General features: G+C 43.3%; 41 protein-coding genes and 7 pseudogenes (1 of these 48 only partly in view). 29 read left to right on the top strand and 19 right to left on the bottom strand.

What is annotated here, in order from left to right:
* Positions 1-24: 24 nt before the first annotated feature.
* From AC3CH3_RS16220 to AC3CH3_RS16190, 7 genes are all read left to right on the top strand, one after another.
* A complete protein-coding gene (locus tag AC3CH3_RS16220) occupies positions 25-1,788 on the top strand; it encodes an ABC transporter ATP-binding protein (protein ID WP_488538672.1) in 1,764 nt (587 codons plus the stop codon).
* Positions 1,782-3,566: an ABC transporter ATP-binding protein gene (locus AC3CH3_RS16215; protein ID WP_488538671.1), complete on the top strand. Its 1,785-nt coding sequence runs from the start codon at positions 1,782-1,784 to the stop codon at positions 3,564-3,566. The genes AC3CH3_RS16220 and AC3CH3_RS16215 overlap by 7 nt, the downstream gene beginning before the upstream one ends.
* Positions 3,567-3,800: 234 nt before the next feature.
* On the top strand, positions 3,801-4,067 hold the full coding sequence (locus AC3CH3_RS16210; RefSeq protein WP_171328242.1) for a hypothetical protein: 267 nt from the start codon (positions 3,801-3,803) through the stop codon (positions 4,065-4,067).
* 134 nt (positions 4,068-4,201) lie between these two features.
* Entirely contained in the window at positions 4,202-4,633 is a 432-nt protein-coding gene (locus tag AC3CH3_RS16205) for a hypothetical protein (protein ID WP_488538670.1), read from the top strand.
* A gap of 257 nt (positions 4,634-4,890) precedes the next feature.
* A complete protein-coding gene (locus tag AC3CH3_RS16200) occupies positions 4,891-5,811 on the top strand; it encodes an IS5 family transposase (protein ID WP_488537951.1) in 921 nt (306 codons plus the stop codon).
* A 144-nt stretch (positions 5,812-5,955) separates the two neighbouring features.
* Entirely contained in the window at positions 5,956-6,795 is an 840-nt protein-coding gene (locus AC3CH3_RS16195; RefSeq protein ID WP_488538669.1) for a tetratricopeptide repeat protein, read from the top strand.
* Between the two features lie 144 nt (positions 6,796-6,939).
* Positions 6,940-8,208 carry a peptidoglycan DD-metalloendopeptidase family protein gene (locus AC3CH3_RS16190; RefSeq protein WP_488538668.1) on the top strand — a complete coding sequence of 423 codons (1,269 nt, stop codon included), beginning with the start codon at positions 6,940-6,942 and terminating at the stop codon, positions 8,206-8,208.
* A gap of 149 nt (positions 8,209-8,357) precedes the next feature.
* Here the strand turns inward: AC3CH3_RS16190 and AC3CH3_RS16185 are convergent, their stop codons facing one another.
* Positions 8,358-8,678, bottom strand: coding sequence for a heavy metal-binding domain-containing protein (locus AC3CH3_RS16185; protein WP_004730185.1), 321 nt, complete (start codon positions 8,676-8,678; stop codon positions 8,358-8,360).
* Positions 8,679-8,749: 71 nt separating this feature from the next.
* Positions 8,750-9,676 (bottom strand): LysR substrate-binding domain-containing protein, encoded by a 927-nt coding sequence (locus AC3CH3_RS16180; RefSeq protein WP_488538667.1) that lies wholly within the window; start codon positions 9,674-9,676, stop codon positions 8,750-8,752.
* Positions 9,677-9,767: 91 nt separating this feature from the next.
* Between AC3CH3_RS16180 and AC3CH3_RS16175 the strand changes: the two genes are divergently transcribed.
* The gene (locus AC3CH3_RS16175) at positions 9,768-10,805 is read left to right on the top strand and encodes a DMT family transporter (RefSeq protein WP_474356689.1); all 1,038 of its coding nucleotides are present in this window, start codon (positions 9,768-9,770) and stop codon (positions 10,803-10,805) included.
* Between the two features lie 42 nt (positions 10,806-10,847).
* On the opposite strand, the gene AC3CH3_RS16170 is transcribed toward AC3CH3_RS16175, so the two are convergent.
* Complete coding sequence (locus tag AC3CH3_RS16170; RefSeq protein WP_488538666.1) at positions 10,848-13,871, bottom strand: HD domain-containing phosphohydrolase; 3,024 nt, start codon at positions 13,869-13,871, stop codon at positions 10,848-10,850.
* A gap of 346 nt (positions 13,872-14,217) precedes the next feature.
* Between AC3CH3_RS16170 and AC3CH3_RS16165 the strand changes: the two genes are divergently transcribed.
* From AC3CH3_RS16165 to AC3CH3_RS16150, 4 genes are all read left to right on the top strand, one after another.
* The gene (locus tag AC3CH3_RS16165; protein WP_488538665.1) at positions 14,218-14,964 is read left to right on the top strand and encodes a PHP domain-containing protein; all 747 of its coding nucleotides are present in this window, start codon (positions 14,218-14,220) and stop codon (positions 14,962-14,964) included.
* A gap of 144 nt (positions 14,965-15,108) precedes the next feature.
* Positions 15,109-15,504 carry a cytochrome b562 gene (locus tag AC3CH3_RS16160; RefSeq protein ID WP_017059534.1) on the top strand — a complete coding sequence of 132 codons (396 nt, stop codon included), beginning with the start codon at positions 15,109-15,111 and terminating at the stop codon, positions 15,502-15,504.
* Between the two features lie 300 nt (positions 15,505-15,804).
* Positions 15,805-16,155 (top strand): hypothetical protein, encoded by a 351-nt coding sequence (locus tag AC3CH3_RS16155; protein WP_019825747.1) that lies wholly within the window; start codon positions 15,805-15,807, stop codon positions 16,153-16,155.
* 110 nt (positions 16,156-16,265) lie between these two features.
* On the top strand, positions 16,266-17,801 hold the full coding sequence (locus AC3CH3_RS16150; RefSeq protein ID WP_488538664.1) for a PepSY-associated TM helix domain-containing protein: 1,536 nt from the start codon (positions 16,266-16,268) through the stop codon (positions 17,799-17,801).
* A gap of 83 nt (positions 17,802-17,884) precedes the next feature.
* On the opposite strand, the gene AC3CH3_RS16145 is transcribed toward AC3CH3_RS16150, so the two are convergent.
* Positions 17,885-18,817, bottom strand: a complete 933-nt coding sequence (locus tag AC3CH3_RS16145) for a LysR family transcriptional regulator (protein WP_488538663.1) — start codon at positions 18,815-18,817, stop codon at positions 17,885-17,887.
* Between the two features lie 488 nt (positions 18,818-19,305).
* Between AC3CH3_RS16145 and AC3CH3_RS16140 the strand changes: the two genes are divergently transcribed.
* The 3 genes and pseudogenes from AC3CH3_RS16140 to AC3CH3_RS16130 all read left to right on the top strand — a co-directional run.
* A complete protein-coding gene (locus AC3CH3_RS16140; RefSeq protein WP_019825749.1) occupies positions 19,306-20,499 on the top strand; it encodes a glycine C-acetyltransferase in 1,194 nt (397 codons plus the stop codon).
* 110 nt (positions 20,500-20,609) lie between these two features.
* On the top strand, positions 20,610-21,641 hold the full coding sequence (gene tdh / locus AC3CH3_RS16135) for an L-threonine 3-dehydrogenase (RefSeq protein WP_488538662.1): 1,032 nt from the start codon (positions 20,610-20,612) through the stop codon (positions 21,639-21,641).
* Positions 21,642-21,984: 343 nt separating this feature from the next.
* A pseudogene (locus AC3CH3_RS16130) lies at positions 21,985-22,734 on the top strand (IS110 family RNA-guided transposase); the annotation flags it as partial.
* Positions 22,735-22,767: 33 nt separating this feature from the next.
* Here AC3CH3_RS16130 and AC3CH3_RS16125 read toward each other — a convergent pair.
* The 4 genes and pseudogenes from AC3CH3_RS16125 to uxaC form a co-directional block, all read right to left on the bottom strand.
* Positions 22,768-22,962: pseudogene (locus AC3CH3_RS16125) on the bottom strand (transposase domain-containing protein); the annotation flags it as partial.
* 2 nt (positions 22,963-22,964) lie between these two features.
* Positions 22,965-23,717: pseudogene (gene tnpC, locus AC3CH3_RS16120) on the bottom strand (IS66 family transposase); the annotation flags it as partial.
* A 114-nt stretch (positions 23,718-23,831) separates the two neighbouring features.
* Entirely contained in the window at positions 23,832-25,871 is a 2,040-nt protein-coding gene (locus AC3CH3_RS16115) for a heparinase II/III domain-containing protein (protein ID WP_065677441.1), read from the bottom strand.
* On the bottom strand, positions 25,868-27,310 hold the full coding sequence (uxaC, locus tag AC3CH3_RS16110; protein ID WP_488538661.1) for a glucuronate isomerase: 1,443 nt from the start codon (positions 27,308-27,310) through the stop codon (positions 25,868-25,870). The genes AC3CH3_RS16115 and uxaC overlap by 4 nt, the downstream gene beginning before the upstream one ends.
* 699 nt (positions 27,311-28,009) lie before the next feature.
* Here uxaC and AC3CH3_RS16105 point away from each other — a divergent pair.
* Together AC3CH3_RS16105 and AC3CH3_RS16100 are read left to right on the top strand one after the other, a co-directional pair.
* On the top strand, positions 28,010-29,776 hold the full coding sequence (locus AC3CH3_RS16105) for a sodium:solute symporter family protein (RefSeq protein WP_065677440.1): 1,767 nt from the start codon (positions 28,010-28,012) through the stop codon (positions 29,774-29,776).
* Between the two features lie 100 nt (positions 29,777-29,876).
* Positions 29,877-31,877 (top strand): hypothetical protein, encoded by a 2,001-nt coding sequence (locus tag AC3CH3_RS16100; protein WP_488538660.1) that lies wholly within the window; start codon positions 29,877-29,879, stop codon positions 31,875-31,877.
* 38 nt (positions 31,878-31,915) lie between these two features.
* Here AC3CH3_RS16100 and AC3CH3_RS16095 read toward each other — a convergent pair whose 3' ends face one another.
* From AC3CH3_RS16095 to kdgR, 4 genes are all read right to left on the bottom strand, one after another.
* The gene (locus AC3CH3_RS16095; RefSeq protein ID WP_167352292.1) at positions 31,916-32,020 is read right to left on the bottom strand and encodes an integrase core domain-containing protein; all 105 of its coding nucleotides are present in this window, start codon (positions 32,018-32,020) and stop codon (positions 31,916-31,918) included.
* Between the two features lie 499 nt (positions 32,021-32,519).
* On the bottom strand, positions 32,520-33,245 hold the full coding sequence (locus AC3CH3_RS16090) for an exonuclease domain-containing protein (RefSeq protein ID WP_065677438.1): 726 nt from the start codon (positions 33,243-33,245) through the stop codon (positions 32,520-32,522).
* Between the two features lies 1 nt (position 33,246).
* Positions 33,247-35,115 carry a DUF294 nucleotidyltransferase-like domain-containing protein gene (locus AC3CH3_RS16085; protein ID WP_065677437.1) on the bottom strand — a complete coding sequence of 623 codons (1,869 nt, stop codon included), beginning with the start codon at positions 35,113-35,115 and terminating at the stop codon, positions 33,247-33,249.
* A gap of 88 nt (positions 35,116-35,203) precedes the next feature.
* Positions 35,204-35,986, bottom strand: a complete 783-nt coding sequence (gene kdgR / locus AC3CH3_RS16080) for a DNA-binding transcriptional regulator KdgR (protein ID WP_065677436.1) — start codon at positions 35,984-35,986, stop codon at positions 35,204-35,206.
* Positions 35,987-36,245: 259 nt separating this feature from the next.
* On the opposite strand from kdgR, the gene kduD reads away from it, so the two are divergent.
* The 4 genes and pseudogenes from kduD (at position 36,246) to AC3CH3_RS16060 (ending at position 38,546) form a co-directional block, all read left to right on the top strand.
* Positions 36,246-37,007, top strand: coding sequence for a 2-dehydro-3-deoxy-D-gluconate 5-dehydrogenase KduD (gene kduD, locus AC3CH3_RS16075; protein WP_065677435.1), 762 nt, complete (start codon positions 36,246-36,248; stop codon positions 37,005-37,007).
* 18 nt (positions 37,008-37,025) lie between these two features.
* Positions 37,026-37,537: pseudogene (locus AC3CH3_RS16070) on the top strand (YgjV family protein).
* A gap of 13 nt (positions 37,538-37,550) precedes the next feature.
* Positions 37,551-37,871 (top strand): cupin domain-containing protein, encoded by a 321-nt coding sequence (locus AC3CH3_RS16065; RefSeq protein WP_261839798.1) that lies wholly within the window; start codon positions 37,551-37,553, stop codon positions 37,869-37,871.
* Positions 37,872-37,910: 39 nt separating this feature from the next.
* Positions 37,911-38,546 (top strand): RpiB/LacA/LacB family sugar-phosphate isomerase, encoded by a 636-nt coding sequence (locus AC3CH3_RS16060; protein ID WP_250617735.1) that lies wholly within the window; start codon positions 37,911-37,913, stop codon positions 38,544-38,546.
* A 613-nt stretch (positions 38,547-39,159) separates the two neighbouring features.
* On the opposite strand, the gene AC3CH3_RS16055 is transcribed toward AC3CH3_RS16060, so the two are convergent.
* Both AC3CH3_RS16055 and kdgK read right to left on the bottom strand, forming a co-directional pair.
* Complete coding sequence (locus AC3CH3_RS16055) at positions 39,160-39,783, bottom strand: bifunctional 4-hydroxy-2-oxoglutarate aldolase/2-dehydro-3-deoxy-phosphogluconate aldolase (protein ID WP_065677431.1); 624 nt, start codon at positions 39,781-39,783, stop codon at positions 39,160-39,162.
* 13 nt (positions 39,784-39,796) lie between these two features.
* Positions 39,797-40,726 carry a 2-dehydro-3-deoxygluconokinase gene (gene kdgK, locus AC3CH3_RS16050; protein WP_065677430.1) on the bottom strand — a complete coding sequence of 310 codons (930 nt, stop codon included), beginning with the start codon at positions 40,724-40,726 and terminating at the stop codon, positions 39,797-39,799.
* A 526-nt stretch (positions 40,727-41,252) separates the two neighbouring features.
* Here kdgK and AC3CH3_RS16045 point away from each other — a divergent pair.
* Both AC3CH3_RS16045 and AC3CH3_RS16040 read left to right on the top strand, forming a co-directional pair.
* A complete protein-coding gene (locus tag AC3CH3_RS16045; RefSeq protein ID WP_240508203.1) occupies positions 41,253-41,780 on the top strand; it encodes a sodium:solute symporter family transporter in 528 nt (175 codons plus the stop codon).
* Positions 41,781-42,370: 590 nt separating this feature from the next.
* Positions 42,371-43,537: a glycoside hydrolase family 88 protein gene (locus AC3CH3_RS16040; protein ID WP_065677427.1), complete on the top strand. Its 1,167-nt coding sequence runs from the start codon at positions 42,371-42,373 to the stop codon at positions 43,535-43,537.
* 443 nt (positions 43,538-43,980) lie between these two features.
* Here AC3CH3_RS16040 and AC3CH3_RS16035 read toward each other — a convergent pair.
* From AC3CH3_RS16035 to AC3CH3_RS16025, 3 genes and pseudogenes are all read right to left on the bottom strand, one after another.
* Positions 43,981-44,620, bottom strand: a pseudogene (locus AC3CH3_RS16035) (IS5 family transposase); the annotation flags it as partial.
* A 176-nt stretch (positions 44,621-44,796) separates the two neighbouring features.
* Entirely contained in the window at positions 44,797-46,470 is a 1,674-nt protein-coding gene (locus AC3CH3_RS16030; protein WP_488539096.1) for a methyl-accepting chemotaxis protein, read from the bottom strand.
* A gap of 187 nt (positions 46,471-46,657) precedes the next feature.
* Positions 46,658-47,536: a hypothetical protein gene (locus tag AC3CH3_RS16025; protein WP_488538659.1), complete on the bottom strand. Its 879-nt coding sequence runs from the start codon at positions 47,534-47,536 to the stop codon at positions 46,658-46,660.
* 692 nt (positions 47,537-48,228) lie between these two features.
* On the opposite strand from AC3CH3_RS16025, the gene AC3CH3_RS16020 reads away from it, so the two are divergent.
* Positions 48,229-50,127, top strand: coding sequence for a hypothetical protein (locus tag AC3CH3_RS16020; protein WP_488538658.1), 1,899 nt, complete (start codon positions 48,229-48,231; stop codon positions 50,125-50,127).
* A 257-nt stretch (positions 50,128-50,384) separates the two neighbouring features.
* On the opposite strand, the gene AC3CH3_RS16015 is transcribed toward AC3CH3_RS16020, so the two are convergent.
* The gene (locus AC3CH3_RS16015; RefSeq protein WP_370736628.1) at positions 50,385-50,516 is read right to left on the bottom strand and encodes an IS66 family transposase; all 132 of its coding nucleotides are present in this window, start codon (positions 50,514-50,516) and stop codon (positions 50,385-50,387) included.
* 860 nt (positions 50,517-51,376) lie between these two features.
* Between AC3CH3_RS16015 and AC3CH3_RS16010 the strand changes: the two genes are divergently transcribed.
* The 3 genes and pseudogenes from AC3CH3_RS16010 to AC3CH3_RS16000 form a co-directional block, all read left to right on the top strand.
* Positions 51,377-52,492 (top strand): hypothetical protein, encoded by a 1,116-nt coding sequence (locus AC3CH3_RS16010; RefSeq protein WP_488538657.1) that lies wholly within the window; start codon positions 51,377-51,379, stop codon positions 52,490-52,492.
* A 223-nt stretch (positions 52,493-52,715) separates the two neighbouring features.
* Positions 52,716-53,110: pseudogene (locus tag AC3CH3_RS16005) on the top strand (IS3 family transposase); the annotation flags it as partial.
* 2 nt (positions 53,111-53,112) lie between these two features.
* Positions 53,113-53,232 (top strand): annotated as a pseudogene (locus tag AC3CH3_RS16000) (IS3 family transposase); the annotation flags it as partial.
* Positions 53,233-53,370: 138 nt separating this feature from the next.
* Here AC3CH3_RS16000 and AC3CH3_RS15995 read toward each other — a convergent pair.
* Entirely contained in the window at positions 53,371-54,330 is a 960-nt protein-coding gene (locus AC3CH3_RS15995) for an AraC family transcriptional regulator (RefSeq protein ID WP_065677420.1), read from the bottom strand.
* A 440-nt stretch (positions 54,331-54,770) separates the two neighbouring features.
* Between AC3CH3_RS15995 and rhaB the strand changes: the two genes are divergently transcribed.
* The gene (gene rhaB / locus AC3CH3_RS15990; RefSeq protein ID WP_488538656.1) at positions 54,771-56,147 is read left to right on the top strand and encodes a rhamnulokinase; all 1,377 of its coding nucleotides are present in this window, start codon (positions 54,771-54,773) and stop codon (positions 56,145-56,147) included.
* Positions 56,148-56,458: 311 nt separating this feature from the next.
* A protein-coding gene (locus AC3CH3_RS15985) for a BNR-4 repeat-containing protein (RefSeq protein ID WP_488538655.1) crosses the window boundary here: on the top strand, positions 56,459-57,671 show its 5' portion. The gene runs 296 nt beyond the window's last position; 1,213 of the gene's 1,509 nt are visible here — the first part of the coding sequence; the start codon lies at positions 56,459-56,461; its stop codon lies off the right edge, out of view.

Raw genomic sequence — 57,671 nt, 5'->3', positions numbered from 1 at the left:
TGCCTGCCCTAAACAAAGAATACTATGACTAAAAGACAGTTTATTGCCCATTACTTGCGCATGAATCGCACCTCGTACTTATTGGCGATTGTGTTCATCTTTCTCGTCAACTGGTTACAAGTAGAGATCCCTCGCTATATCCAATTGGCGATAGATTTGATTGATGATGCCTCTTCAACTGGCCATCAACAGCTTCAAACCTATGTTTGGATTGTGGTCGGGATGTCGGTTGCCATGGTGGTGGTGAGAATTTTATCTCGTATTTATGCGCTTAACCCGGGGCGAATTACAGAGGCCGCACTTAAAAGTACACTTCTACAAAAACTGAATCGTTTACCAAGTAGCTTTCATGAACGCTTCGCTTCGGGTCGACTGATCTCGATTATCAATAATGATCTTGGTGGCATACGCTTGTTGTTTGGTGTGGGTTTCCTCCAGTTCTTTAATGCGCTGCTGGCGTTGTCGCTGACACCTCTTTACATGTGGCGCATATCGCCAGAATTAACGCTTTATTCGATTATTCCTATCTCAATCGCTTTTGTGATTTTCCGTGTGGGTTTTAAACGCATGAAAGCACTGCATTTAGAGCACATGAAACGTCTGCAAAACCTGTCTGCTCAGCTAATGAGTTACCTATCTGGGATTGACTTGATTAAGAGCCAGCAGATGTCACCTTGGGTGAAAGCTGAAACTGAAAAGCTTAATCAGTTATTACTTGAATGCCGCCTTAAAATTACACGTATCCAAGTCTTCTTTATGCCGGTACTCGACTACGCCAATGACCTGATGAAAATCATCATTCTTGGGCTTGGTGGCTACATGTTAATGAGACAAGAGCTAACCCTTGGTGAGATTACCGCCTTTCTGACTTACTCCGTTTTGTTGGCAATGCCATTGATGCAATTAGGCAGAATCGCGACCATTTATCAACGTGGCATGGTGGGCATTCAAAGTGCACAAACCATTCTTAATGCCAAAGTTCCAGAGCTTGATGAAGGTAAGCTTACTGAGTTAGACGTTGAATCGCTGAAGAGAAAAACGTTCTCTATTCGCAACCTCAGCTTCAGCTATTCAGGTGAAGAACATCTGATTCTCGATGACATCAGCTTTGACATTTCTGCAGGTAAGAAAGTAGGTGTGCTAGGCGGAATCGGAGCGGGTAAAACAACCTTAGTAAACTGCTTGAACCACCACTTGGATGTACCACAAGGTTCTATTTTCCTTGGCGAAAGAGATATCACTAGCTTCTCACGCAGTGACTTACGTCGTTACGTGAAAACTGTGACTCAAGACCCTTATTTGTTCTCCGCAACTGTTGAAGACAATATTCGTTTTGGTAGTTCAGATACTGAATTAGCGAAGAGTCAGGTTAATGAGGTTTTAGAGCTAAGTCAGTTAGCCAGTGATGTCACTCGCTTTGAGCATGGCGATCAAACCTTAGTCGGTGAAAAAGGGATCATGTTGTCTGGTGGCCAGAAGCAGCGATTAAGTATTGCTCGTGCTTTATTGCAGCCAACCGACCTGATTATTATGGATAACGTTTTATCGGCTGTCGACTATGAAACAGAACGTAGGATCTTAGAAGGCTTGTTTAAGCGTTTGGAAAATCAATCCGTTCTTGTGGTTTCACACCGCGTGAATGCCCTTGAATATATGGATGAAATCATCGTCTTGAATGAAGGCAAAGTGATCGCGAAGGGCGACCACGCCACGTTATTGAAAACGTGCGATTACTATTACGATACATGGCAACTACAGCAGAATGAAACGGAGGCAGCAGCATGTTAAAAGGTGTTGATCTCAAGTACCTCAAGCACTTTTTTAAGTTTGCTAAGAAATACAAAGGTTCTGCGATTCTGGGTATCGCAATGCTTCCTCTTTCTGTCATCACGAGCTTGTTGTTCCCTTGGCTGATCATTCAAGTGATAGATGTTCACCTGAGTCACGGGGATATGGATGGCCTGCTCGAATACGTCTTCTATCTCGTTGCCGTGCTGGTGGCGAGTTATGTGGTGGATACCACCTATTCGTACAACCTGCGTAAAACTGGTCAATACACGATAACTGACATGCGATCAGTATTGTTTGCTCGCGTGCTCAAACTGCCGCGCAGCTATTTTGATAACACACCGATTGGAGTAACGCTCTCACGATTAACCAGTGACTTGGAAACCATCGGCGAGACGTTTGTTCAGTCGGTTGTCGGGCTAGTTAAAGACAGCATCAATACCATTGCTCTGTTGGTGATGATGTTCTTCATTGATTGGCAGTTAACGATGATTGTATTGATCATTATGCCGCCAGTGATGTATTTGACGGTGTATGTGAGAAACCGACTTCGTGCTCTCTATAAGGTGACTCGTTCTTCGCTCGCTCGCGGTATTGGCTTTTTGCAAGAAGTCTTATTTGGCATGAAAACCGTTCAGATGTACCGAGCGGAAGAGCAAGTCGAGCAGCGTTACCAAGGCTATACCGATGAGTTTTTGAAAGCCCAGAAAAAGATCAATAAATACGACGCTATTCTGTTCTCATTCATTTCTGGTATCACATCCATCACCATCGCGGTAATGATTTGGTACGGTTCTGAGCAAGTGATAGAACGGGCGCTCACCTTGGGTGTGCTGATTGCGTTCATCAACACCTTAGAAAAAGTGTTCGTGCCGATCCGAGATTTTACTTCGCAAATTGCATCAATTCAGAGCTCATTTGCCGCGTTCGACCATATCGAAGAGCTGTTTGTTGAACCGACCGAAGAAGAGGGGCGTAACTTACTGCCATCAGAGCAGGTTGCTAAACCGTTAGAGCAGTTTGAAAGCCTTGAGTTTAAGAACGTAAGCTTCCGCTACAAAGGTGATGCTCCGTACGTTCTAAAGAACGTCTCATTTGTATTGGAGAAAGGGCATCAAATCGCACTGGTGGGCTCTACAGGCTCAGGTAAGTCAACGATTCTGCGTCTGATCTCTAAAACCTACCAAGACTATGAAGGCAGCATTTTGTTGAATGGAATAGAGCTGTCGCAGATCTCAAGCGAAGACTCTGCTCATTTGTTCTCAATGATGATGCAAGACGTGCACTTATTTGAAGAGACCATCCAATTCAATATCGCGCTGGGCAAAACGCATCTATCTAGAACTGAGGTTGAACAGGCGGCGCGCTATGTTTATGCCGATAAGTTTATTGAACAATTGCCACAAGGTTATGACTTCCACTTGGAAAAGAACGGCTCTAACTTGTCTGTAGGGCAAACGCAGCTTATCTCGTTCGCTCGAGCGGTTGCACAGGGTGGTCAATTGATGATGCTTGATGAGGCGACCAGTTCGGTAGATTCAATCACTGAAGACCTGATTCAAAAAGCAATGCAGCGCCTTTTCAAGGAAAAAACCGTGATTGCGATTGCACACCGTTTGAGTACTGTTCGTCACTCAGACACCATTTTGGTGTTGGAAAAGGGTGAAATTGTTGAGCAAGGTAATCATCAACAACTGGTGGCGCACAATGGTATTTATGCTGGCTTGTTACAAGAATCGATTGTAGAAACGGGCGATTCTCAAGCTACGGTGGCCTGATTGCCTCAAATCAGGCTGTTGCTTTCGATAAGATGAATTGGTCTTGTCTATGCTTCACCAATTTCTATTGTTATTCTAATATTCCCAATAGGTTAGGGAAATTAAACATATTTTTCGATTATTAATATGTTATGATCTCCCTACTACTAAAGGGGTGTCTTCGGGCATCGGGATGTATGCGAGCAAAACGTAAGTGCTTGTGTCAGTCACTTTCTGGCGAATATGGAATCGAAAATGTTGTTGGAAGAAGTTGTAGAAATTATCGAATTAACCGACTCAGACCATTTATCTCAAGCAATGGAACTGTTTAACGAGCATGGTTTTGTTGATGCTGAGTATTTACCTTTTATGAATGTTGTTTTTGAAACAGCACCGGATCACCTTGCGAAGAAGTTGTCGCAGGTTGGTTTTAAAGGTTTAGTGCAAGTCGAAAAGAATGAAGATGCATCGGGCTTCACCATTATTGATGCTGACCGCGTTCTGCTAAAAGACTCTGCTTAGCTGTAAGACTTTGCTTAGATACAAGACTCTGCTTAACTGTAAGATTTTTCTTAATTACAAGAATAAGATTCAGCGTAATGAAAAGGCTCTATCCAGTTCAGTAACACCCGTTATGATTATTTGAGGTTAACACAGTGACAACAGCAACCGCTTCATCAACAGAGCAACACATTTCCAATGAACATGCGCTTTTAGGGGCATCGTTATTAGCGTCTCAAAAAGTTGAGTTGGCTCTGTTCAGTGTTATCTCTAAATTAGCTAAAGCACTGCCAAAGGAACAACAGTCAATAGGCTTGGATTTGGATACCTTTTTAAGGGAAAAGCCAAGTGAGCAAGCCTCTATGCTGAGCCTATACGAACAGACGTTTGGTGAGCAACTTCCTTTGAAGGCCAATGAACTCAACGATTTTATTTACCACCGAAACTTGGTAACTCGTGGCTTTTGGCGAGTGACTGGGGCTGATGTTAAAGGCGGTGAGAAGCTTGCGAATCCAGAGCTATATTTAAAAGAGTTCTTGGCCAAATGTGAATACTGGCAAGTGATGCTTGATACCCAAACCAAGTAATCAAATTGAAATAAGAAAGCCATAGCGAAACATGCTATGGCTTTTTTGTTTGTGTAAACCATGCTGAATTTTTTAAAGCAGATGATTACCTCGAATACTGAGAACATCACTTATATTACTTAAATATCCCTCCAAAATTTAAATCATCATCTTCAATACATAGTTCCTAGAGACAAAGGGCTTTGTTGCGTAATTCAATGGAACTAAATCAAGAGCCTACGATCTGATCAGCTACGTTCACTCCTTCTCGTAGCTCTATGCCTAAACCTCGTTACAAAACAACCAACTGGAAGAAATACAACCAATCACTTATTAACCGTGGCTCTCTGACCTTTTGGATTGATGAAGAGGCAATAAACGGGTGGGCGCAAAGCAAACAGAGTAAGCGCGGGAGGCCACGTCGGTTCAGCGATTTAGCTATCACGACAGCGCTCATGGTGAAACGAGTTTTTTCTATGCCACTGAGAGCTCTGCAAGGGTTTATCGACTCAATATTTAGGCTTGCCCATGTTCCATTAAGTTGTCCGCATTACACCTGCATCAGTCGTAGAGCAAAGCAAGTTGAGGTCTCATTTAAGACTAAAGCGAGAGGAGCAATACAGCACCTGGCCATTGATGCAACTGGCCTAAAGGTTTATGGCGAAGGTGAATGGAAAGTCAAAAAACACGGGACAGATGGCAAGCGTAGAGTTTGGCGAAAGCTGCATATTGCCGTTGATACAAGCACTCATGAAATTATCGCAGCCGAGCTAAGTTTATCGACGGTTACAGATGGAGAAGTCCTCCCGAACTTACTGAAACAAACACGCCGAAGTATCCTTGAGGTGTCTGGTGATGGAGCTTACGACACGAGATTGTGTCATGCTGCTATTAAGATTAAGGGAGCCATTGCGCTTATTCCCCCAAGAGAAGGGGCAGCCTTCTGGGAGCGTGGTCATCCTCGAAACCTCGCCGTGGTTTGCCAGAAGTTATACGGCTCAAATAAGTATTGGAAAGAGCGGTATGGGTACCACAGACGTTCACTATCAGAAACAGCGATGTATCGAGTTAAACAGTTACTAGGAGGACGATTGAGCTTAAGACATTACAATGCGCAGGTGGGTGAGACTTACGCGATGATAAAAGCGTTGAACAAGCTTACTGGGTTAGGTATGCCTGAAACTTGTCGTATTGACTAAGAAACACACGAAATGGGGTAGCTCTATCTATAAATTTAATTACGCAACAAAGCCATAAGGAGAAGGCAGAATTGCCAACTTTCTAGCTTGTCTTGCGATTAAGAGATACAGTTAACAAAGATTAAATATATAAGGAATGTATAAATGCTTCGAACCCTATTGATTGCAGTGTTATCACTGGTCACGACCATGAGCTTTGCAAGCGAGGAGGTTAAATACTCAGAGAAAGAGTATGTAGACCGACCATTGATGGAACGCTACATCTTAGATGAGTTGAAGCAGTTGCGAATGGAACAGCAAGATCTGGAAAGGCGCTTGACCATTCAGATGACCGATCGTGAGCTTACAGTCGCCGATAAGTCATTGAATTATGCCAACGTCACGGTCACGTATTTCTTCTACATTATTGCGGGTGTTGCTTCTCTTATTGCATTGGTTGGTTGGCAATCACTGAAAGACCTCAAACACACCACCAAAGAAATGGCCGATCAGCGACTGAATTCGATTGCTCAAGACTATGAGAAGAAATTCAATATTCTTGAAAGGGATCTTAAACGCAAGACCCGAATAATCTCGGAAAACAACCGAGAAATCGAAATCATCAATGAGATTCACAATTTATGGCTCAGAGCGCAAAACGCTCAAACCGCCGAGCAGAAGATTGAAATTTACGATGAGATATTGAAGGTTCGTCCGGGTGATTTAGAAGCGTTGACCTATAAAGCGGATGCTGCGATGGATATGCAGGAATACCACTGGGCAATGAGCCTATGTAACCGCGTGTTAGAAGTGGATGACCAAAATGCCCACGCCTTGTATCAACGTGCTTGTTCGTATGCAAGGTTAGGAGCAGAAGGTCAGGCTATCGATGACTTAGAGCGTTCTATTGAAGCGAGTGGTTCAATGAGAGAGTTGCTAGCTGAAGAGCCAGACTTTGAGATGCTGCGCGGCTTAGATCGTTTTGAAGCGCTTTGTGAAGAGTAATGTCACTTAAGGTGGTGGGCTTCACACGCCCACCATATTTTGGCAACTTTTGTGGAACGGTTTCTTACATTTCGTTTATTTTTTTGAATTAATTGTTATGTTATAACACTTACCAAGTTCCTTGTTATAACCGCTAAGTATTTTATGAAGTTCCTCCCTATTGGCCTGATCGTGATCGCTATCAGTGCATTCTCGCTTTCCGTTTTGCTCCATTTTCAATCCGAAGCACCAGAAGAAATCTCAATTCAAGTCACCCCTTATAAAGATTTATTAACTCATCAAGAGGGGGCATCAAACTCATATACAGATTCAGAGGCAAGCTCAAGAACGTTGATAAAAGTTCATTATTTCGTGAAGGTTGGAGATACGCTCAGCAACATATTTTCGTCATGGAAACTGCCTTATGAGACAGTTCAAAAAGTGATGGAAGCGGATCTTGAGTCTTTGAAGCTCGATACAATAAAGCCTGGCGATCATCTAGAGTTGCTTTTGGATAGTGACTCTAAACAACTCGTAGAGCTGATTTTCCATGAAAGTCTCGTAGAGCAAGCTGTCTTCACTAAAAATGATGATGGAAGCTTTAATTACCAATTCCATGAAATGCCTGGCGAATGGAAAGAAAAGCTCTATAAGGGCACCGTTCATGGCAGTTTTTCAACGTCAGCATACAAAGCGGGATTAACAACCGCCCAGATAGCCAATATTACTCGAACGTTAAGAGACAAGATTAACTTCTCAAAGCAGTTAAGAGCGGGCGATGAGTTTAATGTGTTGGTTAAGGAGCAATACACAGGCGACCATCTAACAGGAAAAACAGAGGTCCAAGGCATATCGATTACGTTACGAGGTAAGGAAGTGGCCGCGTTTCTTGCTCCAGATGGACGCTTCTACGACAGAGAGGGTAACAGCCTTGAGCAAGCGTTCAATCGCTACCCAATAGACAAACAATTCCGAAGAATTACTTCGCCATTTAACCCGTACCGTAAGCACCCAGTGACCGGACGTATATCTCCACATAATGGTACTGACTTCGCAACACCTGTAGGTTCGCCAGTTTATTCAACCGGTGACGGTCGAGTGGTGGCACTTCGTGACCACCCGTATGCTGGTAAATATTTGGTGATTGAACACAACAGCGTATATACGACGCGTTATCTTCACTTGAGCCGCTTCTTAGTTAAGAAAGGTCAGCAAATTAAGCGAGGTCAGAAAATTGCGCTATCGGGTGCTACTGGTCGTATCTCTGGCCCGCACTTGCACTTTGAGGTATTGGTTCGTGGTCGCGCCGTCGATGCGATGAAGGCGAACTTACCAATGGCAAGCTCAATTATGCCTAAAGATAGAAAAGAGTTTTTGGCTCGAATTGCCTCTTTTGATGCCATGCTCTCTGAGCCCACAGATCGCGTGAGTTAGAGATATTCATATCTAACTTGGCAACGCATACAATCACGCCCCTTAGTTAGCGATTTAGCTAAGGGGCGTTTTTTTAAAGAATCACACGATTAAGCGACTGAATCCGTTATTCGATGGATAGAGCTGTTGAGCGATAGGTTTGCCACTGATTAAGCAACCACCACTGCCGTGCCACTAGCAGAGACCATCAACATGCCATTACCTGTTCCCAAGACTTCGTAATCAATATCTACGCCTACCACCGCGTTGGCACCCGCTTCAATCGCTTTCTGTTCTAACTCTTTGAACGCGTAGTTACGTGCTTTTTCCAGTTCTTTCTCGTAGGTGCCAGAACGTCCACCTACAAAGTCACGAATTCCTGAAAACATATCTTTGAATACGTTCACCCCGAGAATAGCTTCTCCGGCAATAACCCCTTTGTAATCGACAATGCGTTTGCCTTCGACAGATTGTGTAGTGGTAATAATCATAATGGCCTCTGTAAGTTAGATGCGTTGTAACTAGCTGAATAACGGCTAGCTGTATTTGGGCTAGAGCAGTTTTATTCCTGAATATCACCGCTGATTATTGTCTCTGAGCGTGTGAATTCATGTCTCAACCATGTTCTCAGTTTTAGCACACTTTCTTGTTTTAATTTGTTTTTCGGGCAAACAAAGTAGAAATCTTGGTGCGGGTTAGCTACTGGATCGCCAAGCTCTACCAGCATGCCGTGGCTAATATCATCTTTCACAAACAAGCGATGCGTTACTAATACGCCTAATGAGCGAATTGCAGCTTGCACGGCTTGAATGGAGACATCGAATGTTAGATTGCTATGGAATGTGGGCAGTGGGATTTGGTAATTGTCGCACCATACCTGCCAGTCGTGTTGTCGCCTTAGGTTAAAAACACCAATGGTCGGGTTTTGTTTGACGAGTTGTTGAACGCTTAACTCACTCTGGTTTTTTAGCAGAGTTGGACTGCATACCAAGACCAGATCATCATCGCCAAGCTTTTCGCTGTAATACTGATCCCATTCATTCGGTTTGCCGTGCACAAGGGCAATATCCACGCCTTCCTGCTCGATATCAAAAGGGCCAGTTAAGGTGGAAATACGAATATCGAGTGAGGGAGCAAAAGCTTGGAAATCGGGGACACGGGGAATCCACCAGTGCATCGCGAGTGAGTTCACCATGTTGAGCGTGATACGGTGATCGTTAGGCGTTTTTGCCAATTCTTCTGTGGCTTCTATTACTTGTTCCAGTGCTGGCGCGACCTTTCGATAATATCGCTTACCGGCGGCATTAAGAACAACACGACGACCTACTCGCTGAAATAGTGGTTTATTAACCAGTTGCTCTAGTGATTTGATGGCTTGGCTTACTGCAGAATGACTGACAAACAACACTCGAGCAGCGTCGGTCATGCTGCCGGTTTCAGCAACAGCAATGAAAGCATAAACGGATTTAAGCGGAACGAGTTTCTTCATTGGTAAGTTTTCCTTACAGTTATAGTTAATATTACTCGCTATTTTTCATCACGTCACGCTTCTAAAATAGGTGTCATAGGAGGTGATAATTATGTCTGATATTACCAAGGCGACGACTTTCATGTTGTTGTCGACGTTCAGTTTGTCTTTGAGTGGCTTGATGGCCAAGTATCTATCTGAAGTGATGCCAATCTCGTTACTCAGTTTTGTGCGTTTTTTGTTACCCAGTCTGTTCTTATTCTTATTCTTGATGTTCTACAAAATAACGAAACCTTCACTCGATATGTGGAAACCTTTAGTGATGCGGGCGATCTTTATGGTGGCGTGTCAGTGGTGTTTCCTTACTTCACTACAAACCTTAACGCTGGTTGAAGGTGTGGTGTTATTCAGTACGGGGCCTCTGTTTATTCCATTGTTAGAAAAATTAATATTCGGAACCAAGATTCATACAACGACTATCGCATGTTTAGCAATTACATTCTTCGGCGTAGTGATGATGGCAGGGGATTGGTCGCAGTTTGAGTTTGGTTCGGAGTTCTTTAGACCTGCACTATTGCTTGGACTTCTAGCGGGTGTGTTTAATTCTGGCTCGCAAGTGAGTCTGTACCGAGCATCTAAAACCAGCCTGACACCAGCAGAGCTTAACGCATGGACCTTTTTAGTCGCAGCAATACTCGTTATACCTATGCTCGTGTTTACTTCTGTTTCTGCTGTACCAGATATACTTAAGGGGGACAGTGTGTATGGAGCTTTAACGACTTTGCTGTCGTTTGATGGCTTGCGTTGGATTGGACTTGGTGCATTTGGACTCGCACTGTTTACCATCAATACTCAAATTTTCCGCTCCAAGGCTTATAAGCTTGCAGATAGCGGTTCCCAGTTGGCACCACTGATTTTTACTAACATGCTGTTTAGCGCCTTATGGCAGGGTTTGTTCTTTGATGATGTGTTTTCTACTCAGCAGATGATTGGCATTAACCTGATTGTTGTGGCGAGCATTACCAACACGCTATTAGCGAAGAGACACAGCAAAGCAAAAGCCAAGCAAACACCGCGAGTCACAGTGGCTGTAGCGACGGTAGCCACTGTAGTGGACGTTGCGGTGCTGGATTCTGCGGCTAAAAGCTAATCATTGATCTTATAGCCTAAAGACTAAATGGTTAGCTCAAACTTAAAATAATGAGCGTATGTACTCTTTTACTCGGTCGATGTGTTCGTGCGGGTCAATCTCGCAACGCTGTTTAGTCTCTAGGAATCGCTCAGCGTATTTGTCGTAGATTTTGTTTTCTAAGAACAGCAAATACAGCTTGGGATCGATATGACCGCTGGTGGCCATGTCGGTCATGATGTTGAGTGATTCGCTTAGGAGTTTGCCTTTCTTATACGGGCGATCACTAGAGGTGAGCGCTTCAAAGACATCAGCAATGGCCATCGCTCTGGACGGTAGAGGTAATTGGTCTTCGCTTAAGCCTCTAGGGTAGCCCTTGCCGTCGATACGCTCGTGGTGTCCGCTGGCGATATCCGGAATATTCTGGAGGTAAGACGGATAAGGCAGCTTGTTAAGCATGGTGAAGGTTTGAATAATATGATCGTTGATCATGAAACGTTCTTCATCGTTTAACGTGCCACGACGAACTTTCAAGTTGTGCAGTTCACCTTGGTTGTATTTGACTTCTCCTGGCTTAAGCACAAACGCTTCTTGCCATACATCAGCAGGGCTAAAGCCATTGTCCCACGGTATTTTATGCTCAGGCTTATCGGCAAGTAGCGGTTCCATCACCGGTAGTATTTGGTCTTTTCTTGCTGGCTCAGCTTCACTCTTCTCTGTCGTGTCTTGTTGTTCATTAAACCTCTCTTTTTCAGACCATGATAGCCCCAATTGATCATCCAGCGTGCGTTTCCATTGGCGCTTGGCTATTCGGTCTAAGCGTTCTAGTTGTTCGTCCGTCATCGACTCTCCACCAAGGTTGCACTCAGCAACGAAGGCAAATTCTTCATCCAATTCTGACAAGCTTTGTTCGAGGACCTTAAGCTGATCCTCTTGAAGCGCTCCGTTCGCTATGGCTTTCCAGTAGTCGGTTACCGCTTGTTGCTTTAACAGCTCGAAGCGCATGCGAACTTCGTGGATTCGGTCATAAATCGTTTCCAGTTTTGTTGCTTTGTCCACCACATATTCAGGTGTGGTGACTTTACCGCAGTCATGTAGCCAAGCGGCGAGCATTAACTCTTCCCACTGTTTACTATCCAATGAGAATTGCGGGTAATAACGGTCATCATCAATGGTTGCTTGAGTCAGCCATTTGGTCAGTTCAGGCACTCGTTGGCAGTGCGCGCCCGTGTAAGGTGATTTGGTATCAATAGCTGATGCAATCAACTCGATAAGGGCATTAAGCATGTCTTTCTGTTGCTGCATTTGGTCAATGTTATCTTTGGCTATCTCCGCAAAGCTGAGCAGTTCTCGTAAGAAGGCGTGCTTGTCTGACTGCATCTTAGTAATCGGTCTTTCATAGCCAATTGCGACGATACCCACCAACAACTTCTCACGGTTTAATAGTGGAAACAGGTACAGATCTGAATTGAAGATCGAATCTTGGTAATAGTTGAGAACATTGTCTTCTCGGTTTAAGTGGATGGTTTCTCCAGATTTAAGTTGGCACAGCAACCAAGGTGTGTGCTTGATGAAGTCATTGATGTCGGCCTTAAAGGGAAGAATGGCGAGGTTCGCGGCCGTATCAAACACATCTTTCTCTTTTGATTGAGTGAAGAGGACGATGGTTTCTGCTTTGGTAATTAAATAGCTTTGATGAGCAATATTTTTGGCTAAGATCGAAAATTCCTGATTACCTGCCGTGTCTCGAAGTAGCGTAATAAGATCATGAAGTGTGTGTTCCATCAGCTCAATTGAGTGGGCGAGGTTAGCCACTTCTTGAATCATGCTTTTGGGATAATGAGTTCGCCTGAAGTCAAATCGTGCGATGTTGTCGGTGAGTTGCATCAGGGTATTGAGAGGCTGAGACAGTCTATTAGCAACAAACCATACGATAGCGAAGCAGATGAACAACATCCCAATCGCGACAGCGACTTGCTTGTCACGCATCGAGATAAGATCAGAGAGCAACTCATTGTGTGGCGTAGCCTCTGCCAAATATAAAGTGACATTCTGAGTGAGCTCAACAGGCGTTAGCGTCAATGCCCAAGTGTTTAAGTTGTACTCAACGTTTTTTAGGTTGAGGTTTAATTTCTCTTCGTCGGAGATAAGTGGTGCTATGACGGATGCTTTCAATGCTTCCATCTGTTCACGTTTGGGCACATAAAAGAAGCTTTGGTCTTGCTCACTGCCCGAGAGTTTCCCCGTCGTTTGGTTATTCGTTTTCTCAGTTTTACTTGTGTCGTTAGGCTGGGAGGTAAGCTTGGGAATCGATAGATCAAGTTGATGTTGGCCGAGAAGATTGAAATGTTGATCGAACAGAGCGAGTCGGGTTTGTGGAGAGTAGGCCAATTCACTGATCTGGGAAGAGAGAGATTTCAACGTGAAGTCGGCACCAACGACATGCTTGCCATCCAAAGAACGTCTAGAAAGCGTGATGCCATTGGTTTGCAGGAAATAGAACAGGTAGGGCTCAGAGAGTTGTATTGAGCCGTCAGGCTTTGCGTTACGAAACCAAGGTCGAGTCGTGGGGTTGAACTTACTCTCGGCTTGTCGGGTACTGATCACTTGGTGTGCGCCATCGAGAAAGGTAATAAAGTTTTCACCATCTAGATTGGTGCTGCTGACCATCATGGTCGCTTTGGCGGGAGCGTTGTTATCGGCTCTCTGTTTATTGGTGCTCAATGGACGAAAGATTCTAAAGTCACCATCTTCAGAACCATAAAATAGAGCGACCAAATTGGTGTTTTGCTTGAAGATGATATCGACTGAAGCAAGCCAAGAGTCTTTTTCGACAGCGGAAGTTTGATGAGCAACAAACGGGCTCACCGCCATTACATTTAAGGTTGTTATGACCGGGGCAATGGCTTGTTTAAATACTGATTCCAGCTTTTCGCGGTGCTCATTACTGATCTCGCGCACTGTACCTAACAGCAGCTCTTGAGAGTGCCGATAACTTATCGAAATCAATACCGCACCGACAAGTGTTGTCAAAATTAGGAAAAGGCTAGTGATGTGGATACTCAGCGGATATCGTCTTCTTCTCATCTAACACTCCAGTTTGTAGACTGGTTTAAGTATTGACGAACTTGGGTAGGTTGCAAAAAATTGGCGTAATTACCGAGTGTGTACGGTTCGACTTAGATAAGACCAAGCGTTGGCTGGTTCGGTTAGCCACGTATACCCGTGTCGTGTAAATGAACCAGTAATAAACCTTTATGTTTGGGTTCTAATTGTCACTTTCAGCGGATAAACTGGTCGAATTGTTGCCATTAAGCATTCCTTTTCAGAAGCACTCCTTTTCAGAAAAAGGTGCGGGCACTCCTTTCCAGAAAGAGACTCAGAGTTACTTTCTGAAAAACGTTTTTTGACCAAGCGAAGAGAGCATTGATTCATGGAACTCAAAGTAGATACCCACACCCACACATACGCAAGTGGCCATGCTTACAGCACGCTGATCGAAAACGCCAAATCGGCGAAGCAAAACGGTTTAGCCATCTTTTGTACTACTGACCATTCAGAATCCATGCCGGGCGCTCCACACTATTGGTTTTTCAGCAATCAGCGTGTGCTCCCTCGTTTTATTGAAGATGTCGCAATTATTCGAGGTGTCGAGTCAAACATCATGAACACACAGGGTGAAATCGACATTCATCCGAGTGTGGATAAGAATCTAGATTGGGTGATTGCCAGCTTCCACGAGCCCGTTTTTCGCCCATCGGATGTCGCTACCCATACAGAGGCTCTCGTGAATGTGATTAAGGGCGGTCGAATTGATGCGCTTGGTCACTTAGGTAATCCTAATTTTGATTTCGATTTTGAAGCCGTTATTCAATGTGCGGTTGAGAACAACGTGGCGATTGAGATCAACAACACCACACTCAAAGGCAATAGCCGAGTTGGCAGTGTTGACCGCTGCTATGAGATTGCAAGAATAGCGAAAGCAAAAGGTGCATTTATTACAACAGGCAGCGATGCGCATTTCTGTTTAGATGTCGGTGGCTTAGACTTAGTCGCAGCATTGTTAGATGAAGTGGGCGTAGATTCGAGTAAAGTGATTACCCATTCGCCAAAGCAATTCCTAGCCTTTTTAGCCTTGCGTGGTCGTAATGAAATCCCAGAATATTCAGATCTTGTTTAAGAGAATGTCGGCGGGTTTGCATTTCGACACAATCAATTTTTGTGCCTGACAGATTTTTGTATACACTAGCCGAAAATAATAAAGTCGAAGTGCCACAGTAATGATGGCTCTAACTTCAAAGACACTGCTTCACTTGGAGAAACAATGAAAACTCGCTCAATCCTTTTATCTGGCTTAATTGCTGCGTCAGTATTGTCTGGTAACGCATTTGCCAATGTAGACCTTAAGAAAAACATGCAAGAAATGAAGCTTGCGTTCAAACAAGCGGCAGAAGCTCAAAGTATTGAAGAGATGCAAAAGCCTATTGTTCGTTTAGATACGCTAGTGGCAGAGCTGAAAACGGGTGTTTACCCAGTCGAGAAAGAAGACAACTTCATGGAAGGCTTCAAAAAGATCAGTGCATCACTGGATAGCATTGAACAGAAGCTAGACCAAGGTGACTTAGCATCGGCACAGCAAGAACTTCGTACTATTGACGGCCTTCGTGAAGAGTACCATGAGAAGCGTAACCCAAGCATCTGGAGCAAGATCTTCGGTTAATTTGTTAATCATGAGTTTGCTAGATAGGTAACAAAGAGCAAATCTCAAGATTCGATTTCTAAAACGCCGCCTTACATTCCCCTCTTTCGAGGACGGTGTAAGGCGGCGTTTTTTATTGTCTCTTTTATTGAAAGCCTGATGCAAAGTGTTGAATAATAATTTCTTAGCTTTAGTGTTGTAACCAGTATTTAACGAAAAAGAGTGTGCGTTAGCTTCAATTTTTTAACTTGCTGTTAATCTTTACGTTTACCTAGATTCCAAGTCGCTCATAATAAGGGAAATTTATAAAGACTTGGAATAATGCGCCGAACCTCGTTCAACTTCTCCATGTTACTTGCAACAGCATTAAGCTGGGCGCTAGTGACATTAATGCCTGTTATCAATGCTCATGGTAATAGTGCGGGAGTATGGGCGTCGTTATGTACGGTCAATGGCTTTGAATTGGTTCAAATCGAAGAAGGTGAACCTAATACTCACAAAGGAAAGCCGTGTCCGTTTAGCCATTTTTCCACGTTTCACCAAGATGAACTCCCCACTACACTACTGACAACTCGACTGAGTTCTATTGTCTCCGACAGCTACGCTTTTTTGGCTCTAAGCGAACGCTACACGAGGCAAGCCCCACGCGGCCCTCCCTTTGATATTGCTTAAACCTAACCCACTAAAATAATTAAAAATAAAGTATTAAGTAAAGTTAAACATGCTCAGATTACTTTCTGATTTTTCAGAAGGTATGTTTGCGTGTGTCAAAGGAAATAATAATGTTGAGAAATGAATCTCAAACCCCTGCGAAAGCACAAGTAACTTCGCAGTCTAAAAGCAGTGCAACAACCGGTTCGAAAACCAGTATAAAAAGCAAAGACCACAATAAAACTCTCTACTTCCTCTCATGGCGCTGGCACTTCTATGCTGGGCTATTTGTTATCCCGTTTATGTTAATGCTGAGCATTACAGGTTTGGTGATGCTGTTTGATAATGAAATCGAATTGACTTTCCACCACGAAGCCCTAGAGATTGTTGCATCGGGCGAGCCGATTAAAGTGTCACAACAGTTAGCTGCAGTACAACTTCAATACCCACAAGGTTCGGTTACCCAGTTTGTTCCGAGCAAAGCTCCTGATCTGGCTAACCGCTTTTCGGTAGCACTTGTAGACGGCACATCGGTCTTCGCCACGGTAAATCAATATACGGGCGAAGTGGTCGGAGAGATTCCGCGTAGCGACAGCCTGTACCAACTCGCGAATGACATTCACGGCACTTTGTTGATTGGTGATTGGGGTGATTATCTAATTGAAGTCGCAATAAGCTTGTCTATTCTGTTGCTCATCAGTGGTATTTACTTATGGTTACCGAGAGATAACGCGAGCCGCGCTGGTTTTCTTAAGCTTCGATTTGGTTCAGGAACGCGTATTTTAATGCGTGATCTGCATGCGAATATTGGTGGTACGTTATCGCTTATTCTGTTGTTGTTTATTCTGTCTGGATTGGCATGGACAGGTTTTTGGGGCGGTAAGCTTGTTCAAGCATGGAGCACTTTCCCTGCTCAAATGTGGGACGATATTCCATTGTCTGATAAGACGCATGCTTCCCTCAACCATGGCTCAGAAGAAGAGCTCCCTTGGAACTTGGAGCACACACCGCTGCCTTTGTCTCAAGATAAGCCAGCAGAACACGTTCATCATGTGGAAAAGGCGACGGAACCTCATGATCAATCTAAGATGGGTGAAGATCACTCTCAACATGTGTTGTCAGCAAGCAGTTTTGACATTGATGACGTTACTGAAAAAGCATATTCACTTGGCTTTACGCAATACAAGGTGAACTTCCCGCGTTCAGAAACGGGTGTTTACACGGTCACAGCCAACACCATGGGCGGTGACATCATCGATCCAACGCAGGATCGTACCACGCACCTCGACCAATATTCTGGTCGTATTCTTGGTGAGGTGACATGGCAAGATTATAACTTCATTGCTAAGACGTTAGCGGTGGGTATTTCATTGCACCAAGGTGACATCAGCATCATCAACAAGCTTCTAAATGCTTTGTTTTGCTTGGCGTTCATTGTTGTGTCTGTGACTGGCGCTGTGATGTGGTGGATGCGCAGACCTTCAGGTCAAAGAAAGCTTGGTACGCCACCGAAGTTCGGTGATGCAGGGCTTTGGAAGACAGGTTTAGTGACCGTGATAGTTATTTCAGTCATATTTCCGCTTGCGGGGGCGACGATCGTGACAGCAATGCTATTGGATTGGTTGTTGTTTTCACGCGTTGAGAAACTGAAGATGGTGTTAAGCTAATCAATATCTAAACAGATCCTCTCAGTTTGAGAGGATCTGTATCATTCACACAATGCTTGCAGCGTTATGTACTTCTTTCAGTATCAGTTTATTTCTCCTGCCAGCTTGTCACCTAAGTGCTCCATCGCGTAATCAATGAAAACACGTAGGCGAGCAGGCATGTACTTGGTTTGAGCGAACTGCATCGCGATCGCGCCGTGGTAATTACTCTTAATCGTCCAATCTTCTAATACTTGCACCACAGAGCCTTCAGCCAACGCATCTTGAATAACAAAGTCGTGGAAAATACCTACGCCAAGGCCTTCTTTCACACCTTTGAGTCGCATCTGAGAGTGGTTTATCGCGTAACGACCACTGACGGATACCGTGTGAAATTCATCGTCTTTTAGGAAGTCCCAAATGTGGTCTTTGTCCGTCTCTGCAAGATACAAACAGTCATGCTCCGAAAGGTCGGTAGGGTGGTTAGGAACCCCTTTGGATTTCAGATAGTCGGGGCTCGCACATAACACGAGGTTTGTTTTTCCAAGCTCTTTCAAAACCAAGCTTTCGTCGGGCTTATCGGTAAGTCGAAACGCAATGTCGATGCCTTGGCGCAATATGTCGATGTCGCCATCAGCTGCTCTTAATTTAAGTTGTATCTCGGGGTACTGGTTTAAGAATGGAACAACGAAAGGCTGTAGAACCGAGTTCAAGAAGGCTTCTGGTGCTGCTACCGTTATAGAACCCGCAGGTTCTGTGTGGTCAGAGGTAGACAGTTCAACCGCTTGCTGCGCGGCATTAATCATGACCACGCTTTGGTCATAAACCAGTTGGCCTGCTTGCGTGATGATCAAAGTACGAGTCGTGCGTTCAAACAGCTTCACTGAGAGCGCTTTTTCTAGACGTGTGATCAATTTACTCAACGCTGAAGGTGTAACGCCTAGCTGCTTTGCTGCGGCGGTAAAGCTACCCTCATTCACAACTAAGATAAACGAGGCGAGATCGGGAAGTAGGGCGATGAGTTTTGGGTTTATCATAAGTATCCAGTTAGGTTAGTTTTAACGACGAACTTAATAGTGATTGTGAGCGATTGACCTTAATTTGTGAATCAATTTCATTAATTGCTTAGCGTGATTGCTCTGATAGATTGATGTGTTTGAAGATTATCTGTATAGCGGCGTTGCTGGTGCTCATTATGAGATAAGCCGGTTTTGATCGCTATATCGTTTTGATATTAAAAATTGAGATTTGATATGAAAGTAAAACTAGACGGAAATTGAAGCTAATCTGACGTTTAAAAGAGCAACTGAAGGGCGTTAATGTGCCCTGTGTCACTGGGATGAATAATGATTAATGCCTGTGATTCATTAATGTTTTTCCAACTAAAGGGATAATCGGATCGGGGATGTTCAACTAGAATATAGGCATAAGTTTTACAGTGTAAATGATCGTGTTGAGATCGTTTACATCCCTACATAAAGCGGCGCGCGATGCTGCTAAATAATAACTAGGAAGGAATGAGACAATGTCTTCTGCATTTTACCAACAGATTCAAACTCAAATCGAAGAAGTTAAAGAAGAAGGTCTTTACAAGTCTGAGCGTATTATTACTTCTGCACAAAAAGCAGCGGTTTCTATCTCGACTGGTGAAGAAGTACTAAACTTCTGTGCAAACAACTACTTAGGTCTTGCTAACCACCCAGCTCTTATCGAAGCGGCTAAAGATGGCATGGATCAGCACGGTTTTGGTATGGCTTCAGTACGTTTCATCTGTGGTACTCAAGATTCTCACAAAGAACTAGAGCAAAAGCTGTCTACGTTCCTAGGTAAAGAAGACACTATCCTTTACACATCTTGTTTTGATGCTAACGCTGGCTTATTCGAAACGATTCTAGGTAAAGAAGACGCAATCATCTCTGACGCACTAAACCACGCATCTATCATCGATGGCGTTCGTCTTTGTAAAGCAATGCGCTTCCGTTACTCGAACAACAACATGGAAGAGCTAGAGCAGCAACTTATCGCTGCTAAAGAAGCTGGCGCTCGTCACACACTAATCGTAACTGATGGCGTGTTCTCTATGGACGGCGTAGTGGCTAACCTTCCTGCTATCTGTGACCTTGCAGACAAGTACGACGCACTAGTGATGGTTGATGACTCTCATGCTGTCGGCTTCATGGGCAAAAACGGCGCGGGTACTCACGAGTTCCACAACGTTGTAGACCGTATCGATATCATCACTGGTACACTTGGTAAAGCAATGGGTGGCGCTTCAGGCGGTTACACTTCTGGTAAGAAGGAAGTGATCGACTGGCTACGTCAACGCTCTCGTCCATACCTTTTCTCTAACTCTGTTGCACCAGCAATCGTATCTGCGTCTATTCGCGTTCTAGACCTTCTTGCGGAATCTGGCGACCTACGTACTCAACTATGGGATAACTCTGCTCACTTCCGTACTCGCATGGAAGAAGCTGGCTTCACTATGGGCGGTGCAGATCACGCAATCATCCCAATCATGCTTGGTGATGCAAAAGTAGCGGCTGAATTCGCAGAACGCGCACTAGAGAAAGGCATCTACGTTGTAGGTTTCTCTTTCCCTGTAGTACCAAAAGGTCAAGCTCGTATCCGTACGCAAATGTCTGCTGCACACTCTCGTGAGCAACTAGACCGCGCAATCGATGCGTTCATTCAAGTTGGTAAAGACATGGGTATCATCTAATTTTAAAGGGATGCCACGAGCATCCTTTAATTAGATAGAGCAACACCCAGTAGAATATATAGATTTTTGATTCTCGCCTTACAGTTAGGCGAGATGAACTAGGTAACATTATGAAAATTAAAGCACTTTCTAAGCTTAAGCCTGAAGAAGGCATTTGGATGACCGAGGTTGAAAAACCTGAAATGGGTCATAATGATCTTCTTATCCGTATTAAGAAAACCGCAATTTGTGGTACTGACGTACATATCTACAACTGGGATGAGTGGTCACAAAACACAATCCCAGTACCTATGGTAGTAGGTCACGAATACGTAGGTGAAGTTGTTGGTATTGGCCAAGAAGTTCGTGGTTTTGAAATCGGCGACCGTGTATCTGGCGAAGGTCACATCACATGTGGTCACTGTCGTAACTGTCGTGGCGGCCGTACTCACCTTTGTCGTAACACAACAGGTGTTGGTGTAAACCGCACTGGTGCGTTCTCTGAGTTCCTTGTGATCCCTGCGTTCAACGCATTTAAGATCCCGGCAGAAATCTCTGATGATCTAGCATCAATCTTTGACCCGTTTGGTAACGCAGTACACACAGCGCTTTCTTTCGACCTAGTAGGCGAAGACGTGCTAATTACTGGTGCTGGCCCAATCGGTATCATGGCTGCAGCGGTTGCTAAGCACGTAGGTGCTCGTCATGTTGTAATCACTGATGTAAACGAATACCGCCTAGATCTTGCTAAGAAAATGGGTGTGACTCGCGCAGTAAACGTGATGGAAGAGAAGCTTGAAGACGTAATGTCAGAGCTTGGCATGACTGAAGGCTTCGATGTAGGACTAGAAATGTCTGGTAACCCATCAGCGTTCAACAGCATGCTGACTAACATGAACCACGGCGGTAAGATCTCTCTACTAGGTATTCCACCATCAGACATGGCAGTAGATTGGAACCAAGTTATCTTTAAAGGCTTAGTTATCAAAGGTATCTACGGTCGTGAGATGTTCGAAACTTGGTACAAGATGGCTTCACTAATCCAATCTGGCCTAGATTTGACGCCAATTATCACGCATCACTTCAAGGTTGATGACTTCCAAGCAGGCTTCGACGCTATGCGTAGCGGGCTTTCTGGCAAAGTTATCCTTGATTGGGAATAAGTGAAAATCTAAAAAGGTTTGACGTTTTATTAATGGTGGCTTTACTGGGTACGACCACAGTGAAATGGCAGATATAGCCCCATTTAACCCTCAAAAAAGCCCCAATTTAGCCCCAAAACTCGATGGAATCGCCCCATTAAATTTTTGGGGCTTTTTTATGTGTTTTATTATTTAATTTCAGATGTTTATAAGATTTTCTTGAACGTATCCGCTTTCAATGAAGTGGGCTGCCTAAATTTCATCTTCACAGGTAACTGCCCGCTCTGTTAACTCACTAATTCGATGGTATGCCCCACACCGACGCTAAAATTAGCTATGTCGTAGTAGATTTAGAGGTGCCATCATGTCCGCTATAACAGTTATTGGTATATATCTCGGGAAGTCGGTTTTCCATCTCATTGGTCATGACCATTCTGGCCGCGAAATTTACCGACACAAATTGAGCCGAGTTTAGCTCGTTCAATTCATCTCCCAACAAGAAACGACAACCATAGCAATGGAAGCCTGTTGTGGTGCACATTGGCTAGCTCGAAGATGCCAAGAATATGGTCATAATGTTAAGCTGATACCAGCACAGTATGTAAAGCCATTCGTTAAGAGCCACAAGAATGACTTCATTGATGCTGACGCTGCTACGAGACCTAATATGAGATTTGTTTCTGCTAAGAGTGAACAAGCTCAAATTAGTACGGTTATTTGGAGAATCAGAACGGGATATATTCGCGAAAGAACCTCATGCATGAATAGAATTGGTTCTATCTTGCTAGAGTTTGGCATCAGCTTTCCTCGTGACCATGCCAATATGAAAAAGTTGTTCCAGTGGCTAGAAGATAAAGATGCAGTAATCCCACCTCTGCTCATTCTAGAACTTCGCGATCAACTGGATTATTACAACCAATCAAATGAAAAAATTACAGCTCAAGACCAAAAGTTAATCGAACTTAATAAAGAAAACGAGCTGTATGCTTTGCTTCAAACAATACCAGTTGTAGGCCCGATGACAGCTTCGTGTTGTTTGTCTTCTGTAGGTGATCCAAAAGACTTTGCCAATGGGCGAAAATTTGCTGCATGTATAGGGTTAGTGCCGTTTCAATGTATCCGCCACATGAACCCACGGGGCGACTTGTCAGTGTTTGAAGTTCCAAGGTAGGAGTGCGTCGATATCAGGCTCAGCTTTCGCTAATTCTTTCATGCACTTGACCATGTTGTCGTAGAGGATAAGGCCGTTGGCTTTCGCGGTCTCGATGATGCTGTAAAGCATCGCGCTCGCATCAGCACCGTTTGTTGTGTTGGAGAATAGTCAATTTTTCCTACCAATGATCACTGCCCGAGCGTGTATTTTATCGCTTTGGCTAATGGGCTAGAGCCTATCACCTTCTGGGTTGTCTCCATTGGTACAGCTCATCCAGTATCCGCTTGGCATACGCTTGACGCTCTGCTTTTCGTTCTTCGACAGGCACTCCTTTTAAGCGTGATTCTATCCCGTAGAGTTTTTGGATTTTAGCTAGCGCTTTATCGACCTTGCCCGATTTACCTTTCCCTTGAAGCTTCTTCGCGTCCATGAACTTGCGACGAGCATGCGCTAAGCCCCCCCCCCCACACATTGGTAACTTGATGAAGTCCATCATAAGCCGCGTAACCATCGGTTTGTAGATAACCGCTGTAGTCACCTAAAAAGTCCACGGGACACGCCCTCGCGCAACTGTTTTGATAGTCGTACAAGGCGATATTTTTCACATTTGGCAGTGCCGCTTCGGACGAGTCAACTCCTGAGCAGTAGAGCCACATATAACACTTCTTCTCTTCTTTGAGCACATTGAGCGGCGTTTCATCCGCTTGAACCACCACCAGCTGAAGTAGGTGCTCTTTCAAAGCGACATACAGTGGGGCGAACTTCTCGCTGGCTTGGATGACCCACCTTGCCATCGTGGTGCGTGATAACTCGATACCGGACTGGGTAAACAACGATTCTTGGCGATAAAGCGGCATCGCGTATTGGTATTTACCAAGAATGATGTTGGCCAGCAAGCTTTCTGTAGCGAAGCTTTTAGGGATGAGACTCTGAGGGGATGGCTCCACCTAGATGTAATTAAAAGTCAGAGTAGAGGTTATGTGTATTGGTGACAAATAGTTAACTGAGGATACCGAGAAAAATATAGCCAGCTCTTGGTGAAAGAGCTGGCCTTATCGTTATTCGTTGAGTGCCAGATTGTCGCTTTCAGGCTGCCAACTTTGAGTCCGCAAAGAATGCGAATACAAATTGTAGGTGATGGTGGTTTTGTTGCCATCTTGGTTGATACTGAATGTGATTTCGGTGTCGCTCCAAGAGATATCTTCAAGCAGGAGAACTGCATTTTGCGATAGGTCGTGAAGTACCATGGTGTTTAGCATGGTCGCATTGGAGCGAACCAGGGTATACGCGAGATTCGATGTTGCTGGGTTATCTGGCGCTTCACCAATCAAGACATCACACGGCGAACTGAATACCATCTTCTGGCTAAATGGCGTTTGTCCTTCAATGGCGTAGCGATGGGAGTGCGCTGAAACCGAACTCAACTGATGTGTATTGGTCATTCGGTTGAGTGCGCCTGGCAACGGGTTAGCGCAAACCTCAAAGCTGTCCGTTTCGGTATGTTCACCGCGAATATGGTAGGTCAAATCCAACTGTTGCTGATGCGGATTGGCTATCAGGTTTGCTTCTACATACGCTTCGCCAACACAGAACAAGATACGCCTGAACATGACGTTCTGATATGACTGGCTATCCCACTGCTCGATGGTGTGGCTATCGACTTCTGCTGCTGGTTGATTCCAATCGGCAAGCGTATCTATGACTTTGCAAATTGGAGAGTCAGAGAAGTGAAGTAACGTTGGATCGATTGGCGATTGGTTCTGCTGATTCACAACAAGGGTGTTGTGCGTGGCGGTATTCTTGTAATAGCCATAGTGCAGCTCTGCGCCATACCCGGTGGTACCGATATCGGGCAGTATCTCTTTGCCATTACGAACAATGATCAAGCCTAATCGATCGTAGTGATCGTGTTCGCCACCATAAGGACTATGCTTAACAAGCAGAGAATGGTCATTGCTTTGGTCGTAATGAATCGTCACGCCCGCCTGAGCGGTGTGGATAGATTGACATTGCAGTGGCGCAGCCTTTGGAAGTTCATCCACACCGTAAAGTAGAGCATCGATGTTATCTCTTGAGATATTTTGATAGATGCTAGTAAGAACACTCGCAAACTCATCACAAGGGTACTGCGCGTAGGCAAACTCAAACAGGTGTGAGTGAGCAATGCGCTCTTGGCCGGCAATACAGTCATTGAGACGCGGGAAGTCGCCCGTATTAAGTACCAAGTTTAGTGGAAACTTGAGCATCTTAACAAAGTTAGAGTTGGAGCTCACGGAATGAGGCGTTGAGTAGGCGATTTTTTCAAAGTTTAACAGCGCTTGTAAGGCGTAGTAGTGATAGTGAATTGAGCCCTCAAACCACATTCCCTCTTCTGAGCAGCCGTGGTTAAGTTGATAGTGGATACCGTAGTTAGTATTCAGAGCAAAATCGATGTAGCGGCTCTCTTCGAGGATCAACCCAATCACACCAATGGTGGCGTTGATTTTCATTTCATGGTTGTGTAGCTGGTCAGTTCGGTATTCCATCAAAAACTCAGCCCCTTCACGAAGTAGGCGCTGCTCGATGTATGACTGCTCGTCTAGTGACAGTTGCTCATGAATGAAGTCATAACCGCGAGCAAGATCCAAGTGGCAGTTTGCCTCACATAAAGTCTGTGCATTCGCTTTGCCAGGACCGTTGTAGGGGATGCCACCATGAACTTCGTAGTCCGGATAGTATTTAGCGGATTGAAGCAAGATGTCTTTAACCTTATCGAAGAAACGTTGTTCTCCAGTCAGTTTCCAAAGCAAGCCAAGATCGTAGCACGCTTTTGCATTCAGGCCATTTAGCCATCGCCACCAGGCGCCATCATATGGTTCACCCGTGAACGCTTTACCGTCAACTGAGCAGCAGTGCGAGAGTGGCTTTTCACGATCCCACGTTAGGCGAACGCCATGCTCAGGGCAAAAGTAATACAGGTTCCAGGTCGCACGACCGTCGGGCGGAACCAAGGTATCGTTATTGAGCACAACATGATTGTCTTCTATGAGTTGGGCGATAGTTTGCTCAGAAGCGCGCTGTTTGATGGATTGAATTTGTTGTTCGCTAAACTGGATCATTGAGCATCCCCTGTGAGTCTGGATTGAGGAAAATTAAAGTAGCGCTCTGCATTGTAATAACAGATGTTTTCTATGGTGTCTTTCAGTAGCGCTTCACTATTTGGAAGCTCTCCATTTTCGACCCAAGCGGCGAGTTGATTACAAAGTACACGGCGGAAATATTCGTGGCGACTCATCGAAAATACGTTGCGAGAGTCGGTCAACATACCTATGAACCGGCCTAGCGCACCTAAGTTCTTTAATGTGGTGAGCTGGGCTTCCATGCCGTCTTTGTGGTCGTTAAACCACCATGCGGCGCCAAATTGGATTTTTCCAGCGGCGGAGTCACTGTCTTGAAAAGCACCGGCAATGCAACTGAGTAGTGCATTGTGATTCGGATTGATGCTGTAAAGCACCGTTTTTGGTAGCTGGTTGGTTAAATCTAATTGACTGAGAAGCTGGGTTAGATTTTCGGCAATAAGGCGATCATTCATCACGCTAAATCCGGTGCCACCGCCAAGCTCCTGTTTTCTGCGTTCGTTAACGTTAATCAATACACCAATGTGGAGTTGCATTGCCCAGCCACGGCTATGGTAGTGCTGACCTAACTGGTTGAACAGAAAAGAGCTAAGTTGTTTGCTTTCGATATCTTTAAGCACTTTCCCTGTTAGCAGCTTTTCAAATAGTTGATGAGCGGAATTATGCGAGCAAGGTGCAAAATGCACTTGAGTGAGTCCAAGATCGGATAGTCGGCAGCCAGCGTTATGGAATGCTTCGATTCGCTTTGAAATCGCGTTGAGAAAGTCATTGATGGATGCAATATGCAAAGAGGTCATCGTGTTTAATGTATCAATCATCATGCGAAAAGCACTTGGCGATCCAAACGCAAATAGATCGTCTGCTCTGAATGTAGGGAGCACCTCAACGTCAAAGTCGGACTCGGCAATCAGTTTGTGATAGTGAAGATCGGAGAGCGGTGAATCTGTAGTGCAAAGCGTAGTGACATGACACTGCTTCAACACACTCTGAGTTGTGAGTCTAGATGTGGCAAGCTCGGCTTCACAGTGTGACCAAATGGCATCGCAATTGTCCGAGTTTAATAATAGTGAGCAGTTGAAGAAACGCTCCAGCTCTAGGTGAGACCACTGATAAAGCGGGTTGCCGAGAAGATAAGGGGCGGTTTGACACCATTTCTCGAACTTTTTCTTGTCGTGCGCATCGCCGGTTATATAGTGTTCTTCAATTCCATTGCTGCGCATCGCTCGCCATAAATAGTGATCACTATGCAGCCAGCATTCAGCGATGTTACTCGCGCGATGGTTTTCCCAAATCTGTTTCGCATCTAGGTGATTGTGATAATCAATTATCGGCATAGCTTTGGCGTAGTCATGGAACAAGCGGCGAGCCAAATCTGAGGTTAAAAGAAAATCGTCGTGAATGTATTGGTTCATGGGTTTCATCTCGAAATACTTTGAAAACTCAACGGTGTTAGCGGTGACGAGTGGATTGCTAAACGCAAAATAGGGGCTGGTGGCCAGCCCCTTGTCATTACGCTAACTTTGAGTCTGTAGGTCCACTACTTTGGTATCCTTGGCGCTTTTTAACAGTAAAGCACCAACAGTGAGTACCACGCCGCCACAGAACAAAAATGCCATAAACTTACCTCTAAAATAAAAATTGCTTCGATGAAAATAAAACGATGGTTCATTATTGCACTTGTAGCGTCGCGATTACCAACGAACTGTGGGTTTTTGTGATGAATGAAACGGTTTTTCATTTTTTATGGTGCGTGTGGTTTTTTCTTGTTGGGTTGTTCAGCCCTTATCTTGTCTACGCTTATGTGCTTATTAAGTCAGAGTTGGCTCGCTACTCATCCAATAGTAAACGCACACTGTGCCTTATCTTACTTGGTGATATATACAATAAAGGGTGAGTCATGGGTTAATAAATGAGTTACCTACAACCATATAAGAAACGGTTGATCTTGCCTGTTGCGCATTCTTTGATCGTGGTAACACAAAATCATACAGTTAGAAATAATTGGTTACATAGCTCACATAATAACCTGGTTGGACTTTATAAAAACGTTATTTACTTAATAATGAAACGTAGTTTTAAAAATTAGTCTAAAAATAAGTAAAATGTAAAAGGAGTTCAGAATGAATGTCGATATGCTCGTCGTGGGCGTTTACTTTATCTTTATGATAGCGATAGGCGTCATCTTTAAACGTTTCGCAGGTAGTTCTACCAGTGACTACTTTCGCGGGGGCGGTAAAATGCTCTGGTGGATGGTAGGCTCAACTGCCTTTATGACGCAATTTAGTGCTTGGACGTTCACCGGGGCAGCAGGTAAAGCCTTTACCGATGGTTTTCCCATTATGGTCGTATTTATGGCCAACGCATTTGGCTTTTTACTTTCTTGGTTATTCTTTTCATACCGTTTTCGCCAAATGCGAGTCGTAACACCGATTGAAGGCGTTCGTCGTCGTTTTGGTGCTACAAATGAGCAAGTATTTACTTGGGCGACCATGCCAACCAGCATCGTTTATACCGGTATTTGGCTAAATGGTTTGGCACTGTTTGTCAGTGCGGTATTTAAAGTAGATATTGAGACAACAATCGTAGTTACAGGTCTAATCGTCCTGTTTATTTCTGTTATCGGCGGCGCGTGGGGTGTTGTAGCATCCGACTTTGTTCAGATGGTGGTCATTATGGCCGTGACCGTGGTATGTGCTGTTGCCGCTCTAATTAAGATAGGTGGTCCTACGAACCTAATTGAACAGTTCCCTGCGGATTCGATCATGGGTTCAAATATGAACTATCCGCTGTTGTTCGTGGCATGGTTCATCTTCATGTTCGTGAAGCAGCTTCAAAACATCAACAACATGCAGGACTCTTATCGATTCTTAACAGCTAAAGATTCGACCAATGCTCGTAAAGCTGCGCTACTTGCGTTTGTTCTTATGCTGATTGGTCCTGCTATTTGGTTCTTGCCTCCTTGGGTGTCGGCAGTGATCTACCCAGATGCAGCCACAGTGCACGCAGCACAGCTAGGTAAAAAAGCAGCGGATGCGGTTTACTTGGTATTCGTTGAGAATGCGATGCCTGTTGGTATGGTTGGCCTACTTATGTCTGCGGTATTTGCCGCGACCATGTCTTCAATGGACTCTGGCCTTAACCGTAACTCCGGTATCTTTGTTCGTAACTTCTATGCACCAATCATTGATAAAAAGGCTGACGACAAGAAACTAATGCGTGTAAGCCAAGTGGTTACTGTGGTGTTTGGTGCTCTGATTATCGCAGTTGCCCTATTCATTAACTCTCTTCGTGGATTGAGCTTGTTCGATGCGATGATGTACGTCAGTACGCTACTGCAGATGCCAATATTGGTCCCATTATTCTTCGGTATCTTCATCAAGAAGACGCCAGATTGGGCGGCATGGGCAACATTGGCTGTCGGTATTATTGTCTCTTACCTTGTTAGTTTCGTGATTACTGCCGATGTTGTAGCAAACTGGCTGAACTTAGACACGCCATTTACGGGCCGTGAAGCGAAAGACCTAAAAGTCTTACTCGGTATCATGGGTCACTTGTTCATCACGGGTGGTTTCTTCTGCCTAACCACTAAGTTCTACAAAGAGCCAGTTGGTGAACGTGAATCTGAACTGACTGAGTTCTGGAGCGATGTTGCTACTCCTGTAGTAGAAGAAGCAGGTCAAGATGAGTTGGATCGTCAACAACGCAACATGCTAGGCAAATTGATTCTTGTATTTGGTGTTCTAGTGACGCTAATGGTACTCATCCCGAATCCATTCTGGGGACGAATGGCCTTTGTCTTCTGTGGAGCGGTCATTGTGACGGTTGGTAGTTTGCTTCTGAAAAGTGCAAAACAAGCCGATAAGCTTACGACTAGTAGCGCCACATAATTCTAATGCCCCCATGAGGAGCTACGCAGTTCACAGTAGCTCCTTTTTTTAACCAGTAACTAAAAGAAGTACATAATAAACGCGGAAGGGAGATCTAAACGTGAAAATGAACGTGAACACACTCGCCATACTTATTCCTCTAACCCTATATAGCGCATCTGGCATTTCAGCTCCAGGTTATAAACAAGGCGCAACGTTACCTACGACATTTCAAAATACTATCTACGCAGTTGATCACGGTGTTATCGTCGACGATGGCATCGATGATTCTGCTGCATTGCAAGCTATTATTGACAATGAGGTTACCGCTTCTACGAGTAAAAATACGGTGATAATACTGCCACAGGGCACTATTAACCTGAGTGATGAAATCCATATTGACAAGTCAGGGTTAGTTATCAAAGGGGCGGGAAGCGATCCAGCCACGGGTACTCAAATAGTCGTTAAGTCTTGGTCACCTTATGGTGTGGATGCCAGTAATGCTCCTGATTTTGATAAGAAATACTGGCCTGGTTTTGGCGTATTTCGTGTCGAAACTCGAGAGAAGCATGTCAAGGAACCCGCTTACGAGGGGAGCGTCAACTTCCACTGGAAACACAGCATTGAGTTTGCACAACCTGCAAAAATGGGTGACAACACCATTGTAATAGAATCAGGAAAAGCCGGTGAGTTTAGCCAGGGCGATCTTATTTATGTCGGTGCCGCCAACGACAAAGCGTTTTTGGATAAAGGGCAAGTGCCAGAATCGAGAAGAAGTGGTAGTCACATAAAAACCGGTCACATGCGCACACAGATTTTTAAAGTGACAGCGGTAAACAGTGGCAACAATTCGGTCACCCTTGATGGCGCTCTAGAGTTTGATATCCCGCTAAACAATGAGAGTGGTTACAACAGCCGTGTCATGCCAGTCAGTGCGGTAGAAAACTTTGGTCTGCAAGACTTCTTTCTAACCATGGACACGAAAGGCAGCCATTGTGAGGGCTACAATCGCAACCAGTTTTCGGCGAGCAACCCTAATGGCGTCTTGTATCGATATGAGAACGTATGTGCACAAGATGCGATTCACGGCATCATTCTCAAGTGGGCGTATAACGGCTGGGTTGATAATGTCCGTATCGACATGATCGGTTCACATCCTATTGTCAGTGAGTTCGCCAAAGCAGTCACCATCTCCAACAACACGATCGACGGCTCGTGGAATAAGGGGGCTGGCGGAAATGGCTATGTTCGTGGCTCTAAGTTATACAACAGCTGGATCCACAATAACGATATTCGTAACATTCGACACCTCGCTCTCCAATGGTCAGCGACTGGAAATATCGTCGAGCACAATACACTGAATGTTGATATGAACTTCCACGGTGGCTGGGAGCGAAATAATTTGGTTCGCTTAAATCATATCGCCGTGCCGTACGAGCATCGCAGTTGGTCTAATGGGGCGCCAGAATCGGGGTCAACGTGGCAACCGATTTGGGTTGGCTCCGGCGACCACGCCAGTAAGTGGTCAGGACCGACAGGGCCTAATAATGTCCTAACCAACAATACACTGGAGAAAGCAAAGAGTTCGGGTGAGAGTATTACTCGATGGGGGCTATTCGATGAACCTGATGTCGAGTACGCGCTCAATTGGGATGGCAGCCAGTACAAACATCTCAATATTAATGAAGAGCCAATAGCGACTTGGAATCAAGCGTTGGCAGAGGGCGTTCATCAGCAGATACCAACTTCTGGTGTCACTGTGGCTGGAGGTTCTTGGCCTCCGGAGGGGGTCGATCCAGAGGAGCCTGTTGATCCAGTCGATCCACCTGTATCTGAAGGGTGTGATGTCATCACCCAATATAGTTGGGGGCAGAAAATGGAGTTGGACTTATCCCAAGCAAGCTGTGTAGCGATTGATAGAGATCTCGCAGGAAAGACAGTGCAATTGTGGGACAGTGATGCAAATAATAGTTGTGATTTCAGGGGGACGTTATCCAGCATTGATGGTAGCGGCTCAGTTAACGTGACATCAAACTATGTGAGCAGTAATAGCCTAACAGGTAAGCTGGTTAAAGTGATACCAAATAATAATTGTCAGTATGTTAAATTTAGGTCGTACTAAGTTACATACTTGCCCCGTCCTGATATGGGTTGACACTTCTAACCATACGCTCGATGTAATTCATCGGGCGTTTGGTATTCTAAGGACGTATGTGGCCTCATTTGATTATAGATCTTGATATGATTTTTAAACTGATGCTTCAATTGATATTTTATGTAATTTCATTAAGGAAGTTTTATGATTGTTCGCAAAATTTATGATTGCTATTTCTCTTGCTTGTCCTAGGGGTGTAATGGCGGATGATATAGACTTCATTTTATTGGTTGAAACCATAAAGTATGAGGTTACATCATTTCTTCCGTTTGCAAAGAAGCAAGCATCGGATGTAATCTCGTAAAGTCGCACTTCAGGAGAGGCTTAGAAGCGAGTCATCATTGCACTTATCAATTATCGTTTAGGCAATGCCTACATTTGGGCTAATGACCACAATGTCGTCGTTTCATTAACCAAGCGGATTGCCGATGGACACTTATCTCAGTCTGTACCGCAAGGAAGCATTTTAGAATCCGTTAGTCAGATGCAAGCGTCAATCAAGCCATTTTCATTGAGTTCAATGAAAACGGCTATCGGACGATCTGCAATCCAATAGCCATGGTTTTGAAAAACAAGAGCTAGTGGCAGGTTAAGCATGAGTTGTCACGTTTAATAGGGTGGTTTGCACATCACTTCACTGAGCGGGCGATGACAGAGTCTTAGTCTCTTTACTTGAGCTAATAATAGCTCCGCACAACCTAATGCATCACTGGCTGCGGAGTGGGCCTGATAATCGGGCAAATTATAGTGTTGGCGCAGATCATCGAGTTGGAAGCTAGCATGGCCACTATTTTTTCCTAAATAGCTAAATCGCTTCTCAAGCATCAAGGTGTCTATCATGTAACAAGGCAGCTTTTCCAATTGATAGCGCCTTTTGAGATACGACGATAAAAAGCCATACTCAATGCCCGCACTGTGGGCAATGATAGTTTTGCCTGCACAATGTTCGATTAATAGATCGAGTGCTGGCTCGGGCTCCACCCCCTGTTTTTGAACTTGAATGGGCATAATTTCATGAATGATAGCGCTCTCTGGTCGCACAATAACGTCGTAGCGCAGAATCACTTCGCTAACACTGGTTAAATCAATCTCTTCATAGTTTAACTCAACCGTTCCAATAGAGAGGATCCTATCAGTGTCAGGATTTAATCCTGTCGTTTCAAAATCGAGTGCGACAAATTGTTGTTCAGACAACGGGCGCTCTGCATTAGGGAGCGGGTGGGCAAAGTAATGCTCGAGGGCATGAGAAGACCAGCGTTTAGCCTGCATGGATTGGTGCAAAGCTTCAATATTGTCGCCTTTAGAGAATAGCTTTTGTAGGGCTTTGGCCAGCATGTTAGAACCCGCCTACAAATTTGAGTTTAGCGACATCCTGCAGTTCGCTGATTATCTTGAACGCTTCTTTGAGGTGCTTGCGTTCAAAACTGCTGAATTCGTCAGGGCGGATGTGGTTATCCGGAGTATCACCACGAAGCTGTGCGTTGAGCTGGTGCCTAAAACGAACTTGAGTTAGAAAACGGTACGCGCCGATAATGTTGTCGCAACTGTTTTGAGACAAGGTGCCTTGCTCAACTGCATATCGAAATCGCTCTTCAGTCCCTGTTAGCGACCCTCCAGCGGCAAGGCTGTATATTCGAGCAAGATCGATGATGAGATTCAACGCAAATTTTTTGATGTTGAGTGATTTAGTGTTATCACCACTTTTTTCTAGTACCAGGCTATTGAAAATACCAAGTGGCGGTGATGTTTCGATGGCATCGCGTGTTAGTGCCGGGATAAAGCGAGGGTTTGCATGAATGGTCTGGTGTAGGTGGTTTTGAAGCGTATCAACAAGTTCCGCGTTCCCGTACACGCAGCGTATTTCCATGAAGACACTGATGTTGAGCAGTTTATTGTATTCTGGACTAGCTACCCATTTTGTATAGTATTCTTTCCAGCGACCTACACTCTGATTCCATTTTGCTGTGGCTGCCATGTACTTGCCATCACAAAGGGGATAGCCCACTGCGGCTAATCCATTACACACTCGCATTGCAAAGTAAGTGAAGTAGAATCGATCATCCTTGGTTGCATCTTCTGCGAGTACGAGAGCATTGTCTTGATCAGAGAGCATGTGTACTTCGTTTCTTGCATGCGACCCAGCAACCATCCAAGCGTATTCACAAGGTGGTGGACCGAGCACTTCTTCAGTTAGTTGGATTATTCGTCTATTGAACGCATCCATGATCATCGACATCACCTGACCATGAATTTCGGCGCTCACGCCACTTTCGACCAAGGCTTGGAAAATAGTTTCTTTTTCATCTCGTAAACTCGCAAGCGCATTGATCGAGTTGGCGTACTTGATTTTTTCAATGAGGAAGAGCGATTGAGTACGATGGTTATGAACTAGATGTGTAGTCGTTAATAAGCCTTTTACTTCGTTATTGGCGATTACAGGCAGGCATCGAATATTATACTGCAACATGAGTGAAATCGCTTGAATCACTTTGTCTTCGCTATTGATCAAAATGGGGTTACGTGTCATGACTTCATAAATAGGTCGCTGGGTATCTATGCCCTGAGCGACAACATGTTGGGTCATATCACGGTCGGTGACCAAGCCGACAATTTCATGTTCTTTTAGTACCACGGCGCATGAGCTGCGACGCTTACCACACATGGCCTTGGCGACATCCATGATCGAGTCGTCGTAACTTGATACTGTGATATTTTCGCTGGCGACTTCTCCAACCGTACGAAAGAACAAGCTTTTCTCTTCTTTGTTGACGATAGAACGTATGGCGGAGTTCAAACGGGTTTTTGCCGTAGCGGCAAAGTAGTCTTTAAGCTCGGGATGTTGCTTGCACGTCTCTTGAATGTTTGCATGTGGTATAAGATAAAGTAGCGAGTCTTCAATAGCTTCCGCTCGGTAGCCATCTTCTGCTTCATTAAGGGGCTCAAGGAAAGTAAACCCAAACTGATCCTCTTCACCGAGACGGGCTCGGAGTTTATTGATTTGGGTACGCTGCTCTATTGCGCCTTTTCGAATCACATAGAGGTACCGTTTCTCGCACATCGAGTGAAACTCAATACTTTCTCCCTTGGCTAGGTATTTGACTGTGACTGAGCCTGCTAGTGATTCAACCACCTGTTTTGGTAGAAGGTCGAAAGGGTCAAGGTGAATCAAAAAGTCGAAAATGTTATTTGAAGCTGAAGTACCCATGTAAATCCCTTAAATGAAATGGTGTTTCAATAAAGTGCTTGGCGGCAAAAAAAGCAGCACGAGTGCTGCTTTTTTAACTGTATTAATGTCAGACAGGGTAATTGTGATAGCCCAAGTGCTCAGAAACATTGCGGCCAGCCGAGTGGAGCTGGGCAATGTACTCTTGTTTGCGGTTTTCTTCGAATCGGATAGTAGGAAACGAAACAGAGATAGCCGCAATAGGGTCACCAAATCGGTCGTAAACCGGTACTGCAATGCAACGCAATCCTGGCTCTTGTTCTTCGTTGTCTTCACCAAAATGCTGCTCACGAACAAGGTTCAATTCTTCAAGCAGTTGGTCTGCGTTTTCATGCGTATGCTGCGTGTGTTTTTTAAACTTAACATCAGCCAAGAGAGCTCGTACTTCTTGCTCATCCATATGAGACATCAACACCTTACCAATAGCTGTGCTGTAGAGCGGGTTGCGGCGACCGATGCGTGAGTGCATACGTAGATGATAACTGGAGTCTATCTTGTGTAGGTAGATGATGGAGTCTTCGTCAATGGAGCCCAAGTGGACAGTTTCATTGATTATCTTGGAGATTTTCGCCATCTCAGTATTAGCAAGATTAATGAGGTCGACATGCTCTAAAGCTTTTGAACCTAACTCAAATAATTTTAATGTCAGTGAGTATTTATCGGCTTCCCCTTCCTGCTCAACAAACCCGAGTGTCTTCATGGTTTGTAAAAAGCGATAGGTTGTCGCCTTTGACATCATCAAGCGTTGAGATAGCTCGGATACACCAATCTCTTTTTGGTTAGCCAGTGCTGAGAGGATGTTAAATACTTTTAATACTGACGATACAGCTTCCGGTTGAGTTGATTTTTCCATTTCACGCTCTGAGTCATTTTCGATAGTACCTGATTATACCTGACATGTTCGAGCGAGTCAGTAGTTTCGAAAAGCCATTTCATTAATTTAAAACCAATAATTGAGATGTCAATCACATTAGTTGTAGTTAACTTTAAAAATTAAAACGCAATTTCAAAAATAACTTTAGATCGTATCATTTTTTGTGTAATGTAAGTTTCAACAGAGTGAACACCGGCCTTTTTTTGTTCACCACACATTCACTACAAAGGTACAGATTATGATTCTTGATTCGTTTAGCCTTGAAGGCAAGGTAGCAGTGGTAACTGGTTGTGATACCGGTCTTGGGCAAGGAATGGCTATCGGGCTTGCTAAAGCAGGTTGTGACATTGTTGGCGTGAACATTGTTGAACCGTCAGAGACGATTGCGATGATCGAAGAGACAGGTCGCAAGTTTGTTGATATTCGCGCTAACTTAATGAAGTTAGATGATATTCCAAGCATCGTCGATCGTGCAGTTACGGAGTTAGGTCGAATTGATATCTTGGTAAACAATGCAGGCATCATCCGTCGTAACGACGCCATTGACTTCTCTGAGCAAGATTGGGATGACGTGATGAATATCAACATAAAGTCGGTGTTCTTTATGTCACAAGCGGTAGCGAAACAGTTTATCGCGCAAGGCCAAGGTGGCAAAATCATTAACGTCGCGTCAATGTTGTCATTCCAAGGTGGTATTCGAGTACCATCTTACACCGCTTCAAAGAGTGGAGTGATGGGTGTGACTCGACTAATGGCTAACGAATGGGCAAAAGAAGGCATTAATGTTAATGCTATTGCGCCGGGCTACATGGCAACAAATAACACAGTAGCACTGCGCGCTGATGAGCAGCGTAATGCTGAAATTTTAGAGCGTATTCCAGCTGACCGTTGGGGCACTCCGGAAGATCTAGCGGGGCCATGTGTATTCTTGGCATCGAAAGCATCTGACTATATCAATGGTTACACTATTGCCGTTGACGGTGGTTGGTTGTCTCGCTAACAGGCTTAAGAGAAGGTGATGGATCTATTTTCTGTCGGACAGGTATTAGGTTTTTTGAGTTTTGGTTTAGGAATTTCTACCTTTTACCAAAAAGACGACAGGCAGCTCAAAATTTTAATGTTTGTCTTTAATATCAATCATCTTTTCCACTATTTACTACTAGGTTCAACCGTATCTGCCGCGGCAGCCGGACTGTCGGCAGCAAGAACGTTGGTATCGATACATACACGGTCCAAGCTTGTAGCAGTATTGTTCATTGTTGTTGCAGGTGGTTTTGGGTTGCTGATGGTATAGGGCAGCTTTGGTCAATTTTTGGCACGATGATCGGGACGTTCTCAATGTTTGTTCTCAGCGGCGTGGCAATGCGTATTGGCTTTTTGCTTGGTGCGACATGTTGGCTAATCAACAATATATTGGTTGGTTCAATAGGTGGTACCTTACTTGAAGCGACACTTATAGTGACGAACCTAGTAACCATTTATCGATTACGCAAATCAAGTGATTTGGTGTCTAGCGAATCACAAACATAATAGGTTTTTACACATGTTCGTATTCAATAAAAATGTGCAGTTAGAAGACTTAGGTGATGGTGTCAGCCGAAAGGTGCTTGCACACAACGACAACATGATGTCGGTTGAAGTCCATTTTGAAAAAGGTGCGGTTGGTGCTATGCATTCGCACCCACATGAGCAGCTTACTTATGTGCTGTCTGGCGCTTTTGAATTCACGATTGGCGAGGAAATGCACATCGTTAAGGCCGGTGACACCATGTATAAGCAGCCAGATATTGAACACGGTTGTGTGTGTGTTGAGGCAGGTACGCTAATCGATACGTTCACACCAATGCGCAAAGATTTTGTTTAAGATTAAACTAATGACGAGCCTTCTCGTCGGGGAACTACTATGAAAATTGCACTAATGATGGAAAACAGCCAAGCACCAAAAAATGCGATGGTTGCTTCTGAACTAAACCTTGTGGCAGGTAATTTAGGCCACGACGTATTCAATGTCGGTATGACAGATGAAAACGACCACCACCTAACTTACATTCACCTAGGTATCATGGCGAGCATCCTACTGAACTCAAAAGCAGTAGACTTTATCGTAACTGGCTGTGGCACAGGCCAAGGTGCGTTGGTGGCAAGCAACCTTCACCCAGGTGTGGTATGTGGTTACTGCTTAGAACCATCAGATGCATTCCTTTTCAACCAAATTAACAATGGTAATGCTATTTCATTGGCGTTTGCGAAAGGCTTTGGTTGGGCTGGAGAGCTGAATGTTCGTTATATCTTCGAAAAAGCATTTACTGGTGCTCGTGGCGAAGGCTACCCTGTAGAACGAGTTGTACCTCAGCAGCAAAACGCAGCAATTCTTAATGATGTTAAGGCTGCTGTTTGCAAGGACGTTGTAGCATCACTAAAAGCGATTGATCAAGATCTAGTCAAGCAAGCTGTTGGTGGCGCTCAGTTCCAAGAATGTTTCTTTGCTAATTGCCAGGTCACTGAAATTGCTGAATACGTTCGCACTTTGATTGATTAATTTGATCTGACTTAAAGTGGCCTCAGAACTCCTTGAAATTTTATATCTGAGGCTGCTTCAAATCAAACGTAGCACCACTTATTGGCTATTTTATTATTTGTTTTGATGTCCATATCGGGATTTGGCCAGCCAGTGTTATCATTGGTTTTTTTATTTTTGATAGTCAACAGACTTATGGTCGTTGTCTCATAGTTTCACTAGCTTTCCTTTCTCATTCTCATTCTCAAAAGCAAAGATTCACATTGAACGGAAAAGTCTATTCTTAAGGTGGCATCTGAAGTCTATTATTCCAAGCAAACTATGCCGTTGTATCATTGGCATTTGCGAACAAACGGTTAGTGTGTAGGCTTATTTTCATTGAGCTCCCTGTTAGATGCATGGACTTGCTTTGGACGCTTAATGTCTTGACTGTCATCTGCTGCGTAACTGTGTAACTGCGTCGGCGGTTGAGGTAAGTAAATTTGAGCTGGGTGCGGTTTCGTTAAAAATAGCGGTTAGAGCGGATGTTTTTTTCCTTATTATCCCATCATGATTGATTTTTCAAAAAGAAATTAGCCCCATGGCCAAAGCTCGTGGGGCATAGTTTCCATAAGCGGGGGGGGGGGGGGGCGAATTAGTTAACGTGCGCAACCGCACCTTTAACCAACTGACCTAGTTCATCCCAGCGACCCTCGTCGATAAGGTTGGCTGGAACCATCCAAGTGCCGCCGCATGCTAATACAGACTTGATGGATAGATAATTATCGACATTCTTTAGGCTTACACCACCTGTTGGCATAAATTTCACTGGGTATACGGCTGTTAGTGCTTTTAGCATACCCACACCGCCAGATGGCTCTGCTGGGAAGAACTTCAACGTACGCAGACCCATTTCCATTGCTTGCTCAACAAGGCTTGGGTTGTTTACTCCAGGCACGATTGGTACGTTTTTATCGATGCAGTATTGAACCGTGCGTGGGTTGAAGCCTGGGCTTACGATAAAATCAACGCCAGCTTCAATCGCTTGGTCCACCTGTTCGTTGGTAAGAACGGTACCCGCGCCAATCAGCATTTCTGGATACGCTTGACGCATTGCAGCGATTGCGTCTGCTGCGCATTCGGTACGGAACGTGATTTCTGCGCAAGGCATGCCGTTGTCTACTAATGCTTTACCTAGAGGAATAGCATCCTCCACTTTGTTAATGGCAATGACGGGAATCACTTTAAGGCTTGCTAGCTGTTCATTTAGAGTTGTCATTTGTTTTGTCCTACTAATCAAGAGTTGGCGTTGCTGTATTAGGAATGATTGCACCGCGGTACTGAATCACAGTTCCGGCGACTTTGTGTCCTATTTCCGCTGATCTAAATGCATCACCACCTGTTAGGCGCTTGGCAAGATAACCGGCGCTAAATGAGTCCCCCGCAGCTGTGGTATCAATAACGGAGTTAACTGGCTTAGGCGCGACATACTCTGCGCGACCTTCGCTAAGTACTAGGCACTCTTTTGCGCCACGCTTGATGGCAATTTCAGAGACGCCTGCTTGCTGAGTGCGTTCAATGCACTCATCTAGACATGTGTCACCGAATAAGTATTGATCATCTTCGAAGGTGAGCAATGCGGTATCCGTGAAACCGAGCATCGCAAGGTACGTGCGCTGAGCGGTATCTCGGTTCGCCCATAATTTTGGTCGATAGTTGTTGTCAAAGAAGACGCTGCCGCCTTTGGCCTTGAACTTCTCTAAGAAGCTAAACAGGGTGTCACGTCCAGTGTCAGTTAAAATAGCCAAGGTGATGCCGCTTAGGTAAACCGCATCGTAATCCATCAATGAATCGACAAGGGATTGGCTCTCTGGCTGATCGAACACGAATTTAGCCGCTGCATCGCCGCGCCAGTAAAAGAAGGTGCGTTCGCCAGTTTCATCGGTCTCGATGTGATAAAGGCCGGGCATTTTGTCGTCTAGACGCAGTACCTGATCGGTATCAATGCCCTCTTCAGACCACGCTTTTAGCATTTCAGCAGAGAAAGGGTCATTACCTAATGCGGTAATGTAGCTCACTGAAATGTTGTAATTTTTCGTCAAACGAGAAAGATACAGCGCGGTGTTTAATGTATCACCACCGAAACTTTGCTTTAGTAGTTCTTCTTTGCGTTGTAGCTCCACCATGCATTCGCCGATGATCGCTATTTTGTATTGGCTCATAGTCAAATATCCAGCTTGAGAGTGACCCGTTTTATCAGTATTTACTGAGTTAAAAACGTTTGGTAAGTATCTGATTTTAAATTTCTAACTGATTGTTTCTTTGTATGTTTATTGTGTTGATAAACGTTAGAGCGTAGATGTTGACTAAAGGATGTCGTGTTTAGCATGGTTTTACCATCATCCGCGCCTTCAAGAAGTAATTAGAGGTTGCATTTTATTTGAAACAGCGTTCCAGGTAATTGTAATCTATCAGCGTAACTTGAAGGCGAGGTAGTAATATTTCTACTTTTAACCATTAACTGTGATTTGAGTCGAGTTTCATTGTTGCGGTCATTGAGTTCCGTATGGACGGCGAAACCAATAGGACTAATCGCAGTGAATGAATAATCTGTGATGTATAAGGAGTGATATAGAGCTCATTGATACTGTTATTATTGTAGGTTACTTTGCTTTCTTATTGTTCGCCGCTTTAGTGTTCAAGCTTTTTGCCACAGATAGTTCGAGCTTTATCCGCGGTGGTGGAGCAATGATGTGGTGGATGGCGGGCGCTACTGCTTTCATGACACAGTTTTCCGCGTGGACCTTTACGGGGGCTGCAGCCAAGGCCTATGAGGATGGGCTGACAGTATTGTTCATTTTTTGGGGTAATGCCTTTGGCTTTTTCGTCGCGGCTGGCTATTTTGCTCCCCGTTATCGCAAGATGCGCGTTGAGACGGCTATGGAAGCTATCAAGGTTCGGTTCGGACGAGCATCTGAGCAAGTTTATACCTGGCTCTCTTTTCCTTTGACTATTATGTTTGCGGCGATCTGGTTAAACGGTTTAGCGCTTTTCGCAGCCGCGGTTTTTAACATTGATCTTGTAGTGACGATTGTTGGCGTTGGTCTAATCGTGAATTTTATTGTCACGAGTGGCGGCTCGTGGACTGTGTCTGCGACTAGTGTCATTCAACTCATTTGTTGGTTGCGATTAGGGGCATTTGCGTTGCTCGAAGTTGGTGGGCCAGTGACACCAATAGATGTTACCCAACCTATAGTTATATGGGTGCTAATTTGAGTTATTGGCAAGTGTTTTGGCTTTGGGTTGTGATGATGCTACTTAAGCAAACTATCAACGCGAATAACGCGCTTTCTTGCTATCGATTTTTGGTGACAACGAACGAAAGATGAGCAAAAAAGCAGCCTTGTGCGCTGGTATCCTATTTATTTTTGGTCCTGTCATGTGGATTGTCCCTCCGTGGGTGACTGCGTCGATGGAATGGATCTTATGGCGTTATTTTGTTGGCAGGGACTCATCTCTGTCGGTATGGGAATGTAAAGGCTACCTCGCCGGCCCCCACAACAGATTAATTACGCTTTTCAGCCTGTGTGAATTGTTGGCTTTATTTTTGTCGAATCTTGGTCGTTAAGCTCCCGAACTATTGTTCTCACTGGTTGTACTATTCGTCTGGCACTACGACCCTAAAAGGGAGGTGTGCCCATCACATTAAAGCCTACTTCATTTGGTGTTCACTAAACTGGGTGCCGACCGTCGCAAAAATCATCCCTGATTACACCAAAAACAGACATGTTTTTTCCAAGGTGATTACCCTATATTTGAGCTATGAACTAAACGTAATTATCACCGAAAGAAGTAGAGGGATAAAAATGGATTCAGATAAAACGTGGGCAAATAACGCTTGGAAAAGTGTGTTTGAGAAAGTTAAATTTACTAGTGAAGACATTTCAGTACAGTTTCCTTCCATGACGTCTGAAGGTAGGTATGAAGATACCCACGCTCCTTGGGCTTGGGTTGTCGGTTTTTGGCCTGGTTTGTTGTGGCTGCTTTATGAGAAAGAGCACTACCAGCCATTCAAAGGCATCGCCATAGCACGCGAGAACACGATGGATGGCCCGCTTGATGAATATGTTAATATCCACCATGATGTTGGCTTTATGTGGCAACTTACTTCAATCAAGCAGTATGAACTATTTGGCAACGAGCGTTCTAAAAATCGTGCACTTAGAGCAGCGAGTCACCTAGCGAGTCGATTTAACATCAATGGACGTTTCTTAACCGCTTGGAATAAAAATGATGTAAGTGCCGCAGACCCGAAAGGTTTGAGTATTATTGACAGTATGATGAACTTACCTCTTCTCTACTGGGCTGCTGACCAACTAGATGCACCGCGATTCAAACTGATTGCCATGGCGCACGCAGATACTGTGCTTAAAGAGTTTATTCGACCAGATGGTTCGGTAAGGCATATGGTTGAGTTTGACTATATTACTGGTGATGTGAAAAGCTACTACGGTGGTCAAGGCTACAATGAGAATTCTGCGTGGAGTAGAGGCGCATCGTGGGCGGTTCATGGCTGTGCATTAAGTTATAAATACACTAGAGAGCCAAGATACCTAGAAGCAGCCATGAGAACCGCTGACTTCTTTATTGACCAGTTACCTGAAGACGCAGTCCCACATTGGGACTTTAGAGCTCCAAGAGATGAGAATACGCCAAGAGATACTTCTGCAGCGGCGTGTGCTGCGAGTGGTATGTTACTCATCTCTGAGCTTGTTGAAGATGAAACAAAGAAAGCACATTACTTTGAAGCCGCCAATAGGATCCTAAAGAGTCTTTATGACAACTACTGTACAGCAGGCGAGGATAATCAGCAGGGAATCTTAACTGGAGGGGCGTTCAACTGTCCTAAAGGATTGGGTGTTAATTGCTCTCTCATCTATGGTGACTACTACTTTGTAGAAGCTCTATCCAAACTGGTGGCAAAACTCTCGGTTGAGAAAGAAGAAACTATCGCCCAAGAAGCGGCGGTATGATAGTCAGTAATAGATAGTAAATTCTACGTTACGAGCTATGAATAAGAACGCCTGATCTGGAATGTCGGGCGTTTTTTTATGCGCCGAGCATAGCACCAACCTAGGAGGTCAAAGCCCTCTACGTGCCTTATCGAGCAGGACACGTTAGCTTATGCAAGGGTGTCTATCGTGAGGTGGAATCTGAAGGAAGTAAATGGCAAAACATAGCTTGACGAACAGATATCTGATAGTAGGTATAGTCAGCTTGGGTAACCTAGCTACAGATAGAATAGCCCGAAGTCGCGAATAGAAGTGCGACTATGTAAATCAGGCTGAGCTATGAGAAAGGGGATATCTTACCTCGGGAGTTCTTAACAATTGTCCCTTAGACTAGGCTAGTAGTGATGTTAGACAAAGATTGATAAGAAATCAGCAGAGTGAATAGTAATTTTTAAGCTAAGTTACCCTCCTAGCAACTGTTTAATTCGACACATCGCTGCTTCTGAAAGTGAACGTTTGTGGTATCCATACCGCACTTTTCAATACTTATTTGAACCATATAATTTTTGGCAGCCCACGGCGAGATTTCGATGGCTCCCATAATCTTATTAGCAGTTTGACATACTCTAGTGTAATAAGAACCATCACCAGCCACCGCAAGGATACTTCGGCGTATTTGTTTTCGTAAGTTCGGGAGTACCTATCGATTTGTAATCGTTGGTAAAACTAGTTCGGCAACAATGAACTCATGAGTAATTGTATCTACTGGGATATGAAGCTTTCGCCAAACTCTACGCTTGCCATCCGTGCTGTTTTTTGCCTTTCCATTCGCCTTTGCCATAAACCTTAAGGCCAGTAGTATCAATGGCTATGTGCCGTATCGCTCCTTTCGTTTTAGTCTTCAATGAAACCTCAACTTGTTTGGCTCTACGACTGATACAGGTGTAATGCGAACACCTTAATGGTACATGGGCTAACCTAAATACTGAGTCGATAAATCCTTGCAGCGCTCTCAGTAGCATAGAAAAACCCTTTCACCATGAGTGCCGTCGTGATAGCTAAATCATTGAACTGACGTGGCCACCTGCGCTTATTCTGTTTGTTTTACACTGACTCTCACAATCTAAAAGATCAGAGAGCCATGAGAGGTAGTGGGTGTGGCTGGTTAGGTCGCAGGTTCTGGATTTATTCCACTGAATTACGCAACAAAGCCCTAGCTATTAAATGATGATCCTAGTCAGCACCATTAACGTCATTTTATGTTTGAGTCGAATCGCCAATTACACCGTAAATTGCGACATCTCTTTATTGAGAGCGACTACATTTTGCTTCAACTCTTCACTAATCCTAGCGACCGAATTCACCTCAGATTCAGTATTATTCGTAAGCTCAAATAAGCCATGTAGATTAGAATTTAACTCTTCCGTAACCGAGGTCTGCTCATTGGCAGCCGTCGAAATCGTAGCATTTACCTCATTCAACAAAATGATTGCTTGATTAACCCGAACCAGGGAATGGTTAGATTCTTCCGTGACTGTTTTAGCATGAACACTCGATGCTCTACTCACTGTCATAGATTCCACAACATTATTCGCGCTAATCTGCAGTTTGTCGATCATCACACGAATCTCTTCGGTGCTAGCCTGGGTCCTGCTGGCAAGTGTTCTTACTTCATCCGCTACAACTGCGAACCCTCGGCCTTGATCACCTGCTCGGGCAGCTTCAATGGCGGCATTAAGAGCCAGCAGGTTCGTTTGTTCAGCTATTTGTTGAATCACCTCAAGTACTGAGCCGATTGCTTCAGTCTCTTGTCGTAACTCATTCATTGCATTGGAGGACAGATGAATATCTTCATTGAGCCTGCTCAGTTCTTGCACAGCATCGCATAGCGAAGCAGATGTTTTTGTTGCTTCCTCTGTTGCCTTATTAGCAGCACTAGCGGCTTGAACCCCATTGTTGGCAATTTCTTGTGCACTCATGATCATTTCATGAATGACATGCGTTAACAATTCTGTCTTAACCTTTTGCTTTTGTACTAGTTCTAAACTGGATTGGGATGAGTTATCTAGTGCAGTAGACGCGCCTTTAATCACCTGCGCTTCTGTTGAGACAGTCTTGACAATCAGGCGGATTTTTTCTGAAAAGTCATTAAATGACTTAGCACATCGACCCACCTCATCATCAACTTCAACAACCAATTTATGGGTTAAATCTCCCTGACCATGAGCAATGTCTTGCAATGCTTCGTTCATATTATCAAATGGCTTTAAGGCCTTCATGATTGAGAACGCACACGCGGCTAATGAAAGAATAAAAATCCCTAAAGCAATAAGACCTGTTTGATTCATAATTCGAGTGATGGTTGATTCGAATGAGTTAACTTTCTCTTGCGCAGCAAGCTCAATATCATCAATAAAATATCCTGTACCGATTAACCAGTCATAACCGGGTACATTTTGCGTGTAGGCAAGCTTGGGATAGTATGCAGAATTTGAGCTTTTTTGCGCGTCATACTGTACAAATCCGCCACCAGATCGAGCTTGGAGAACCATTTTTTCAAGCGGGTGCAGTTCAGTTGGGGAATCACGAGTGAAATTTAGCTTCTTTGGTTCAGTTCTATTTATTCGACCATTTGCAATCGACCATTGATCATAAGAGTTAAGAAAGAAGAAAGAATTATCATCAAATTTAAAACGGTTCGCCATGTCGATAATCATCATATCGCGCTCTTTTGACGCAGGTAGTTTTAATATATCCTGCATGGATGATAGAGCTAACGTTACTAGGTGTTTTAATTCACTTTGCTTGTGTTCCAATAGAACGACGCGCTCGCGCTCTATTTGCTCTTTTTTAAAATAATTCAATTCATTGATTGTGGTTGTAAATAAGGCCAATGACACGAGCAATAAAGGTACGATACAAATGAACAATAGTTTGTTCTTAAGAAGTGACATTTGTTTCAACAGCTTAATCCCCACGTACAGTTTAAAATAATTAATCAGGTAATGTATTGACAAACAGTTCAATTAATTGACAAACGATGAACCATAACTATCATGAGTTATACCGAAAAATTATCACGGTATGACTTCTATTGTTTCGTGTACTTATTATTGAAATGATTTATCTCTCTCAATAAAGCTACTTCATACTTGCCCCAGTAACCAAAACTAAAATATCATCAAGAACTTTAGTGGAACCAACATAGATTCCCCATCTGAATCCAATTTCTTCGGTTCTTTTAAATTGTCCAGTACCCACTAACTCACCATCGATATACATTTCGTAATCCAAGCCATTGTCACGAACTTTCATATTAAATGGCTGACCTAAGACATTGTCACGAATTTTAGTGTGCTTGGCGCCGCGTGGATAGAACCACAGGCTTCCGTCACCATGCACTCTCAACATGACCGACCAATGATCTACGTTATTACCTTTAGCTTGGAACAAAGAACAGTAATGCTTTTTAACAGGCTCTGCTGAGCACCCCGCAGCGTTCAATACATTGAAACGTGCAGAAAATTCATGCCAAACACTAGGTTCTGGTAACCAGCGGTCTTGAGGACTAAATGCCTCTACCCGAGCTGCTAGCTTACGCTGATTACTAACATTCTCTTCGTCTTTAAACAGGCGAAAAATTTGTGTGTTACCGTCCTCTTGATACCAACGGCTCCACAGATGAAACTTATCTTGCGTAATCGAAGGGTGGCCTACGGTATGTATACGATACTTATTGCTTTCGCTATTAATTGGTCGATTACCATAAGGTCCGGTCTCCACTTTCTCGTGATCAATTTTAATACGAGAACCTTCAAAACCTGCTGAAGTATGTGTCTGTAGTGGTTTTAAAGCATCTGTACTTAAGATTTGTGACCAAGTAGGATCTGTTCCTTCTTGAACGTAAAAATTATGAATATCAGTTCCTTGATTATTGCTATCGGAAACTTTGTCACCACTAAAAGCCGATGCAGATATAGTTAATCCTAGCATTGAAAAAAATATAATGTTTTTGTACATTGTTGTTTGCCCTAAAATAGATGTAAAAATAACTGTTATAAATTTATAATAGCAACACATCAATTAGTATAAGATAAAGATAAAGATAAAGATAAAGATAAAGATAAAGATAAAGATAAAGATAAAGATAAACCCTATCACTATTGATTAAATTAAGAAATTTAATCGTAAAAACACACCTTTAATTTTCAAAATTTCTTTAGTTTTAAAATTAGTAACATACAGCATAAGATCAAAAAAATAACACCTATCTTTGGGTTCTATAACGTCAAAATTTGCGATTGACAAGCCCCAGTTCAACGGCGAAGTGTGACACTCGCCAATGTCAAGCGACTAATGCCATTTATTGAAAGAAAATCTTTGGTTGGTGAAAAATAAAAACCTTGCGGTCAGTAATTTATCAGCGATAAGGCGTATTCAATATTGCTGTCTATTTAGAGGTGTTAGGTCGGTTCCTTTCCTTTCTTCACATATAGCTTATTCATTAATTAATAAGGGTATTATGTCGGATTAAAGCTTGATAGTAGAAGAAGCAAATTTTGACATGGAAGTTGTCAATTATTTACATTGTAACCTCAGTAATATATAAGCAAAATTAAATAAATCGCACAAAAATACTTAGAAATACCAAATTAGGTGTAAAGAGAGATACTTACAATTAAAATTAATTCCAACATTAGGTGAAACATTATATGAGTAAGAATAGGGTTTTACTATCTATACTTTGTGGCTCCATGCTAATTGCTGGTTGCAACAGTGAAGAACAGTCTAATAGTGGACCTATAGATCCACCTGTAGGCAATGACAAGCTTACTGGTGTACTGTGGGAGCTGGCCCCCCGTGGCGCAAGTTCTCTATCCAAAACATCAGCGGACTTACCCAATATCTATCTGTTTTCTGACGAGAGTTTGAAATACTATTATGATGACGTAGAACCCGGAAACTATCAAATAGAGTACTCTGATTATATCCATGATGAAGATAATCAAGCCATTTCATTTAAATACTACGGCGACGATTCTACTTCAGAAATATCAGGTACGTATTCAGTTGAGGATAATGTACTTACCATCGTTGATGGAAGTTATGGCGACATAATCGGCGACGATCTCTCTGATGATGAAGCTGTAAATGATGCAGTATACAAGGCCGACAATGCAACTGAAAACAAAGTGGGTAAAATTGAAGATCTTTTGACCACCAGCGCCGGTGAGCTTCGCTTTGCTGTTCCATCAGATAAAGTCAGCTCAGGTAAATTCACATTCGATGCCACTGTACGTCTCAACATCGATGATGAGGTTGGTGACAATCAAAGCGATTACGCATACGTGGGTCTTTTTAACGGTAGTTTCACATCTGGGAAAAATTTCGGCGATATCGTAATGGATAATGATCCAGCTGAAGGAGGCGAAGGCAGAATTCGTTACCGTGAAGGAAATCCTGGATTCTCTGACGAGGTGGGTAAGTTTGAATTTGGCATTCCTATGTTCATTGAAATAAACTGGGACGAGAACTACTTTACATTTAAGATAACACAAAACGAAGAAATTATTGCTGACGAATCCGTAAACTACGCTGTAATCGCTGGTCCAATCGACCGTTTTTCTTTGCGTGTAGGCTCGGTAAATAAAACCAGTCGCTACGAGTTTTTAGTGGATAACCTCGAGGTGTACTCAAATGATTTGCAAAAAGTGGTCTTTTCCGATGACTTTGAGAGCTATAGCAGTGGGCAGGATTTAACTGGAGGCAATGTTGGTGGCTACCACTCTAGTACCATTCAATCATCTGTAACCACAGTGCAAGGAGAACTACCCGTGGATATTAGTCAGTTCTATAGCCAAGACGGGACTGATATGACCTGGCAAGAGGTATTAGACACAGGTAATCTATCACCACTTGGCACGCCAACTTCAAAAGGTGTCGAAGGTTCGACTATCACTATAAACCAAGAGGCGGTAGAAACTGGTCCCTATGGTAATCGACCAATCAACAGCGAGGCTAATAACTACCGCATACATACGGTTGGTAACACATCAATTAGCCCAAATAAATTTGATGCATGGAGTCGCTGGTATCAAGAGGACAGTAATACTCAGATTTTCCGCCTGTTTAAAGACGAAGAAAGTGTTAGTGGTTCACGTGGGCTAGCAGCTCGCATAGAGGTTTTTAGCCCTGATGAACGCTGGGCACCAGGTGAATGGCATGAATTTTCTGCACGATTTAACGTACTAAAAGCAAAAGGTTGTTCAGCACAACCTGTAAAAGACCATTACTGTTCATTGTTTCAAGCAAAAGGCAACAACGTTGACCATTGGTCAGTTATGTTGAGAGTGCATGGCGATGGAAGCTTGTGGTTCTATCCACGTATCGGTGACAAGATCAAGATTACTGATAATACTATTGGTAAACCATTTGATATGCGAGTTCGTGATAATGGCTTAGACTATGAAATGTACATTGATGAAGAACTTGTTGGTAGTGGTCAATTTGAGCGTACCGAAGAAGTTGGTTTCCGATGGGGTATTTATGTCGGTGAAACAGAGGTTGTTTACGATATATTGGTTTTGGTTACCGGTGCGAGTATGGAATAGAGCATCACACGGCGAGAAATCACCAATCTTAAGTTAGGTTAGAAAACAACAGCAGGCTTCTAAAAGCTTATACTTTTTGGCCTGCTATTCTAGTGTTGTTTGTATTCTCCTTTAGGGCTGAAGTCCGTGTAATTTGGCTGTATCAATCAAGCTATAACTAATCGCACGCGCTTGAGCACCGGTTCAAAGAGTCAAGTTCTTCGCTCTACTGCGAATAGACGGATTACATTTTCTACCATGATGTTACTAATGCGTAGCTAACCACTATCGCAGTAAATTACCAGTTTTGACCACTGATTCAACATATAATTGATAGCTTTGCCCGTTAAGCTTTCTGATGGCAATTGGGTAATGCTCTTATCTAAGAATTCCTTCAAATTATCAAACAAGGGAGTGTTTGTGCCGATACTCCACTACTTGCTCTTGCATATACTTACCAGTTTCTTTTAATTCAGTCAGCTTAAGTTCAATGCGGTAAAGTGTATTGATGTAACCGAGTGCTATATCGGTTTTGCTGACTTTAGCTTTTTCCTTTTGGCTGCGCATCGATCTGATTGAGATTGAAGTTCCGCTTCTTTAGTTGCTGCCCTGTGGACGCTCTCGTCGGAGCGCTTTGGCCATTTAATTTTTTGCGCTGCTTATTGATAAATCCATCGAGGTACCTTCTGAATGGGCTGTGACCAAGTTCCATTTCGATGAGTGCACTCAACCCATTATATGACTCTAAAAACCTATGGGATCTTGGTAAAGCTAAACTGTTGGTAGGTTCTAAGCAAGCCTTAACGTTGTTGCGCTAGGTTACAGAAAATAATTGATATAATGACGAAGGTTTGTTTTTTTAAAGTATGATAATGGCCTCATAATTCCGATTACTTATAATAAATAAGTTGCAATTACTTGGCAATAATCCGCTTAAACTATTATCGTGTAAAATTTATAATAATACTACTTAAACACTAATACTGTAGAGGTGGCGGTTTTGTTCATGAGTTATCTTTTTACTGTCTTGTACAACTAACCGCAAAATTTGACCTAGTAAAATTCAATTATTTACGTTGAGTGATTATCTAATAATAGGTGATCGTATATTAAACTTTTGCATTAAAACCATTTATACCCCGTAATTAGTTTTCCGAAGAGATTCGATGGTAGGTTTTTATCGTTTTATTTATATCGCTTGTTGTCCTAATGAAATAAGAGGTCAAACAAGATTGAATCTTTGTCCAACCCAAATTAATGAGATTATACTATGAAAAAACTGCAATTTACGATTCCTTTGGTATGTGTGTCGTTACTCCTTAGTGGGTGTTCTGACGACGATCAAACACCTAGCAACCCTGGCGATGGTGATGCTACTCAATTGACAGGAGTATATTGGGAACTCGACCATGAAGGAGTGAAAGTGGCAGCAGCTTCTGATACAGATCTTCCAAACGTTTACTACTTCTCTGAAAGTCGCTTGAAGTACTACAATGATGACAAGGTCAGCGGGACTTATGAGATTGAATTCTCTGATTTCGATTATGATGAAGAGACTAAATCTATCACCTTCAACTATTACGATACTGATGTTAAAGAAGTTCAAGGAATTTACAGTTTTGATGATGGCAAGCTCATTATTGACGGTGGAAATGATGGTTTTTACAACGGTGTCGATCAGTCAGACAATAAATTAGTTGAAGATGCAGCGAAAGATGCTGATGACCGTTACGGTGAATCTAAGGTCGCGCGCATTCAAAACATTACTGAGGAACTGAGTGGCACCCTCAACATGGCGCTCAGTGAACCAGCTGCTGAAGGCTCGTTCGACGCCGATATTACTTATCGTTTAAATGAAGATAGCGCTGAGGATGGTGATTCTAAGGCCTACGTCGCGGTTTATACGAATGGTTTTACATCGGCAAACAGCTACGGTGAGTTATTGTTTGAAGCTATTGATGGCGAGCGGGCGCAAATTAAATACCGTAAGCTTTCAAATGCTTTCTCTGATCCGATTTGTGAGTTCACCATGGGAGAAACGCTTCCTATCAAGACTACTTGGGGTAATGATCAGTTCTCATTTACCATCGAGAATGCTGAAGTGATTAGCGATAGCGCTGACATAGAAGGTAATACTTGTACAGCAACCGTTGACTATGCTGTTAGCAATGAACCGGTGAAGTTTCTGAACGTTCGAATTGCGGCTAAAAAGACAGTATCTTCTCACGAAGTGCTTGTAGATAACGTAAAATCGGTGACAGGTGAAACGGTTTTGTTTGATAACGACTTTGAAAGCTTTGAGGATGGTTACGAGCTTGGTGGAGGCCATGGCTTTCGCGGAGAGAGTGCTCAAGCTACTGTCATTACGGTAGCGGGCCAGCAATAATCAGGGTGTTCTATATGTATCTACCTTAAATACGTTAACAGTATCTCATCAAGCCAACAGCGTTAGCTGTTGGCTTTTTTGTGCGCTTCATTTGACGTTTTCATGCTGGGGCTGGGGCTGGGGCTGAGGTTAGGCTTAGATGTGGCCTCATATTGCTTTAGTGACCCGTACCAGCAGTTTTGGACACTGAGTTAAGTGAGTACAATCACTAAAGTGGTGAACCATGACAAGCAAGAAAAGACGTGTTATCCATTTTCTGGATTTAAAGCAGAAACCCTGAAGCTAGCAGAGAAAGTAGGGGTTGCTTCAGAGCGAGACACTCGGCTTACACGAATCTCAGATCTACTGCTGCGTGGGGCGGTCAAGAAAGACACTAGCACTAGTAAGCGGGAAAAATATCTAGCCGCTGAAGTCCTAGCTCAACAGACAATTGACTGAGCAACCTAAAGTGCTAGATATAGTAAAGGCCGTAATCTACTTCGCGAAAAATCTAAAGTAGATTGCTACGAATTTATGCTCTAAGACCTACTGCGCTTCAGTGTTGTCCGTATGGGTAAACTGTTCGGGGTTTCTCGAAGTGGGCATTACTGGATTAAGTACCGTCACAAGGCTACTCAGTACAAGAAGATATGCGCCAAGCGATCTTCGAATACACAGAGGTTTGTTATAATTGGACTAGAAGGCACTGTGCTCTTGGGTATCTAAACCCAGTTAACTTTGGACAACAATATATCGCTTAGTTAAGCCCGATTTCTGGCTGGAACAGATCACATTTACTATTAAGTTGAATTCAGCAACTTAAGCCTAATCAGATCGTAACTTCCTGGTTTTGTTCCAAGGAATTACGCAACCAAATAAAAATAAATGTCACTGATATATTAATGAGTGTTTCGATATTCTCTTGGAGATACACCAAACTTAGCCTTAAACTTTTTATAGAAGTCACTGGTGTTTGAAAAACCGACCTCTATTGCTAGATCATTAATGCTAATGTTTTTTATTTTAATAATGTCGCAAAATTTATTAAACCTGATCTCTCTTAATAAATTATTGAATGTTACACCACTTTCTTTTTTTATAAGCTTAGAAAGATTGTAATTCTTCATTTTTAACTGGTCAGAAATTTCGTTTAAGTTAGCACATCTGAGGTTTTTCTCCATATAGGTGATGACCTTGCAAAGAACACCTTGATCATAAGTCACTTTTTCAATTCGCTGGGGTTTTTCAAGCGTCAGATCAAGTACAAGGATACCGAGTAGGAACTTAACACGTGGCTCGGTTAGAGGCTCGTCACCGTCTAACTCTGAAAGCATCTCATTGAGCAACGTCTCAAGCCTATTATTACCTTTGGTTGAAAAAATTAGCGCTGAGGTCGAGGACTTTTTAAACACGACATCAGTAAAAAAGTTAGATAAGCTACAGTTTTCACTTATAAATTCAAAGATATAGCTAAAGAACTTTTTATGGATAATAAAATTAATTAAGATATCTTTATCTCCAGTAGGATATATCTCATGCGTGACTCCTGGGCCTAAGAACAATAAATCCCCTGTTTGTAACTCTACCTCTTCATTTTCTACAACTTGTAGCGAACGCCCGCTCAGTACATAACAGATCTCTACGTAATCGTGGCTATGTTCAGGGTAATGGATAAAACGAGTATGTTTTCTTATGGATATCATCTTCCCTTTTGGACAAACTTTATCAAAAGATATGATGTTTCGGTATCTATCCGTAAAAATGCTATTATCGATGCCTGAAACTTCATTGATTATCGCTTGTTCTTCAATAGTGGTAGACCTCATCTTTTCCATGAAATCGTACAGTCCTCTTTCCATAATAAACCCCGCTTAGTCCCTAGTTTACTCGTGTGACACTGCGCAAATATTGCCTTTCTAACGACCAACTTTTGCGATGCGCCGTACTGATATTTAAATATACACAAAAAAATAACAAATAATTGAACCCGCGTTTTAAGTGTGAATTCAGTCAACAATGGCACGGTTCGAGGTGTGTTTTTTTTGGTATCGATCACGATGGGGTGATTATCCTTGCCATCGACAAGATCATCTTGTATTCATTCGTTATCCGTACGCTATGGTTTAAGCAACCATATCACGGAGGAGTCGACAACATAGCGCTATACGCGTTGCCAAGACAAGTTGTGACAACGGTCAGGCTATCTAGCAAAAAATGATGTTTTGGAGTGCAAAGCTTTGTATTTATAGGACAGTTTTACCCAATTATAATCAACGATCAGTGACGATTGGAGGTTGTAATGAATTACTTTTTAGCAATTGATATTGGTGCTTCAAGCGGACGACACTTGTTGGGCCATCTAGATGATGGCAAGCTCAAGATTGAAGAAATCCATCGATTTGGAAATCAAATCTTTAATGTAGACGATCAGCTTTGCTGGGATCTTGGTTATCTGTTCTCTGAAATAGTAACCGGCCTAAAGAAGTGTGCAAAATTGGGAAAGAAGCCAACAGCACTTGGTATCGATACGTGGGGGGTAGATTTTGTCCTTCTTGATAGTGATGATCGTTTGATTGGTAATGCAGTGTCTTATCGAGACAAGCGAACCAATGGCGTTATGAACGAGATTTGTTCACAAATTGGTGATGAGGAGCTTTATGCCAAAACTGGTATTCAATTTATGGACTTCAATACCATCTGCCAGTTAAAGAAACTCCCAGAGGAGGTTAAGTTACAAGCCAAATCATTCCTCATGATTCCTGACTACTTAAATTACTTACTGACGGGGAAAAAAGTCAACGAATATACTAATGCCACCACCACACAACTTTATAACGTCGAAGCCAATAAATGGGACGAAGAGCTGATTGAATTTGTTGGTCTTAAAAAAGAGGTATTTCATGAAGCACTTCCTCCGTTATCAAAAGTCGGCAAGTTAACACAAGAGTTAGTAGATGAAGTCGGCTTTGATTGTGAAGTGATTCTACCCCCCACTCACGATACCGGAGCTGCTTTTATAGCTAGTATTTTGAACATAGAAGATAACGGTGTCATTCTTAGTTCGGGTACATGGTCACTGTTAGGCAAGGAGTTGCTCGATCCTATAGTCAACGAACAGTCAAGATTGAAGAACTTCACCAACGAGGGTGGTTTCGACAGGCGCTATAGATTCTTGAAGAATATAATGGGGTTGTGGATTGTCCAAGAAGTGTCGCGAAATTTGGATCATAGATATTCGTACTCTGAACTAGTCAAGCTAGCTCGAGAAGCTAAAGACTTTACTTCAGTAATTGATGTGAACGATCAAAGATTCTTTGTAAGCGATAATATGATCGAGGAAATAGTCAATTATTGTAAAGAATCGGGCCAAATACCACCGTCGACAGTAGGAGAAGTCAGTGCGTGCGTCTACCGTAGTTTGGCAAGCTGTTACAAGAAATATATTGATGAAATATCTGAGATAACCGGCCAGGAAATTAGTGTTATCAATATTATTGGCGGTGGATGCAAAAATGAGTTCCTCAATGAACTGATAAAAGCAGAAACCGACCGTGAGGTCATTATTGGCCCGATTGAAGCTACGGGGATAGGTAACATAGTCACCCAGATGATCGCCATGAAAGAAGTTGTTGATTTATCCGCTGCAAAAGAAATTATTAGATTTAGTGATCTATAAATATATCATTAATAGCTTTGTGTGATGAGATAAGATATATATTGGTAAGCTAATATATATTAATGGCATAGTAAATAAGAAGTGTGATTATTATAAAATCATCAAATTTACTGTGCCGCATATAAACTGTGATATTAGGATTTTAAATGGCAAATATTGTCATTTGATGTTGCAATAGTTTGTGTTACTTACTATTTAGTTTCTTGATAAGGTATAGATGGTTTTATTTGTATCTAAATGCCGCTATGTGAATAAATAATAAAAAAATTATCAATTAACGAGAAGCAAAAATAACTGTTATAGGAATGTCAATGAATATGTTTAAATTTAGCTTATGTGCGAGTGCTATATTCGGCTCAATGTTATTTGTACCTACTGGAGTAGCCAATGCTGCTATTGCTCTTGAGAGTGAAGTGAAAATCACCGATGGAGCCCTACATTTTGATGGAAGTCGACTTAAAGCTCGACATGCCGATGACAACGGATCTGATGTCTATGATTATAAGTTCGGACCTCAGATATCAGCTCATGGAGATAGTGTAAAAACATACAAAGATTACGTTTTTATGACTTGGTATCGTGGTGGTAAGCAAGATCGACACGTCATGTTAAGTCGACTTAACACCAAAACCGGTACTATTAAAACGATTGAGTTCCCACATCAACATACAGGTTTTCTAAACCAACCGCATATCGGTGAGTCACACAACACTATCGCGGTTGAGATAAGTCCTATCGATGGTACGATTCATATGCTTTATGATATGCATGCATATGGCAAAGATAGACCTGCAGATGGATCATTTAGTGAAGATTACTTCCGCTATTCATTCAGTGTGCCTGGGGCTGCTGAGGTTGTGGATAAAGATTTTACGTTGGATAAGTTTGTTAAGGATACTAGCCCGTTAAGTGCCGGTGACAATGACTACAAGCACTTAACGCTTAGTGGTAAGATTGATTACACCAGCTACGAAGGTCTCACTTATCCAACGTTCTACACAAACGATGATGGAACCTTGCTGGTTTACATGCGTAAAGGCGGTAACAACAACGGTGGGTATGTATTTGCTCATTATGATGCAGATAAAGGCCATTGGTCTGACTGGAATCAATTTAACGTTTTAGATGCCAAATCCTATGGTAATGCCTATAACTGGGGTCTGTACGGCAGCATGAAGTACGTTAATGGTAAGCTCAGGGTTAGTTTCCAGCAGCGTGCTAAACGGGACGACAAATTTGTTTATCAAAATGGCGTTTACTACGCATACTCTGATAGCCCAAGTGGTGATGGTCAATGGAAAAACCACTCAGGTGAAAGTATGACGTTTCCACTTGTGAACTCAGATGAAATTAAGGTGTTTGAGCCAGGCGACTACATTAGTCATACCGAAAAAGATTCGGTGCATATTGTACAGAATTTTGATTGGACTGTGACAGAGAAGGGCGATGTACACATGATCAGTCGTGTTAAGTCCAGAGATAACAAACGTCCAGATTTCGAGATGGTTCACTTACACTCATATA

This window comes from Vibrio sp. QJM3NY_35, from assembly GCF_057785915.1.
The sequence above is the reverse complement of the archived record's forward strand: the minus strand, read 5'-3'. Positions and strand labels throughout refer to the sequence as shown.

Bases quoted from the DNA above. Each gene is read 5' to 3' on its own strand.
- AC3CH3_RS16215 (WP_488538671.1), top strand. From the start codon at position 1,782: ATGTTAAAAGGTGTTGATCTCAAGTACCTCAAGCACTTTTTTAAGTTT.
- AC3CH3_RS16170 (WP_488538666.1), bottom strand. From the start codon at position 13,871: ATGAGAAGAAGACGATATCCGCTGAGTATCCACATCACTAGCCTTTTC.
- AC3CH3_RS16210 (WP_171328242.1), top strand. From the start codon at position 3,801: ATGTTGTTGGAAGAAGTTGTAGAAATTATCGAATTAACCGACTCAGAC.
- AC3CH3_RS16090 (WP_065677438.1), bottom strand. From the start codon at position 33,245: ATGCTGGCCAAAGCCCTACAAAAGCTATTCTCTAAAGGCGACAATATT.
- kdgR (WP_065677436.1), bottom strand. From the start codon at position 35,986: ATGGAAAAATCAACTCAACCGGAAGCTGTATCGTCAGTATTAAAAGTA.
- AC3CH3_RS16105 (WP_065677440.1), top strand. From the start codon at position 28,010: ATGAATGTCGATATGCTCGTCGTGGGCGTTTACTTTATCTTTATGATA.
- AC3CH3_RS16065 (WP_261839798.1), top strand. From the start codon at position 37,551: ATGTTCGTATTCAATAAAAATGTGCAGTTAGAAGACTTAGGTGATGGT.
- AC3CH3_RS16060 (WP_250617735.1), top strand. From the start codon at position 37,911: ATGAAAATTGCACTAATGATGGAAAACAGCCAAGCACCAAAAAATGCG.
- tdh (WP_488538662.1), top strand. From the start codon at position 20,610: ATGAAAATTAAAGCACTTTCTAAGCTTAAGCCTGAAGAAGGCATTTGG.
- AC3CH3_RS16085 (WP_065677437.1), bottom strand. From the start codon at position 35,115: ATGGGTACTTCAGCTTCAAATAACATTTTCGACTTTTTGATTCACCTT.
- AC3CH3_RS16160 (WP_017059534.1), top strand. From the start codon at position 15,109: ATGAAAACTCGCTCAATCCTTTTATCTGGCTTAATTGCTGCGTCAGTA.
- AC3CH3_RS16200 (WP_488537951.1), top strand. From the start codon at position 4,891: ATGCCTAAACCTCGTTACAAAACAACCAACTGGAAGAAATACAACCAA.
- AC3CH3_RS16190 (WP_488538668.1), top strand. From the start codon at position 6,940: ATGAAGTTCCTCCCTATTGGCCTGATCGTGATCGCTATCAGTGCATTC.
- AC3CH3_RS16155 (WP_019825747.1), top strand. From the start codon at position 15,805: ATGCGCCGAACCTCGTTCAACTTCTCCATGTTACTTGCAACAGCATTA.
- AC3CH3_RS16150 (WP_488538664.1), top strand. From the start codon at position 16,266: ATGTTGAGAAATGAATCTCAAACCCCTGCGAAAGCACAAGTAACTTCG.
- AC3CH3_RS16045 (WP_240508203.1), top strand. From the start codon at position 41,253: ATGATGTGGTGGATGGCGGGCGCTACTGCTTTCATGACACAGTTTTCC.
- AC3CH3_RS16020 (WP_488538658.1), top strand. From the start codon at position 48,229: ATGAGTAAGAATAGGGTTTTACTATCTATACTTTGTGGCTCCATGCTA.
- AC3CH3_RS16140 (WP_019825749.1), top strand. From the start codon at position 19,306: ATGTCTTCTGCATTTTACCAACAGATTCAAACTCAAATCGAAGAAGTT.
- AC3CH3_RS16025 (WP_488538659.1), bottom strand. From the start codon at position 47,536: ATGTACAAAAACATTATATTTTTTTCAATGCTAGGATTAACTATATCT.
- kduD (WP_065677435.1), top strand. From the start codon at position 36,246: ATGATTCTTGATTCGTTTAGCCTTGAAGGCAAGGTAGCAGTGGTAACT.
- rhaB (WP_488538656.1), top strand. From the start codon at position 54,771: ATGAATTACTTTTTAGCAATTGATATTGGTGCTTCAAGCGGACGACAC.
- AC3CH3_RS16180 (WP_488538667.1), bottom strand. From the start codon at position 9,676: ATGAAGAAACTCGTTCCGCTTAAATCCGTTTATGCTTTCATTGCTGTT.
- AC3CH3_RS16115 (WP_065677441.1), bottom strand. From the start codon at position 25,871: ATGATCCAGTTTAGCGAACAACAAATTCAATCCATCAAACAGCGCGCT.
- AC3CH3_RS16030 (WP_488539096.1), bottom strand. From the start codon at position 46,470: ATGTCACTTCTTAAGAACAAACTATTGTTCATTTGTATCGTACCTTTA.
- AC3CH3_RS16220 (WP_488538672.1), top strand. From the start codon at position 25: ATGACTAAAAGACAGTTTATTGCCCATTACTTGCGCATGAATCGCACC.
- AC3CH3_RS16055 (WP_065677431.1), bottom strand. From the start codon at position 39,783: ATGACAACTCTAAATGAACAGCTAGCAAGCCTTAAAGTGATTCCCGTC.
- AC3CH3_RS16195 (WP_488538669.1), top strand. From the start codon at position 5,956: ATGCTTCGAACCCTATTGATTGCAGTGTTATCACTGGTCACGACCATG.
- AC3CH3_RS16165 (WP_488538665.1), top strand. From the start codon at position 14,218: ATGGAACTCAAAGTAGATACCCACACCCACACATACGCAAGTGGCCAT.
- AC3CH3_RS16145 (WP_488538663.1), bottom strand. From the start codon at position 18,817: ATGATAAACCCAAAACTCATCGCCCTACTTCCCGATCTCGCCTCGTTT.
- uxaC (WP_488538661.1), bottom strand. From the start codon at position 27,310: ATGAAACCCATGAACCAATACATTCACGACGATTTTCTTTTAACCTCA.
- AC3CH3_RS15995 (WP_065677420.1), bottom strand. From the start codon at position 54,330: ATGGAAAGAGGACTGTACGATTTCATGGAAAAGATGAGGTCTACCACT.
- AC3CH3_RS16175 (WP_474356689.1), top strand. From the start codon at position 9,768: ATGTCTGATATTACCAAGGCGACGACTTTCATGTTGTTGTCGACGTTC.
- AC3CH3_RS16010 (WP_488538657.1), top strand. From the start codon at position 51,377: ATGAAAAAACTGCAATTTACGATTCCTTTGGTATGTGTGTCGTTACTC.
- kdgK (WP_065677430.1), bottom strand. From the start codon at position 40,726: ATGAGCCAATACAAAATAGCGATCATCGGCGAATGCATGGTGGAGCTA.
- AC3CH3_RS16185 (WP_004730185.1), bottom strand. From the start codon at position 8,678: ATGATTATTACCACTACACAATCTGTCGAAGGCAAACGCATTGTCGAT.
- AC3CH3_RS16040 (WP_065677427.1), top strand. From the start codon at position 42,371: ATGGATTCAGATAAAACGTGGGCAAATAACGCTTGGAAAAGTGTGTTT.